The following is a 57,671-nucleotide window of genomic DNA, read 5'->3' as shown; positions in this document are numbered from 1 at the left end:
TTTAGCAGGATCTTTCCTTTAAATTCAGTATTAATATTAGTTTTTCTTACCAATGTATAGCAGGTGAGAGGAATTTCCAAGAATATAAGGGTCTGTTGCTTTTTCTTTAATTAAATTTATAATTTTTTCTACCTCTGCTTCACCTTTGTCTCTCCAGTAATTCCAATTATCATTGTTTAAAATAGCTCCTACATTTGAACCAATTAACTCCAAAGTTTCAAATCCATGAGTTTCCATAAAAGGATTGATGTCCTCAATATTAAAATAATATGCGCCTGTAAAACGCCCCTCATCTGAATGATTGAAACAACCAGTTTGTGAAAACTGATGAATAGTGTCCATATTATCGTTTGGCTTCCAATTATTTGGAGATAAGAGCGATGTAAATATATGCCTAATCCTAGGCATAAAAGCAACAAATACTAGTCCATTCTTTTTAGTTACTCTATTTAACTCTTGAACAGCCATTATACGGTCATTTTCTTCCTGTAAATGATACATTGGACCAAGCATTAATGATGCATCAAACTGTTCATCATTGAGCATATTAAGCTCTCTCGCATCAGCAGTATAAAAACCATCGAATTGCCCTTCTATTTGAAAGTCTTGAGCTTTGGTTTTAGCAATCTCAACTAATTTAGGTGTTAAATCAGTTAATGTTACTCTATATCCATCTTTAGCAAGCTCCATTGAGTATTTTCCAGGTCCAGCTCCATTATCAAGTATATATCCTGTTTCAGGCAAATATTTCTTTATAAATTGCCAATTCACTTGGAACTCAATTGGTTCGCGTTCAAGCCTTCCCCACTCATCAAATTGATTATAGTAGCTTATTATTTTGCTCATTAAATTTCACCTATTTTCATTTTTTAATACCAATTCTACATAAATCACATACTATCCTTCTTCAACTAATCTGCTATTTGGTGCAATAAAAATGACCATCGAAGCAGTCGTTCCTTTTAAAACATTTTAAATTGCCCTAAAATACTTAAAGTAAGAATTAAAAAGTGAAGTAATTTCTAATTGACACTGATATCACAATAAAAAAAGAGATACAAATTCAGTTGTGAATTGTATCTCCAATGTATATGCTTTTTATTGTTTTCATCCAAATAACCGAATCCATTGACCTTTTTGGGAAGGGTTTCTACTTTACTTTCCAGTTATATGCTTAATTACATCTTCTAAAGATTTTTCTGCCATAGATGATAATCGTAAACTATGATTCTCAAACTCTAAATGTGAGGTAACCTGATTAGGAACAATTACACAGTGTAATCCTGCTTTCGTTGCAGCAATTAATCCGTTCAACGAATCTTCAAATGCAATAGCCTCTGATACTTGAACTCCAATTTCCTCAATTGCTTTTAAATATAACTCTGGATCTGGTTTAACTTTCTTTACATCATCTTTTGTCTTAATTACTGAAAAGTATTTATAAATATTTAATTTTTTTAAGAAACTTTCTACCCATTCTTTTGATGAGCTAGAAGCTAAAGCTATTTTTAATCCCGCATTTTTTGCTGAAATTAAATAGTCTTCTACACTTTCTCTTAAAGAAGGCTCGAGTAGTTTCTCATCAACTAGCTCTTTAGCCATTTGTTCGATTAGTTCTTTTTCAATTGGTTCTTTTAAATTTGAATTAATAAAATCGAATAAAATCTCATCACTTGTTCCCACAACCTCTGAAAACTTTTGAAGAGTTAACTCCACTTCATACCGATGTAGTACTTCCTTATATGCTTCGAACCAAACAGACTCAGTATCGACAATTAGACCATCAAAATCAAATATTACAGCTTTAATCATTCCATTTCTCCTTTTCCTTAGTTGGACCATTTTACTATATTATGATTATTTCAGTTTATCATTTTTCTAGAGCAACAAAAATTATAAATATAATATCTAAGTTTAATAGTTCGCTTTATTTTTGCCAATCAGGTTTAATGAGAGAAAATACGTTTAAATCATGAGACTGATCCCCTTGAACTAAATAGCCTCTCAATAATCCTTCCTTTTGAAAGCCTATCTTCTCAACTAAGGTAGCTGAGGCTGTATTATCTGGGAAAATATTAGCTCCAATTCGATATAGTCCTAGTTTATCAAAGCAATATGATGTAATTTCCTTAATTGCTTCTGACATAAATCCTTTTCTCCAATATTCAGGTAATAAATCATATCCAATTTCAGTTCGTCTAGCGTGTAAAACTAAATTATTTAGTCCAATTGTTCCGATTAATTTTTTTGATTCTTTTTCTACGATTCCAAAGCGTATTCCTTGTTGATTTTCAAATCTAGTTTGAAAGGAATCGATCATTTTAACCGCTTGATCTTTTTCTGTAAAAGGTTCCATACCATAGTATTTAATTACCTCTTCATTTGAAAAGATGGAAAATATCTCATCTACATTTTTTTGTGTAATTTGTACTAAAGATAATCTCTCTGTTTCTAGAACTGGAAAATCCATCATATTACCCCTTTCACAACCATCGAATTATTTCATAAAAATCAGTTTTTCAATTGAAATACCTTATTTTACCATAAATCATGATTTAATTTTCTTAAATTTCATATGATTTATTTATTATTCATTTATACCTAATTCCTCATGAAAATCATTCTGTACAAAAGTATCCTTTTTTTGTGTTATCCAAAATTTGGGAATAATCCATTTTCACAGAAATAGAAATAAATAGACTCATTTCATTCATAAGGGAGAACAGGTACATGAACAATCAATTAAAAGTGAATCCACAGCATTTTTACAAAGATCCATATTCGTATTTTAGTAGCGCGAGAAAAATAAGTCCTATGCTTTACACAGAGCTATTTCAGAGAACTGGTTGGCTAGTAACAGGTTATAGAGAAGCAGAAATCTTGCTAAAAGACCCTCGTTTTATAAAAGAAGCATCCAAAGTCACTCCACCTGAACAATTACCTGAAAGTGTTATGCCTGCAATTGCAATAAATCAAAAAATGATGTTATTTCGAGATGCTCCTGATCATACGAGATTGAGAAATCTCGTGAACAAAGCCTTTTCTCCAAGAATGGTTGAAAATTTACGAGCTTCTATAAATGAAATTGCTGATCATTTAATCGCAAATATGAAGGGGAAATTTACACACGAGCTAATTCGTGATTTTTCATATTTATTACCTGTATTTGTAATAACTGACCTTTTAGGTGTTCCAAAAGAAGATCGAGATTTATTTCGCAATTGGTCTGATGCATTTATTAAATTTATTGATTTTAATACGACTATAGAGGATTTAGAATTAGTATCAAAGCATATTCTTGATGCTTCTAATTATTTCAGACATCTTATTTCTGAAAGAAGATTAGAACCTAAAGAGGATTTAATCAGTAATTTAATCGTAGCAGAGGAATCTGGAGACAAATTAAATGAGGATGAAATGATCGCAAGTTGTCTTCTATTATTAATTGCTGGTCATGAAACGACGGTTAATTTAATAACGAATGGCTATTATTTATTATTAAAACATCCTGAGCAATTTGAGCTATTAAAAAATGATTTAACGTTAATTCCTTCTGCAATAGAAGAAATATTAAGATACGAATCACCCGTTATTTTTACATCTAGATGGGCTAGAGAAGACTTTGAATTCGCTGGAAATTCGATTAAAAAAGGCGATTACTTTATGGTTTCATTAGGTGGAGCCAATTACGATCCAAAAATCACAAATAATCCTGAAACATTTGATATCACTCGAAAAAATATAAAACATTTATCCTTTTCATCCGGCCCGCATTTCTGCTTAGGTGCACCTCTTGCTAGATTAGAAGGACAAATTGCAATAGAAAAACTAATAAGACATTTAGTTAATCCAGTTCTAATTGAGGAGCCGACTCGCCGTAAAAATGTTGCTTTTCGTGGGTTTGAAAACTTAAAAATTCAAGCAAGTATTCAATAAAAGACTAAGTTGCAGTAATAAAAATAACACAATAAATAAACATAAAAGAGCATCGAGATCTCGGTGCTCTTTTAACTGTTCAAAATCGGTTTCTTATTATCAACACTCTCAAAAAAATGAAATAAAATCACAGTTGCTGGATTATTTGTTGTAAAATATTTAACCCTTTTTTTAAGTCTTCCAAAGACGCGTATGCATATGAAAGACGAATATGGTGTAAATCTCTTGGATCGTAAATATAACCTGGATTTATCAATATATTTTGTTTAAGTAATTTTAGAAATAAAGTCTTATTTACAATTGGATTATGAAACCTGAGCCATATGTAGAAACCACCTTCAGGCTTTTTCCATGAAGCTATTTTTTTAAATTCCTTTTCTAAAATTTCTTCTACGTATTTAGCTCTTCTTTGCAATTGTTCACGAAGGTTAATAAGATGCTTTTCGTATAGTCCATTTGAGATCCAGTATGATACGATTTCTTGCGAAAAGCCACTTGAACCATAATCTGTTTGCATTTTAATATCAGCCAATCGTTCAATTACAGGTGAAGGTGCAACAACCCAACCAATTCTTAATCCCGGACTTAGTGTTTTGGATACACTCCCTATATAAAGAACTTGCCCTGATGTATCAAGCGATTTTATAGCCGGTGAAGATGATTCAAATAGCAATTCGTGATAAACATCATCTTCAATAATCGGAATTTGTAGCTCTTTGCAAGTATTAAATAGATTTTGTTTTTCTTTCAACGACCAATTATAGCCTGTTGGATTGTTTAGTGTTGGAACACAATAGAATAAAGATTGCCTCTTCCCTTTAAGTGCACGTATGTTATCTGGTAATAGATGTTCCCTTGAAACTGAAATCATTCGCATTCCATTAGATTGAAAGGGATGTACTGAATTTAAATACGAAAATTGTTCTTGAAATAAAATAGATCCCTCTTCTAATAATCCAACTGCAATTAATTGAAGTGCTTGAAGTGCACCTGAAACAATTAAAATGTTCTCTGGTGCTGATTCAATACCGCGTTTTTTTAAATAATTACATAAAATTCCTCTGAGCTTTTCACTTCCTTGCGGAGATGAATAACCAATTGCTTTAGAATCAAGTGAAATCTTTTTTAACGAATCTTCTATTTGTTTAGTTGGTAGTAAATCAGGTGATAATTCACCTGTTCCAAGACGTATGATATGATCCATTTGCTCATATTCATTTATGAGTTGAATCGTATGGTAGTTTGGTTTATGAATACTTGACTCAATATGTCTCTGCCAATTTGGTTGATATTTGCTCAAAAGTACGTTCCAGGAATTGTTAGCCACAAATACCCCTGAACCCACTTTTGATTCGATCAAACCATCTGCCCTTAATTCATCAAGTGCAAGTTGAACGGTACTGCGGTTCACATTAAATTGCGTTGCTAGTTGGCGCTGTGTTGGAATCTTTGTGCCAACAGACCAATCACCTCGTTCAATACGAGATTTTATCCAATCTACAATTTGATCTTGAACAGTCAAATGAGAATCACGATTTGGTTTCCATTTCATCTAACTCCCCCTAAATTGGATGGATATAAAACCATCCAATTGGTTGTTTTCTTTTAGTTTTATCATAGTACGATAGTAATTGAAAGGGAGTTGATTAGATGGAAGCTATTATTCATGGTCTAGTCTTAGCATTCGGACTTATTTTACCTTTAGGGGTACAGAATGTATTTGTATTTTCACAAGGTGCTACTCAATCAAAACTAATTCGAGCGCTTCCAGCGACTTTTACTGCTGCGCTATGTGATACTTTTTTAATTCTTTTAGCTGTTTTTGGACTTTCCACGATCGTTCTACAATTTGAATGGCTAAGAATTAGTCTGATGATTTCTGGTATTTTGTTTTTAGTTTACATGGGCTATGTCATTTGGCGTTCTAAACCAACAACAAGTGAATCGAACAGAGCATTACCTAGCCGTCAGCAAATCATTTTTGCTTTATCAGTATCCTTATTAAACCCTCATGCAATCTTAGATACAGTGGGTGTGATTGGAACAAGTGCATTAAAATATGTCGGAAAGGAACAAGTTCTCTTTACGATCGCATGTATTGCAGTATCTTGGATTTGGTTTTTGGGATTAACGGTCGCCGGCTCAATCATGAAGAAGATAGACAGCACAGGAGGTTTAATGAACATATTCAACAAATGCTCCGCCATATTTATTTGGGGTACCTCCATTTATCTTTTAATTGGTTTAACTTAATGTATTTTAGAGGATACTCGAATAATGATCATCCTATATTAATAGTTTTACATAATCATAGGGTAATTGAATAAGTGTTTTTAATTTTATCTTTTTACAGTAGGTTTAGTAAAAAAATAGTTATTAAGTAGAAAAATGACAGACTAAAATTTTATTAGTCTGTCACTTCACTTTACATGATTCTTAACAATCAAGTTTTTTAGTTATTAAGTTATTTGGATCTATATTTCTTTTAATCAACTAGTCCATACTTTCCTCAAATAGAAAGGTTAATTATTGTAGATTTTTTCTATAAAGAAAGCACCTCAATATTTTGTTCAATCAAAATTCATTTCTAATTCATGTTAATCGAACAAAATATGATCCCTATCATTCTTCCAATTTTAATAGATTTAATTTCTACATAATGTTTCTATCTCCTTTGATTTTAAGGCGGGTTATTTTACCCTTGAAATGATCGTAATTTCTAATCAATGGAAGATGTATTCTTAGTTATTCGACAAAAATTAATACACAAAAACGGTCTGTTCTTAATCCTCTCAATTCGGTAGTTGAACCAAATTTAATTCTATTTAAACTGCTTCTTTACTTCTGCAAGCTTTTAAAAAACTTTATTATACTTACAATTATTGCAATCAGGAAAACTATTAAACTATTTATTAATAGATAGCATCCCACAAGATTTAATCCGAAGAAGAATCCAAAAGCATCTTTAAGAATAATCATTGCGATGAATCCCTCAACAATTGCTAAAACTCCTGCAGAGATCAGGATAATAAATGCAGAGAAGTATATATTTTTCGTTTTTCGATAATAAAAAAATGCGATTAAATTTACAGATAATATTGAAATGATCAGTAATAACATTAGAAGTTGTGTCACCATGTAATCCTCCATGTGTACATAATTTTTATTATCAATAAACAATTAGTAATTTCCGATTTAATATATCCATATTTTACCATATGTTTTAAAAAGAAAATTTAATAATTATTTTTAGGAAAATTTAAAGGAATACAAAAGGGGCTGCTGTCAAATTAAATACTAATTTGTCAGCAGTCCCTTTATGTAATCAACCTCTATTTATTGTTCAAGTTACAGTCTACTTCTTTTAAATTGAAACGGTTTTTTAGCGCATGCAAGGAGAGACTATTTCGGTCTCTTTCTTTTTCTAGGGTCTGAAACCAGTTAAGTCTGAAGTCTGAAATAAAAATCAAGCTCTAGCACGATTACCAAAGGTTTAGAAAAAACGTAATATGAAATCAAGATAAAACAAATACCCTGCGGGGGTACTTCAAGATATTATATTAATACCCAAAAGGGTGAGATTATTATGATAGTCAATACATTTGTTTCCGAAGGAGGATTATAACATGAAAAGATTAGTCATGCGTTTAGCTGTTTATTTATTAATTTTAGTTGTGTTTGTCGGGGGACTTGAGCTTTATGGCTTTAATCGTCATCAAAAAGATTTTTACTTAAACGTTCGCCATGAGCCAGTTCCTTCACTACAAGGAGTGAAAGTTCCCCAGTTTGACCCAAATAAACCTACTGTGGCAGTTGTGATGGCGGATTCATCAATACCAACTGAAGATTTCGATTTTCTCATTCCATACACACTGTTTTCTATGACGGATGCTTACAATGTATATGCTGTTGCACCGGAAAAAAACATCAAGTCATTATCAGGTGGTTTGGATGTAATCCCACATTACTCTTATAAAGAACTGGATAATCTATTAAATAAAAGTCCAGATATCATTGTTGTTCCTTATATGAAGATGACAGATGAAAAGAAATATAAACCAACTCGCGAATGGATTCAAAAACATTCCAACAGTAAAACGACGACGTTTTTAAGTATTTGTGGTGGATCAGAGAATCTTGCTGATGCAGGTTTATTAAAAGGGAAATCCGCCACTTCACACTGGCAAGCTTTACCTCTATTAATCAAGAAATATACTGAAACACAATGGAAAGAGGATGTGCGGTTTGTTCATGATGGAAACACCTTAACTACAGCCGGTCAAAGCGCAGGGATCGATGGAGTACTTCATCTGATTTCTCAGAAACTAGGGGAACCTGTGGCTGCAAAAATAGCTAAGGAAATTAATTATCCTACGTACCATTTCGTTCAAAATCCAAAAGTAGAACCTTTTAAGATGAATTTAGAATTTACAACATATTTACTAAATCTTGGATTCAATTGGGATAAGAACCAAAACGGGGTTCTTCTGTATAAAGATATGGATGAAATAGCTTTATCTTCTATATTTGATTCTTATGGAGATACCGGAACTACACAAATCTTGACTGTGTCAAGTTCAGATGCTCCAATAAATACGAAACATCATCTTAATATTCTGGCTAGGCATCAAATAGCTAATGCTCCGAAATTAGACAAAATGATCATACCAGGTGGCGACGCAAAATCACTTGCTGGAAAAGATATAAAGCTTTGGGATGAAAAAGGTAATGCTAAAGAGACTCTCCTTATCCATAGTGACTCACCAAACAGATATCTATTCGAAGCACCATTAGAAGACTTAGCTAAACAAGAAGATCTGTTAACTGCCAAACACGCTATTAAACGTTTCGAATATCGTGCGCATGGTATCCATCTTGAGGGCAATCCATATCCGCTTAAAACTTACGGCCATTTACTTCTAACCGTTCTACTATCTTTGTTAGTAGCTTTCTGTATTGACAGACGATTCATTATGAAAAAACCAATCTTCAACTCGAATAAATAATCCAATTATCCATTACCGCTTACGGGCGGTTTTTTCATTTATTTTATGTCAGCTAAAAAAGTGCTCCCCCATTGGAGGTGAAATTGCAAATTTAAAGTTCGTCACCACTCACTTTTTTATGTCTTTTTAATATTTTACTAAATAAAGTAAGGGGGCAATAATATGGATTTAAATGAAAATTTTATTATTATTCTTCTCAAAGAAATTTCAAATTTATTACTTAGTGGTAATCTAGCTGAGACTTTCGCTTTTGCAATCCTACTAAGAACAATAACTAACGATCGAATAATAAGAGACTTGTTCGTTTTATTAATCATTGTCATACGGATCACAAATTCGAATGAGAATCATGATGCAACAAATGAATCAACTAACAATAATTCAACTGCCACACTATAATATTTTAGTCTTTTAATTTAATTTTTCATTGCATATTGTAAAAAAAATATACAATTGTTTTGGTGATTTTCTTTCCCCCTTTAAAAAAATAAATTAGTATCAAAATTAAAGCATTTAATGATTGTTATGATAATAAGTTTCTTTTTGTTTCTAGATATCCATCTATCGATATTCCAATAAAACTCTTATAATCTATAGCCCAATTTTTTTGTAGTTTGCCTAAAAAAATGACAGACTAAAATATTGTTTTAGTCTGTCATTTCACTTTAACGATTCAATTAATTAGAAGCAACTAATTCAATTTCAGATTGATAATCACCAACTTTAATTTCTTTTCCGTTTACATGGTTCTTAACCACTAGTTTTCTCATTAATAAGTTTTCCTCAAGCATTCCTTTAAACTTTTCAATGATTTCAATAAACTCTAGATTAGCTGTTATTCCAATATCTACACGCATATTAATTGGTAGATTCAATTCTTTTCGGTATTCTTGAATAGACCTAATTAGTTCTCTTACAGTACCTTCTTGGATAAGCTCTTCTGTTAGTAATGTGTCGAGTGTCACTGTATAATCACCATACGTCGCAGATGCATATCCTTCTTTTGCACTTTTTTCAACTAAAATATCTTGTGCATCGACTTTAACAGTTTCTCCTGTTTCAATGACTACATTAACGTACCCGCTCTCAATCACTTTTTTTGCTTCTTCATTTGTTAATGTTTGAAGTGATTTATTGACTAAATTTGAAAGCTTTCCAAATTTTGCTCCTGATTTTTTAAAATCCAATTTCATTTTTAAGTTTGAAAACTCATTTTCATTGTTTACTTGTTGGAATTTTTTTACGTTTAACTCATCTAAAACAATTTCTTTATATAAATCCCAATCGATGTCCTCATTGTTGCTAACTAAAGTTAAACTAGCTAGTGGCTGTTTAATCTTTAATGAATTTGCATTTCGAATGCTTCTTCCAAGTTCCACAACTTTTAGAACTGCATCCATTTCCTTTTCAAGCTGATCATCGATTAGTGTTTCATCGCAAACTGGAAAGTCAGACAAATGGACACTTTGTTTTGTTAAATTAAGATATACATCTTCCGCTAAGAATGGTGTAAACGGAGCTAATAATTGACTTACTTTTGTTAATACTTCAAACAGTGTATAGTAAGCCGCTGCCTTCTCTTTATTCATTCCATTTGACCAAAATCGTTCTCTAGATCTTCTTACATACCAATTGCTGACCTCATCTACTAATTTAGCAATGTCTCTTGCAGCATTTGTAAATTGATAATCCTCTAAATTTTTCTTTACATTTTTGATTGTGCTATGCATACGTGAAATGATCCAATTATCCAATGTACTTGATTGATACTCATATTGTTTGTTTGAATTAAATCCATCTAAATTGGCATATAAACTGTAAAAACTATAAACATTGTCGAATGTATCAATGAGTTTCGATTTAGCCTCTTGAACAACTCTTTCTGAAAAACGTTTCGGGTTCCAAGGCGCACTATCTACTAATAAAGCCCATCTTAATGAATCTGCTCCATATTTATGGATTAATTCTACTGGATCAAGTGCATTACCTTTACTCTTAGACATTTTTTGACCATTTTCATCTAATACATGGCCAAGTGATAAAACTCGTTTATACGGTACTTTCCCAGTAAATAAAGTAGATACTGCAAGCAAACTATAGAACCAGCCTCTCGTTTGATCAATCCCTTCAATGACAACATCTGCAGGGAATTGTTTTGCGAATTTCTCTTTATTTTCAAATGGATAATGATATTGGGCAAATGGCATCGAACCGCTATCGAACCAGACATCAATTACTTCAGCTGTTCTTTTCATAGCCCCACTACAATTTGGACAATTAAAAGTGATTTCATCAACAAATGGTTTATGCAATTCAATTGAGTCGTCAATTTCTTCAACTGAATAGTTACATAATTCATTTATACTTTTTGGTGCTAATTGATGATTACATGAATCACATTCCCAAACATTTAATGGGGTGCCCCAATATCTTTTTCGGCTAATATTCCAATCTACCATTTGTTCTAAAAAATTACCGAATCGACCGTGTTTTATATGATCTGGATGCCATGTTACTTCTTCATTATTTTTAATAAACTGTTCCTTTAATGCTGTCGTTTTGATAAACCAACTTTCATTCGCATAATAGAGAAGAGGTGAATCACAACGCCAACAATGAGGATAGCTGTGCTCATATTTTTCTTTACTAAATAATAATTCATATTCAGCTAAATACCTCACTATATCTACATCACACTCTTTAACAAAACGACCTTTAAAATTAGGTACTTCATCAGTATATTGACCCTTTTCATTCACTACATTTACAAAAGATAAACCATTTTCTTGAACAACCTTATAGTCATCTTCTCCGTATGCAGGTGCGATATGGACAATTCCAGTTCCACTACTTTCTGTCACAAAATCAGCTTTCACAACTTTATGTCCGACTTCAACATTTACGAAATTAAATGGTGCTAAATAGCTAATACCGATTAGATCGGCCCCGAGAAATTCTGATAAAATGACGTAATCAGCTTTTAATACTTTTTCTAATAGAGCCTTAGCAAGAATATATACGTCCTCACCTTTTTTAGCACGAACATATTCCATTGTTGGATTTACAGCTAACGCTACATTAGCTGGAAGGGTCCACGGAGTTGTCGTCCATCCAAGGAAATAGACATTTTCTTCATCTTGCAATTTAAACTTAACCGTTGCGGATAAATCCTTAACGTCTTTATATCCTTGCGCTACTTCATGTGAGCTTAATGATGTTTGACAGCTAGGGCAATAAGGTGAAACACGATGACCTTTTACTAGTAAACCATTTTCATGAATTGTCCCAAGGATATTCCATACACTTTCGATATAGGAATTATCCAATGTTACATATGGATCATCCATATCAACCCAATAGCCTAACTGCTGAGTAAAATCTCGCCATTGTTTCTCGTAAGTAAAAACACTTTCTTTACATTTCTCAAGAAAAGCTTTTACACCATAACGTTCAATTTCTGCCTTACCTGAAATGCCTAACATCTTCTCAACACCTAGTTCAACTGGTAAACCATGAGTATCCCATCCAGCTTTACGAACAACTTGAAAACCTGCCATTGTTTTATATCTTGCTACCACATCTTTAATTGTACGACCTAATGCGTGACCAACATGTGGCAAGCCATTTGCAGTTGGGGGACCTTCATAAAAAACAAAAGTTTGTTTATTTTCTCTTTGTTCAATTGACTTAATAAAGGTATTATTTTTAGACCAAAGTTCACTAATCTTTTTTTCGCGATGCTGAACTGTTGCTTTTGTATTTTCTTTTTCCATATGATATCGCCTCTCTTATTTTTTTAAAGCACACAAAAACCCGCCCCTATGATAAGGGACGGGTTTAACCGCGATACCACCCTAATTCTATTGAAAAAAGTCCGTTCTTCAATAGCACTCAGCCACGTACAATCATACGCGTTCCTTTTAACGGTAGACACCCGTTCAAACCTACTTATGTTTTCAGTTTGACTTCTCGGAGAGGATCTTCATTTAAGTACTATTCACCGGATTTCAGCTTCCCCCGGCTCTCTGTAGAACAGTATCGAAAATTACTTTTCTCGTCATTGAATTCATTTGTGTGCTTTAATTGTTATTTATTATATCCATCTAGTATTAAAAAGTCAAAGTTTTCTTAAACATTTTTTCTTAATTCAAATTTAATTATTTTGATTCGAGTATTGTGATAAACTGATTTTGGAGAAAATTAACGAGAAAAGTGGTGAGCAAAAATGATCAAAACGATGGCTATATACAAAGACGGAACCCATGCATTTGATGTATCAATTGAAGAATTAAATTCCGAACTTATTGATTGGGTTTGGGTCGATTTTGAAAAACCTAAAAAAGAAGAAATTGATTTATTACGTACTCAATTCCACTTTGATGAAATAGCAATTAAGCATTGTGTAAGCTATAAAGAAAGACCAAAAATGGATTATTACGAAGGCTATCGTTTTATCATTCTACAATCATTGCAGGAGAATATGGAACAAGCTGAAATCGATCTCTTTTTATCCCACAAGTACATCGTTTCATTTTGTTGGGAGAAGTCTAATGCGATCCAAATCGTGTGGAACAAACTAAAAGAATTAAAGAGTACAAAAGGAATGAAACCAGAACGAATCCTGTATCATATTTGTGATGAAATTGTTGACAAATTCTTTCCAATCGTCCAAACAATTGAAGATGATATTGAAGAGATTGATGAATTAGGGTCAAATTCCGATCTAAGCATGATCGATGGAATTAAAACACAACTAAGCAAGTTATCAAAAGTAAGAAAAGCAGTGAAACCAACAAAAGATTTAATTTATCGTATATTAAATTCAACACATGTTGAAATTGACAAAGAAACGACAAAGAGATTAAGAATCGTCTACGAACACTTAGTAAAATTATTAGATGACATTGCAGACAACAGAGAAATGGCAAATGACATTAGAGAAAGTTATATTTCAACGAACTCACATAAAATGAATAAAACGATGAAAATGTTAACATCAGTCTCAATTGTGTTCATGCCATTAACCTTCATCGTCGGAGTATACGGAATGAATTTTGTTCACATGCCTGAACTTCAATTAAAGTATGGTTATTATTACTGTTGGGCCATCATGCTAATCATTATTATTGGATTAGTGATGTGGTTCAAGAAAAAAGATTGGTTCTAGAATCAAAAGAAAAATCAATCTACTTCTAAATTGTTCCCTTTACAATTGGCACTTTTAATAAAGTTATCCAACAAAAATAAAATGACCTCTGTACAAGGTCATCTTATTTTTGTTTGTACCTAATTATATATTCACACTTAGTTTTGTTATTTTAAAATTACATTGATTCCGCTGTTTTTTCAAACATTACACTTTGATCAATTAAACCACAAGCTCCACATTGAACTAAATATTCAGGACCTTTATATGGAACAAAAAATGGATCTAGCCCACTTGAAACATATTCTTCTCTTTCAACATCACCACTTTGAGCATTTAATTTAACTGCTTTTGGGTTTTGTTCGATTAAATAAAATCTACTTTTGTTTGTTTTACAGCGTGGACATGCTAATTTATGCATATTTTCACCTCATTTTATTCATATAAGGTTACTATTCCATTAAATTATTATCTTTATTCATATTAATTCGTATTTAATCTTCCTTCAAAAACGATCTTTCTTCCAGTCGGTTCAATTTCTACCTTTCCATTAACCATTTGCTCCGAAAATATTGGTACTTCCATTCTTTTAACTGGTGTATAGCCTTCTCTTTCCATTCTTTCTAAACATTCATTAATCGTTTCGTTTTCAAACACCTCAAATTTTTTCTTACTCATCTATTTCCCTACTTTCCACTTTTGTAATTCTATCTAATCATGATCGAATTCATATCAAAATATAGTAAAAAACCTTACTTTCATTTGAGAGTAAGGTCTGACTGACTAAAATTATTTAATCGCGAAGCCTCGAAAGGAATCGAAGTGCTTCAATATAAACCCAAATGACTGTTACTAATAAACCAAAAGCACAATACCATTCGAATTCTTTTGGCGCACCTTGTCTAACACTCTTCGTAATTAAATCAAAATCCAAGAATAGATTTAATGAAGCAATTACTAGAATCGCTAAACTAACAAATATTCCTATTGGACCAGATTGATGGATGTATGGAATTGGAACATGGAAAAGTTGAAGGACCATCGTTAATAAATAAAATAAAAATACACCGATTGTTAAGCCGAAAACAATTGATCTAAAACGGTGCGTTACTTTTACAAGTCCCGTAGCATAACAAATTAATGTTCCTGCAATAATTGCAATTGTTAATAACACAGCTTGTAGGACAATCATTCCATATGACGCTTCGTAAACAGCTGAAATATTTCCAATTAGAATCCCTTCAACTGCTGCATAAATAGGTGTAGTAATCGGCGCAATTCTAGGAGAAAAAGATGTTACTAACCCAATAATGAATGCAACAATTAAACATCCAATAAACACTTTAGAATTAAGTGTTCCAGTAGCCGTTAAATAATATGAGTATCCTGCTGTTGCGATTAGTAAGATTAATGCGATTATTGTTTTACCAATTGTCCCGCCCATCGTCATCGCTTTAGCAGAATGTCTTGATTTCGCTAATTGTTCAGAATTTAAGATAGGATTTGAACTTCTCATTTAAACTCCTCCTTTATTTTATACCTTTATTTTACCATTTTTAGTAAATTTCTTAAACTTTAAACAAGCTTTAGTAAAATATATGAAAAAAGATGTCCAAAAGGACACCTTATTTCAAAAAACTAAATTAAAATTTAATTTTATTTGCTAAAAATGATTGTAATTCGCTTATTGCAACACGAGTTTGCTCCATTATGTCACGGTCACGAACTGTTACTTTTCCATCTTCAATTGACTCGAAGTCGTAAGTGATACAGAAAGGAGTACCGATTTCATCTTGACGTCTATAACGTTTACCAATTGAACCAGTTTCATCAAAATCAACATTGAAATCTTCTGCTAAAGAAGCAAATACTTCTTGTGCATTTTCTGATAATTTTTTTGATAAAGGTAAAATTGCTGCTTTATATGGTGCTAATGCAGGATGTAGACGCATTACTGTACGTGAAGTACCATCTTCTAAAGCCTCTTCTTCATAAGCATCAATTAAAAATGCTAATGTAACACGATCTGCACCTAATGATGGCTCGATACAATATGGTACGTATTTTTCATTTGTAATTGGATCATGATATGTGAAATCTTCTGTTGAATATTCCATATGTTGTTTTAAATCATAATCTGTACGAGACGCAATGCCCCATAATTCGCCCCAACCAAATGGGAATTTATATTCAAAGTCAGTTGTCGCGTTACTATAGTGTGATAATTCATCTGCACTATGTTCACGTAGACGAAGATTTTCTTCATTCATACCCAAAGCTAAAAGCCATTTATTAGCAGTTTCTTTCCAGTAATTATACCACTCTAACTCTTCACCAGGTTTACAGAAGAATTCAAGCTCCATTTGTTCAAATTCACGAGTACGGAACGTGAAATTTCCTGGGGTAATTTCGTTACGGAAGCTTTTACCGATTTGAGCGATACCAAATGGAACTTTCTTTCTCATTGTACGTTGAACATTTTTAAAGTTTACGAAGATACCTTGTGCTGTTTCAGGACGTAAGAAAATTTCATTCGTACTTGACTCTGTAACACCTTGGAATGTTTTAAACATTAGGTTAAATTGACGAATATCTGTAAAATCATGGCTACCACAATCAGGACAAGCAATTTTATGTTCTTCAATTAATTTAGCCATTTCTGAAAATGGAAGACCATCAACGATAATTTCCATACCTTTTTCTTCAAGTGCATTTTCAATTAATTTATCTGCACGATGACGAGCTTTACAATTTTTGCAATCGATCATTGGATCATTGAAGTTACCAATATGACCTGAAGCTTCCCATGTACGTGGATTCATTAAGATTGCTGCATCTAATCCAACATTATATGGACTTTGTTGAACAAACTTTTTCCACCAAGCTTTTTTCACATTATTTTTTAATTCAACACCTAGTGGACCATAATCCCACGTATTTGCTAAACCACCGTAAATTTCAGAACCTGGGAATACAAATCCTCTGTGTTTAGCATGACTTACTACGACATCCATCGATTTTTCTGACATTTCATTTGCCTCCAATTTTCAATTGTTTTTTGAAAATGCAAGAATGAAATAAAAAAGCTCTCATCCTTAGGCATTTTCTGCCTAGGGACGAGAGCTGTATATGCACCCGCGGTTCCACCCTAGTTGACAATTAAAAAAATTGTCCACTTTAAGAATTAACTCAGGAATGCCTTTCGCTAAAGGTTTTGATTGAGCTCGCACCATCCTCAATTCGCTATACAAAATAATCTTTAGGTACTTCTTTCCGTCAACGTTATACGTAATAAATAATATGTTGTTATTTTAACAAAGTGACATTGATTAAGTCAAATATTATTATGAACATTTATGATAAAAAAATACGGTGAATTTTTTGAATATTTTTGGAAAGCAAACATGTAAAGATAAAACCTTTACAGTATGAGCATTAATTGGTATGATAGAAAAGTTGTTTTATTTATATACCTATACTATCAGAAGGGAGTGCTAGTTTTGAGTAGCAGCATTTTTTTAAAGAAAAAGAAACGTTCAGCAGTATTGCTTGATAAACATCATTCCATTCGTTTATTAAAGACAAACAAAAAGCGAATCGTGAACAAAAGAAACAATAAAATAAAAGGGTTCGAACAATTACTTGTTAGAGAATTAAACGAGGAAATGATTTCAACTTCAAACAGTACGGTAAATGAAATTTCTAAAAATGTAAATGTAAATACAGTAGTGATCGAAGGACTTCCAGTAACATTTCTTCTAAAGCTTGGAAAAGAGTTTTTCTCAGATTTAGAAGCAGTGAAGTACTATTATAATAGTAAACATGAAGATTTTTACAAGAATCGTAGTTTACTAGAGGAATCACTTCAAACTTCAATTAACAATGTTTCAAGTGAAGAACAATTAAAAGTTTCGGAATTTATTTCTAATAAATAATAATTTCATATTAATGAGGGAATCCTTAAGGGGTTCCCTCTTTTTATTAGTGTTGAGAAAATCGTAGTTAAAATCCAACCGATCGAACTGCAAATAAACCTTAGGGAGCAGCAAATAAGTGACTTATCTACATCGATTTACATCAAAAAAGGGATGTTCACTTGTCAGTTGACCTGACTTATGAAACACCCTCTATTTTACTTAATCTATTTTTGATAGTTCGTATTGATTAATTGCAGATTCATTATGCTAAATATGCTTTTTTCACTTCTTCATTATTCATTAATGTCTTACCTTCACCAACCATTTGAATCTCACCAGTTTGAATTACATAGCCACGGTGGGCAATTTGTAATGCTTGGTATGCGTTTTGTTCGACTAATAAGATTGTCATTCCTTGTTTGTTTAGTTGCTCAATGATTTCAAATATTTGTTCAACGATAATTGGCGCAAGACCCATGGATGGTTCGTCTAGCATTAGCAATGATGGTCCCATCATCAGTCCTCTGCCAATCGCTAGCATTTGTTGTTCTCCTCCACTCATCGTACCGCCTTTTTGGTTTAAACGCTCTTTTAGTCTTGGAAAATAATCAAATACCATTTCCATACGTGCTGCGATTAGTTTTTTATCTTTAACTGAGAAAGCACCCATCTCTAAATTTTCTTTTACACTTAATTTAGAAAAGATCCTTCTTCCTTCAGGTACATGTGCGATTCCTTTTAAGGCAATTTCATGTGCTTGTAGCTTTATAATTTCTTCACCTTTGTAAATCAGCGTTCCAGATTTTGGTTTAACTTGGCCACAAATCGTTTTTAGAGTAGTAGATTTTCCAGCACCGTTACTTCCAATTAGGGTTACAATTTCACCTTCATTTACTTCTATGTTAATATTTTTCAGTGCTTGAATACCACCGTAAAAAGAGTTAATATCTTTTAATTGTAATAGCGTCATCTTTTCGTACTCCTTTCACTATGCAGTAGTCACTGCACTTTTTCCTAAATATGCTTCAATTACTTTTTGATTATTTCGAATTTCGAGTGGTTTTCCTTCTGCAATTTTTTCGCCATGATCAAGTACAAATAGATACTCGGATATTTCCATAACAAGCTTCATATCATGCTCGATTAAGACGATCGTTAAGTTAAGGTCATCTCTCATTTGATAGATTAAATCTGTCAATTCTTTCGTTTCTTTCGGATTCATTCCTGCGGCTGGTTCATCTAAAAGTAAAATTCTTGGTTGTGATGCTAATGCACGAGCGATTTCAAGTCGTCTTTGTGCACCGTATGATAGACTCGATGCTTCCTCATTATATACATCAGCCAATCCTACGTATTCTAACCATTTATATGCTTCTTTCATCGCCGATTTTTCTGCTTTTTTAAATCTAGGTAAATGGAATATTGTTGAAAAAACACCATACTTTATATGCTGATGCATTCCTACCATGACATTTTCTAGTGCAGTCATACTACTAAATAAACGAATATTTTGGAATGTACGCGCGATCCCTTTTTTATTAACTGTATGTGGCTTTAGCCCAACTAAACTCTCATTGCCTAGCAAAATCTCACCACTACTAGGAGTATAAACCCCTGTAATCATATTAAAAAATGTTGTTTTCCCAGCTCCATTCGGTCCAATTACCGCTGTAATTGAGCCTTCTTTAATGTCAATATTTACATTATTAACAGCTGTTAAACCGCCAAAGTTTTTCGTTAAATTCGTTGTTTTTAACATTTGATAACCTCCTTTCTTATAATGAAACTGTGCGTGTTTTTTCTTCGACTACAGTTTGATCTACGACGTCTTCTTTTGGAACAACCTTATTTTTGGCAGGCAATAATCCTTTTGGCCTGAAAATTGCTGCAAGTACTAAAATAAGCCCAAAAATCATACGCTGCATTTTAGAAGGCGATAGAGCCGGTGGTAAATTAATGACTCCATCTAATGTTAATTGGTTTAAATAGTTTGTTACTTCTGTTAATACTTGTAGATTTAAGATCGTTACAAGTGCTGCTCCAAGGATGACACCTGGAACACTACCCATTCCGCCTAAAATAACCATTACTAAGATCGTAATCGATTCAAGTAACGTAAAGCTTGTTGGGTCAATGAACATTTGCTTTGCAGAGAATACTACTCCCATCATTCCTGAGAAAGACGCACCGATTGCAAATGCAATTAATTTCGTACGTACTAAGTGAATACCTGATGCTTGTGCAGCGATTTCATTCTCACGTACCGCCTTCCAAGAACGTCCAAGTTTAGAATCTTGTAATCTAGTAACAGCTAAAATGACGATTGCTAAAACAACTAACACGACATAATAAAATTGACCAGAACTATCAATCTCTAATCCAAAAATAGTTGGAGCTGGAATAGAAGAAATCCCTTGTGCTCCTCCAGTAATATTTACCGGTTTATCTAAGTTATTAAATACAATTCGTATAATTTCTCCAAATCCAAGTGTTACAATTGCTAAATAATCACCTTTTACACGAAGTACTGGAATACCTAATAATACACCTGCTATTGCAGCGATAATTCCACCGATTATTATAAATACCCAGAATGAGTTTCCTGAAAAAGGAAGGAAATCAAAATGTAAGAAATTCGTAACTTGTTTAGTCGAAAAAATTGCATAAGTATATGAACCGATTGCAAAGAAGGCAACGAATCCTAAATCAAGTAGACCCGCTAAACCAACTACTACATTTAATCCAAGTGCCATTGCTACATAAATTCCAACTAAAGTAGCTACACCCATATATGATTCAAAAGCTGTACCTTGTGATGCAACATACGGCATGATCACCGTTAAAACTAGTATTCCAATGCTCCATTTTAATTTGACTGGAAAATTAGTTTTATATAATAAGTAAAGTGAGAACAAGATTAATAGAAATGCCGTTACAGATTCTTGCAATAGGTATAATCCTAATGATGTAACAACGATATACGCTCCTAAGAAAATTCCTTGAAGTTTGTTTGATTGTTTCAACCCACTTAATAAGCTCTTCATCTAATTCACCTACACTTTCTCAGCTACAGGTTTACCTAATAAACCTTCTGGCTTGAATATTAGAACTAGAATTAAAATTCCAAATGCAACTACATCTTTATATTCTGACGGGAAAATGCCATGTGTTAAAGTTGATAAATTTGTTGCTGCAAACACCTCAATTACACCGATTAATAAACCGCCAAACATCGCGCCACGGATATTTCCGATTCCACCTAATACTGCAGCTGTAAATGCTTTTAGGCCTAAAATAAAACCGATGTACGGATCAATTGTGTTGTACTGTAATGCAAATAGTACACCAGTTGCACCACCTAATCCAGAACCTAAAAAGAATGTTAATGAGATGACTTTGTTAACGTTTACAGACATTAATGATGCAGTTTCACGATCCTGTGCAACTGCACGCATTGCTGTACCCCATTTTGTTTTATTGATGAAGTAATCTAATGAAATCATCATTACAACTGCAACGACTAAAATAATAATTGATGCTGATTTAATTTGTGCATTTCCAAATGAAGAAAGAATTGAGCTAGTTTTAATTTGGTGTTGTCCTGAAAATAGTGATGGGCCAGTAATAATGTAATTTCCTTCTTTTAATTCAGCAATAAAACGGACGATATCTTGTAGTAAAAATGAAATACCGATTGCTGTAATTAATGTAATTAATTTTGGTGCTTTTCGTAATGGGCGATACGCTACTCTTTCAATCCCCATTCCAAGGAACCCAGTTGCTAATGAAGCGATAATTAAAACAATTGCTAACACGATAATTGCAGGTAAACTACTTAATAAACCTAACCCAGTAAATGTAATTAATACTGCAGTACCAATAAACGCACCCGCCATGAATATTTCACCATGTGCAAAGTTAATTAGTTCCAATATCCCATAAACCATCGTGTAACCGAGTGCTACGATTGCATATACTGCTCCTAAAACAAGACCGTCTATTAGTACTTGAGGTAGAGTTTGGATTACTTCATTCATGTATTAGACCTCCTATAAATAATATAGTTTATTTCAACTTCCAAAATTTTACAATTTTCTCACCTTAATTAGAGAAAAAGAGTATCACGTTTTACGGGATACTCTTTTTTTGACTGGTAGGGTTTGTTTCTAATTATGGTTTAGTAACTTCCCCTTCTTGAGTACCAGGATATTTAGCTTCTTTAAACGTATAAATAAATACTTTCGCGTATTTGTTGTCACCTTTATCGTCGAAACCAACCTTAGTTACTACACCATCATAATCTTGGACTGCACGTACTGCTTTTTCAACTTGTTCACGAGTTGGCGTTTTTCCTTTGTTATCGTTAATCGCATTTTTTAATCCTTCTAATAAAACGCCAGCAGAATCATATCCGTAAGATGAGAACGATTCGATGTTTTTATTAAATTTCGATTTGTATGCATCAGCAAAAGCTTTACCTTTATCTGTTTTTAACGTGTCACCAGCTACTGAAGTATAGTAGAAGTTTTTAACAGCATCTCCTGCGATGTCAACTAAACCTGAAGAATCCATTCCATCTCCACCCATGAATGGGATGTTCAATCCTTTTTCACGAGCTTGCTTTAATAAAATTCCTCCTTCAGCATAAAGTCCACCAAAGAATACTAAATCAGGCTTTTTCGCAATCGCATTATTTAATACACCACTAAAGTCTTTATCACCGACTGAGATCCCTTCTTCACCTACAATTTTAACGCCTAATTTCACCGCAGCAGCTTTGAATTCATTTGCTAAACCAGTTCCGTAAGGTGTTTTATCTTGTATGATAAAAATATTTTTAGCTTTTAAAGTTTTAACAGCGAAATTTGCACCTGCAGGACCTTGGAAGTCATCACGAGCACAAATTCGGTTAACTACCCCTAATCCACGATCAGTTACTTCATTTGCAGTATTTGAAGGAGATACCATTACGATATGGTCTTTCTCATACTTAACAGAAGAAGGAATTGCTACACCAGAGTTTAAGTGTCCTACAACACCAAGGATTTTATTGTCTGCAGCTAATTGCTCAGCATTTGCTACACCTTTTTTCGGATCCCCTTGGTCATCATAAGGTACAATCTTTAAATCAAAGCCTAATTTTTTAAAAGCTGCTTTTTGATCCTCTAATGCAAGCTGTGCTCCAAGTTTAATGGATTCACCTAAAATTGCATTATTACCAGATAATGGAGTATTTGTAGCAATTTTAATGACTTGGTTTCCATCCTTTGAACTACTAGTACCACAGCCTGCTAAAATACCCGCAGTTAACGATACTGATGCTAAAATTGCAAATCCCTTTTTAAAAACCATATGTACGCCCCCTTAACAACCTATTTTTTGAAAATTTAAAATTCTTAAGAAAATAGTAAGCTATATTTTTTCGTTAGACAAGTTCTTTTGAATCAAAATATTTCGACAATTCTGTCGATTCTCTGTTATTATAGGCAATTATTACCATTAAATAATCAATAAAAAACTTTTTTCCTTATTTTCGAAATATAAAATTAATAGATTCTAATGTGTTTTCTTTGGTTTATTCCTAAAAAATCATTTTACTAGTATCATTTTACTTTTTTTCGACAAATTCGACAAAAAAACCTATTCCAAATAGCTTGGAATAGGTCTTTTTTTTAATTATTTTCTTCTTTTTTATATCGAATGATTGTCTTTATTTCACCAGAATCATCTGTATCCATAACAAATGAACCATTACTATACTGATCACTATTTCTTAAATCAGTTGGGTCAACTGTCTCAAATTGTCCGGATTTACTTAATAAAGCAAACATATCATTTTCATTTATTGCATATACCCCAATTAACATATGAGGATTATTTTTTAAATCTCGAAGTACTTTAACACCACGTGTACCTCTAGAACTTTGAGGAATCGTATCGAGTTTCATCTTTTTAATTGCCCCTCGATGTGTTGCACAGAATATTTCTTTCACTTCATTACTAATCTTGTCTGCAGAAACAACAAAATCATTATCCTTTAAGTTAATCCCTTTAACTCCACCAGCTCTTAAGCCTTGAATACTAATCTCTTCTGCATTAAATATCAATGTGTATCCTGAATTTGTAGCCAACAACACTTGATCAGTTTCTGAAATGACACCAGCAAAAATTAAGGAATCATCAGACTTAATTGACATACCGACAAGTGGTTTAGAATATCGTTGTACTTTTAATTGCTGTATACTTGTACGTTTTACAACACCATTTTTAGTGACAAATAAAATAAAATCTTTATTTTCTTCAAAATTATTTACGACTGTAGCAGAAAGAATTGCTTCATCACGCTCAATAGGAATAATATTAGCAACATGTTGCCCCATATCTTTCCATCTGATATCCTGCATTTCATGAATTGGTAAATATAAATAGTTACCTTTTGACGTAAATAAAATTAGTGTATCTGTCGTTGTACTTTCTATTTGGTAAATTAAACGATCGCCTTCTTTCATACCGTAATCTTTACCATTTGAAGCTGAAAAAGATCTTGGACTTGTTCGTTTAACGTATCCTTCACTTGTAACAGTGACAATCACGTCTTCTTGAGCAATTATATCTTCTCTAGCAATTTTAATTTCTTCAATCTCTTCTTGAATTGTCGAACGTCTGTCGTCTGCATATTTTAACTTAATTTTCTTTAAGTCTGTTTTTATAACTGACAATAATTTTGCTTCACTGTTTAAAATTGCTTCAAGCTGTTTAATCTTTTTATCTAACTCATCTGCTTCTTCTTGTAATGCAGTAATATCAGTATTTGTTAAACGATATAACTGTAACATTACAATCGCTTCAGCTTGTTGTTCAGTAAACTCAAATTGAGCGATTAACTTATCTTTTGCATCGCGTTTATCATTTGCAGAACGGATTGTTGTAATCACTTCATCTAAAATCGATAAAGCCTTCATTAAGCCTTCTACAACATGTTGGCGAGCTTTTGCTTTTCTTAAATCAAAGTTTGAACGATTTGTAATAACTTCTTTTTGATGTTCAATATAAGCATCAAGAATTGCAGGTAATGACATCTGTTTTGGTGTACGATTATAAATCGCAACCATATTGAAGTTATAAGGTATTTGAAGCTCAGTATTTTTATATAAATAATTTAAAATTGCTTCATTATTTGCATCTTTTTTCAGTTCAATGACAATACGTAGTCCAGTACGATCTGTTTCATCACGTACTTCCGTAATTCCATCAACTTTTCGATCAAGACGAACCTCATCCATTTTCTTTACTAAATTCGCTTTATTCACTTCTGAAGGAATTTCTGTAATGATTAATGCCTGTTTTCCACCGCGTAAATCCTCGGTATGAACACGACTTCGAATAATGATTTTTCCTTTTCCTGTTTCATAAGCTTTTTTTATTCCATCTACACCTTGAATAATCCCTCCAGTAGCAAAATCAGGACCGTGAATTACAGTCATTAATTCATCTACTGTACAGTTTTTATTTTCAATGCGCATAATCGTCGCATCGATAACTTCTCCAAGGTGGTGCGAAGGTATTTCTGTTGCATATCCAGCAGAGATTCCCGTGCTACCATTAACCAATAAATTTGGAAACATTGATGGTAAAACCACTGGTTCCATACTTGTATCATCAAAGTTGGGCACAAAATCAACTGTTTCTTTATCAATATCTCTCAATAGTTCACTTGCTATAGATGATAACCTAGCTTCCGTATAACGCATAGCTGCTGGCGGGTCTCCATCAATACTACCGTTATTCCCATGCATTTGAACTAATACATTTCGTAATTTCCAATCTTGACTTAGACGTACCATCGCATCATAAACAGAAGTATCACCATGAGGATGGTAATTACCAATTACGTTTCCGACTGTTTTAGCAGATTTACGGTAAGGCTTGTCTTGCGTGTTTCCTTCAACGTGCATTGAATACAAAATACGACGTTGAACTGGCTTTAATCCGTCACGAGCATCCGGTAATGCTCGTTCTTGAATAATATATTTACTATATCGACCAAAACGGTCACCTATTATATCTTCTAAAGGGATATTATATAATTTTTCCGATGATTGCATCAGACATTGCTCCCTTCTGATTCTACTTCAACTTGCTCATTGTTTAAAATTTTATCTTCTTCATCTAAATCAAATACTACATTTGATTCAATCCACTTACGTCTAGGTTCAACTTTGTCGCCCATTAAAGTAGTTACACGACGATCCGCTCTTGCAGCATCATCAATTTTCACACGAATAAGCGTTCTAGTTTCTGGATCCATCGTTGTGTCCCAAAGTTGGTCAGCGTTCATCTCACCTAGTCCTTTATAACGCTGAATCATATACCCTTTACCAACTTTTTTGATTGCATCTTGTAGGTCTACCTCTGACCAAGCGTATTCAATTACTTCTTTTTTTCCAGTACCTTTACTTACTTTGTATAAAGGAGGTAAGGCAATATAAACTTTACCAGCCTCTACTAATGGCTTCATATAACGGTAAAAGAAAGTTAATAAAAGTACTTGAATATGCGCTCCATCTGTATCAGCATCGGTCATAATAACAATTTTGTCATAGTTAACATCTTCAATGTCAAAATCACTACCTACTCCTGCACCAATCGCATGAATAATTGTATTAATCTCTTCATTTTTCATTATGTCCGCTAGTTTTGCCTTCTCGGTATTGATTACCTTACCACGTAAAGGCAAGATTGCTTGAAAACGTCGATCACGACCTTGTTTAGCACTACCACCGGCTGAATCACCCTCTACTAGGTATAATTCATTTTTCTGTGGATTACGTGACTGTGCAGGTGTGAGCTTACCGCTTAATGAAGTTTCTGAACGCTTTCTCTTTTTACCACTTCTAGCTTCTTCTCGTGCTTTTCTTGCAGCTTCTCTTGCTTGGTAAGCTTTTATCGATTTTTTTACTAATGAAGTTGCAATGTCTGGATTTTCTTCCAGGAAATACGCTAATTGATCCGAAACAACTGAATCAACAGCTGATCTTGCTTCACTAGTACCTAATTTACCTTTTGTTTGTCCTTCAAATTGAAGCAGCTCTTCAGGAATTCGTACAGATACAATTGCAGCTAATCCCTCACGAATATCCGCTCCATCTAGATTTTTATCCTTTTCTTTTAAAAGACTCACTTTCCTTGCATACTCATTAAATGCTCTTGTTAAAGCGGTTTTTGCACCAACTTCGTGCGTACCACCATCTTTTGTACGAACATTGTTTACGAAAGATAGCATCGTTTCTGAATACCCATCGTTAAATTGGAAGGAAAATTCAACTTCTATTTTATTTTGTAATCCTTCAAAGAAAACAACAGGATGTAATGCTTCTTTTTCTTCGTTTAAATACGATACGAATGCTTCGATACCGTTTTCATAATAAAACTCTTCGAACGCATCATGTCGTTCATCTTTAATTGTAATTTTTAAACCTTTTAATAAAAAAGCTGACTCTCTAAGTCTTTCACATAAAGTATCAAAGTTGAAATTTGTTGTACTAAAAATAGTCGGATCTGGTTTAAAGTGAATCGTCGTACCAGTTCGTTTTGTCTTACCAACGACTTCTAATGAAGTTACTGCTTTACCTCCATCTTCAAAACGTTGCTTGTAAATTGCGCCCTCACGGTGAATTTCAACTGTTAACCATTCTGATAAAGCATTAACTACTGATGCACCAACACCATGCAGACCACCACTTGTTTTGTAGCCGCCTTGTCCAAATTTACCACCTGCGTGTAATACAGTTAAAATAATTTCTGGAGTCGGTTTTCCCATTTTGTGCATTCCAGTAGGCATCCCACGACCATGGTCTTTTACGCTTAAGCTATTATCTTTATGAATAATCACATCTATTTGTGTCCCGTGACCAGCTAATGCTTCATCTACAGAGTTATCTACGATTTCATAAACTAAATGGTGCAGACCTCTACTATCTGTGCTGCCAATATACATTCCAGGTCGTTTACGTACAGCTTCTAAACCTTCTAGTACCTGTATCGCATCTTCGTTATATGTTGTTTCATTCTTTGCCAACACCATTTCTCCTTTCTAACTAAACACTTACATAAGAACATCTGTTCCATTATATCATATTATAAATAAAATGTTTCTTCTAATCGTTCATGTTAATGGTTTTTTTCCTAACTTACAAGTCGAACATGAAAAAAAAAATAGGACAAGTTCATAAAAAGCTGGATTTTAGAATCAAGAAAATACAGGTTTAAAGTTGAAAATTGGAAAATTAGCTTAACAAAATTCAAATTTAATTTGGCACTTTAATTGCTTATTTATTTTGAAGTTTGTCTACTCAATTTCTCGGTATTCCCTTTCTTAATCCCTACTCGATCTTCCGTTAAAAAAACTCACTGATTAACAGTGAGCCAAATTTTAAAACAAATTTCAAAAATTTGATTTTCAGACTGCTTGCAAGCGCTTGACTTTCGAGGCGCGAAGGCTAGTGAGAAGCCGAGTTACCATAAGTGGTAATGAGCAACATAGAAAGAGAGCGTTTGGCAGCTATTCTGAAACAGTGAGCTTTTTTAACGGCCTATCTAGTCATTGCATGCTCTACTTTAATACAACGATCCATAATGACTGTTTTACCATTTTCTTTTAACAATTGATATGCTTCTTCGTTTTCGATTCCAAGCTGTGCAAAGAAAACATCACAATCAATTTTTAGAAACTCTTGTGCTACAGGTAATAGGTGTTCAGGTCTTCTAAATACATTTACAATATCAACTTTTTCATTTATTTCTGTTAAACTCGCTACCGCTTTTTCACCTAATACAGTATCAACTGTTGGGTTTACTGGAATAATTTTATATCCAGCATCTTGCATTGCCTTACTTACCATATAAGACGTTTTAGACGGGTCTCCTGATAATCCAACAACTGCAATTACTTTACTTGATTTTAAAATTTTGCCAATTTCTTCTCTTGATGGGTATTTACTCATATGCTAATCACCCTTTCTGTTTGCATAAATAAGCGCTTCAAACTGTTAAAAACGCTCGCTTTCTTCGTTGCTTCGTCTGACTGCGGTGCTCATTACCTGTTTAGGTAACTTTCGCTCCTCATCAGCCTTCGCGCCTCGAAAGACAAACGTTTTCAATCAGTTTGAACAATCAAATATATGTTACATATTAAACTTTTCGCTTATTTATTATTCTTTTATCATATTTCTTAAGTCAATTGCCTGTCAATCATTGACTAGAAGCTAATGTTAATGTTGAATTCGTTAATTTACCGTTACGGTAATAAGTAATCTTTAATTTATCTCCAACTTTTTTGTGTGAGTATAGGTATTCTCTCACAGTAATTACGTCACTTACTGGTTTGTCATCAAGTGCAACTATAACGTCTAATTGTTTCATTCCAACTTTCGCAGCAGGAGTATTTGGATCAACATGTGTAACAACTGCACCTTTAGTCACTGAACGAGGTAATTTTAATGTTTCTTCGATATTAAATTGCGGTATTTCATCAAGTGATTTTAAGCCTACACCCATTACAGGTCGAGTCACTTCACCGAATTTTTCGATTTGATCTAAAGCTGGTTTTGCAATATTCATTGGGATTGCAAATCCAATACCTTCAACAGCTTGTTCGGCAATTTTACTTGAATTAATCCCGATTACTTCACCTTTTGCATTGATTAAAGCACCACCACTATTACCAGGATTAATCGCAGCATCCGTTTGAATTACTTGAGTTTGGTAATCTGCAACTCCATCTCCATCGATATCTTGTGGTATTTCACGCGCTTTACTACTTACAATTCCTTCTGTTACAGTACTTTCTAAAAATCCAAGTGGGTTTCCAATTGCAATAGCAGTTTCACCTACGTTAATTTTTTCTGAATCACCTAATTTTGCGATATTTGTAACATATTTTGCATCAATTGCTACAACAGCTAAATCTAATAATTCATCTGTTCCAACAAGTTTAGCATCAATTAATTGACCATCTGCCATTTTTACTTTTAATTGTTTTGCACCAGCAACAACGTGGTTATTTGTAGCTACTAAAGCTTTATTTCCGACTTTTTTATAGACAACACCTGAACCAGATCCAGCTTCTTCAGTTTCCATTGAAAATGGATTTGATGATTGATAATTATTAACGCCTACTACAAATTTGCGAGCATTTTGAATCGTAGTTGTTAAATCTTCCCTTGTTACATTAATAACTTGTGTAGGTACGGTATTCGTATCATTTGATAAATTTGCAGGTTTATTTGTTAAGTTAAAAATATCCGGGGATACGATTGAGATTGTAACAGCTCCAATTATCGCTCCAATAAAGCCTGTAACAAGAGGATACCCTCCACGTCTACTTCTCTTTTGTCTTTTATGATTATTTTCATCGTTTAAATCTGTTTCATCATAATATCCCATAATTCATTCCTCCAATATGTAGGTATCTTTAATTGATATTAATTTAACCCACGCATGTGTATTTGCTGTGAACTTTTTGATTTAATTCAAATATTTTTTCAAATTAAAAATAAATTCAACTCCATCTTTCTTATTATGAACTTTTATAGTTGAATGATGTAAGTCAAGGATTGTTTTTACGATTGCTAAACCTAAACCTGTTCCACCATTTTGTCTATTTCTAGATTCATCAATTCGATAGAAGCGATCCCAAATTTTATCAATTTTGTCAGCAGGAATTGGATTACCTTCATTAAAAATAGAGATATTTACATATTCCCCTTCATCTAATAAATTCATTTTTATCACATTACCTGGGTTACCATAATGGATTGCATTTGAAAGGATATTAATGATCACTTGTTCTATTTTTCTTTTTTCACCTATTACGAGCGTAGCCTCATCTAGATTAAAATTGAAATTACAATGATTACTACTATTTTCAAACATACGAATAATCAAATGTTCGATGCAATCCACAATTAAGAAAGGTTCACTTTTAAGTGTGTATGTACCCGATTGAAGTTTGGAAAGTTCTAGCATATCGACAACTAAGCCGTTCATCCAATCAACTTCTTCAAGGATTACATCTGCATAATAACCATTTTTTTCAATATTTAATCCATCTTTTAAACCTTCTGCATAACTTTGCACAATACTCAGTGGCGTTTTCAGCTCATGTGAAACTCCACTAATAAACTCTTTTCTTGTTTGTTCTAACTGCTTTTCTTTTTCAATATCCTTCATTAATTTAACATTTGCCTGCTGTAAATTTTCAATCGTACTAGCTAAATTCTCAGATAATGAATTAATGGATTTTGATAATTGTCCAATTTCATCATCTGATTGAATATCGATTTTCTCGTTAAAATTTAACTTTGCTAATTGATCTGTTACAGAGTTCATTTTCAATAATGGCTTCGTAATCAATTTCGAATAGTAAAAAGAAACGATCACAATCAATAATAAAGCTATAATAAATGCGTAAATATAAAAATCTTTTAAAACGTACATTGCTTCATTTACTGGTTGTAGCGATGTAATGGCAAAAATAACTTCTTTTGAACCTTTACTAGTATTAATTGGGTATATAAAAACTTTATTTTCTAATCCATTTACTCGGTCTAAATAGCGATAAATTAATGGAAAATCCTCTTGAGTATATTTAGAAAAATCTTCATTGCTCTTTGTCCAATCAGTTATCGCACCCATTAATGAGTTCATTTGAGCTGAGTATGTATATTGATTTGCAATTGGTAAATGTAAATTAACAACTTTCCCTTTAATTTCAATATTCACCATTTCCTGAAGACTATCTTTAGTTGACAATTGAATAGTGTTAGAAGGTTGATTTTCCTCTTGCCACACACCTATATTCGTTTTTATATAAAGTGGAATAAAGTAATCATCTTGAACATAACCTCGGATTGTAATCTTCGAATTTTCTTTAATATTAAGACCTAAAATACGATCTATTTGATCCGAATATAATAAATTATTTAAAGGTACATATACCTTTTTCCCTTCATTTGTAAGAACAGTTAAATCAAAATTATTCTCAGCTTTTAGTACCCCTCTTTTATCTAAAACCGCTAAAGTTGTATTGTATTTCGAATATAGTTTTGATAATTCTTGTTGAAACTGATTACTGTTAAATTTACCTGCTTTATACCCTTTAGCAAATTGTGTTAGTTCCTCTGTTACAATATTTACTTTCTTATTCGTGTAAAAAGATTGCATAAAGATTGATTGACCAACAAATACAATTAATAAAAAAATAACTAATAATAACGTTATTGATAAAAAAAGTTTACGGACTATACTATTTTTCATCTTCTTACTCCTCAAACTTATAGCCAACTCTAATAACTGTTGCTATATGCTTTGCTTTGTCTCCCAATTTATGTCTAAGTTTTTTTATATGTGTATCAACTGTTCTTCCATCACCAAAATAATCAAAGCCCCAAATATTATTCAATAATTGATCTCTTGATAAAACGATGCCTTTATTATCAATTAAATAACATAATAATTCGAACTCTTTATTCGTAAGTTGTAATATTTCATTATTAATTGAAGCTGTCCTTGATGACGTATTGATCATAATTCCACAAATCGTTTTAGAATCTTTATCTTCTTCTTTTAGATCAGCTGTTCTTCTTAGTACACTCTTTGCTTTTGCTACTAGAATTTTAGGACTAAATGGCTTTGTCACATATTCATCTGTACCAAGATCAAACCCAAGTAATTGATCTTCTTCTTCTGAGCGAGCAGTGATCATGATGATAGGAATACTTGATTGCTCCCTAATTAACTTACAAACTTCCCATCCATCTAATTTCGGTAGCATTAAATCTAAAATAATTAAATCTACTTGATTTTCGTTAAATTTTTTTATGCCCTGTTCTCCATCTTCTGCTTCGATCACTGTAAATTGATCGTTTTCGAAATACTCTTTTACGATTTCTCTTAATCTTTTTTCATCTTCAATGATTAAAACTGTCGGGTTCATATTTTTTTCCTTCCGTTAACATTGGTATATATAAGTAATTTTTCCTAAAATAAAATGTCCTTTATTTCCTCATTTGAATTAATATTCTAAAGCAACTATCTATATATTCGCTTAAAATTGTGATAAAATCATATGATACTGCACTAATTTATTATTGTTTGAAAAGGAGCTAGAAAATGAGTTTGGTCATTATTGTACTAGCCTATTTAATCGGATCTGTACCATTCGGTTTAGTAGTTGGAAAAATATTTTACGGAGTAGATATTCGTCAACACGGTAGTGGAAATCTTGGTGCGACAAATACATTCCGCACATTAGGTAAAAAAGCAGGCATTATTGTAACGCTTGGAGATATTTTAAAAGGAACACTAGCAGCTTCTCTACCTGTATTATTCCATTATCATGGAATTCACCCTTTAATTATCGGCCTAGTTGCTGTTGTTGGTCATATGTACCCAATATTTGCCGGTTTTAGAGGTGGTAAAGCGGTAGCAACCTCTGCAGGGATCTTGTTATATGCATCGCCACTACTTTTTATCTGCTTAATTATTATCTTCGCAATTAGTTTAAAAACAACAAAGTACGTTTCACTTTCGTCAATGTTAACAGCTTTTATAGGTACAATTTTAGCTTTTATAATGGAATACACAGGACTAATTAAAGACAATGGGTATATAATAACTTATATTTTGATTGTACTTACAATCTTTGTCGTATATAAACATCGTCCAAATATAAAAAGAATTAAAGAAAAAACAGAACCAAAAGTAAAATTTTAAAAGCAAGATTAGAGATTGAAGATTAATGTTCTTTTCGTCTCTAATCTTTTTTTCATTCATGCTGTTTTTGCTTCTTCTATCGCTTATTCCTGTCCCATCGCCTTCTCGTATGCTTCATACCAGTCAGGGAACATTTTCTTAAATTTAATCGGTCTAAAAGTTTCTTTATGAACAAGGACATGAGTTGAATTTCCTATACAGCAAATATCGCCTTCTTCATTAACGATTTCATATTCATAGATCACTTTAAGTGGTGTAAGTGATTTTATTTTTGTTTTTACTTTAGCAGACTGTCCATATCGTAGACTTTTCTTGTATGAAACATTCAAATCAATCACTGGAGAAATAACACCTTGTGATTCCATTTCTGCATAATTAAAGCCCAAATCTTTTATTAATTGAGTTCGTCCAATTTCAAACCATACTAAGTAGTTTGCATGGTAAACAACACCCATTGCATCTGTTTCTGCATATCTTACTTCAACTAATTTTTCTGAAATTAACATATATTCACCTCTTATTCTTCTACAGAATACTTTACCAAAAAATTAATAATTGTTCTATTTTTTAACTTATCCTAAATGTTATAATTTTCTTATAATAAATTAATAATTTTCTAACAATAGAAATTTGGAGGTCGATCTTCTTGAAGGTTCTAGTGGGCTCAATCTTAATCATCCTTCTTTTTTTATTCGGGGTATGGCTTCTTCTTTCTCCTACATTTGAAAAAATTGGTGAGAAATCAGCTAAAGTAAAAAATATTTTAAAAGATAAGGGGGACAAACATAATGGAAATTCGTCCAAATGAAAAAAGGAAATCATTTTTTAGCCGTAAACTAATTGGAGGAATCATTGCGGGTATTGCACTGATCTTAATTGTAGCAATTCCAACTTTATTTATTGAAAAAATTACACCTGGTTATGTAGGGGTTGTCTATTCACCAAATGGAGGTATTCAGAAAAATACCTTATCACAAGGTTGGAATTTTGTAGGTTTATTCGATAAAGTTACTGAATATCCAGTCCGACTTCGTACTGTAGAATATAAAGACGTTGCATTAGCTACTTCAGACGGTAAAAGGATTGAAATGGATTTATCATATACATATAAAATTGATCCTTCTAAAGTAGTATCAATGTTTAACGAGTTTGGACCTGTGTCAATCGAAGAAATTGAGGATACATATTTAAAGAAACGTTTACAAGATGCAGCCCGAATAGCCGTATCAAAATACACAGTTTTACAATTATACGGCGAGAAATCAAGTAATGCCTCAGCTGATATAGAAACAATCTATAAAGACGATGTAAAAGTACTTGGTTTCTTTGTTGAAAATTTAACACTAGGAACGCCTAAACCAGACGCAAAAACACAGGATGCAATTGATGCACGTGTTCAGGCTGCCCAAGAAAATGATCGTAAAAAAATTGAACTTGAAACGGCTAAAATAGAGGCAGAAAAGAAAAAAGTAGAAGCAAAGGCTGATGCCGATTCACAACTTATCCGAGCACAAGGTCAAGCAAAAGCGAACCAAGTAATCCAAAAAACATTAACCAATGAATTAATTGAATACAAAAAAGCAGAAAAATGGGATGGAAAACTCCCTACTGTCTCAGGCAGCAACTCAAATATCATTCAATTCCCACTTGATCCAAATAGTGATAAAGAATCAAAAAAATAAATATTTCTCCTAAAAACCTAGCTTTTGGCTAGGTTTCGGTTTGTATACGAAATCCCAAAAACTTGATTTTCAGACTGATTGCGAGCGCTTGTCTTTCGAGGCGCGAAGACTGATGAGGAGCGGAGTTACCTTTGACGGTAATGAGCACCGCAGGCAGACGAAGCAACGAAGAAAGCGAGCGTTTGTCAACAGTCTGAAAGCTAGGTTTTTTATTTTCAAAATCAATTTGCTTTTCCACCTATTCTCTTCTAATCCAAACTCTTTGGCATATATTTAATAGAGACGAATATCTACGTTTAATGGAAGGAGATAAACTTGATGCAAATTCATGTTGTAAAAAGTGGAGAAACAGTAATGAGTATTGCAGATTTTTATGGAGTTGAACGCCAAGCACTCATTAATTCAAATGCTCTTGTAGCTCCTTATAAAATAATAAAAGGTCAATCGCTTGTTGTACCAACTACAGGAAACGAATATTTTGTTCAACCCGGTGATAATTTATATGATCTTGCTTTAACCTATGGTGTAACATCAAGTCAAATTGCAACTTTAAGTGGAATTAGTCCATATGCTTCATTAAATGTCGGCCAAAAGCTGCATCTTCCACCACGGAAAAAAAGAAATATCGAATCAATTGGTTATTTACAACCTACTTCAAACCCAATAAAACCAGCACTTGAAGAATCAGCTCGAACAGAAGCTAAGTATTTAACGTATTTAGCACATTTTAGCTTTGATGCAAAAAGAGATGGTACATTATCAGAACCGCCGCTTGGAAACATTCCTCAAATCGCAAAGGATAATCGCTGTATCTATATGATGGTTGTCTCTAATCTTGAAAATGGACAGTTTTCAACATCACTAGCAACTGATATATTACAAAGTCCAGCAGTTCAAGATAAACTGATAAATACAATTATAACTACTGCTAATAAATACGGATTTAGAGAAGTAAATATAGACTTTGAAGACGTTGCTTCAACTGATCGTGTAGCTTATATTAATTTTTTAAATAAAGTAAAATCAAGGCTACCACAAGGATTCATATTGAGTGCTACTTTAATACCAAAAACAAGTTCACACCAAAAAGGTAGATTTTACGAAGCGCATGATTATGCTAACATAGGTAAAGTTGTGGACTTCGTTGTAATCATGACATATGATTGGGGTTGGCAAGGCGGGCCACCAATGGCCGTATCACCGATTGATCAAGTTCGTAAAGTAATCAACTATGCAAAGACGGTAATTCCTGTACCAAAAATTGTAATGGGCCAAAATTTATATGGATTTGATTGGAAAGTTCCATTTAAACAAGGTACTATGGCTAAAGCATTAAGTGCTGAAGCTGCTACAAACTTAGCAATTCAAATGACAAACGAAATTCTTTTCGATAACAAAGCTAGAGCACCTCATTTCCGATATACAGAATCAAACGGTCAAAAACATGAAGTTTGGTTCGAAGATGCAAGATCAATTCAAGCTAAGTTTAACTTAATAAAAGAAGAGAATATACGAGGTATATCATATTGGAAATTAGGATTACCATTTATTCAGAATTGGGAGCTCCTTGAAGCTAATTTTAATATAGTTAAGAGAGCATAAAGAAAAGCTAGGTATTTATGAGGTTAACTCTAAATACCTAGCTTATTTTTTTAATTAGTCATTTGTATTATTAAATGCTTGTTCGTCTCTTAGTTCACTTTCCAATGCTGCGATAGATTCTTCACGACGTTGATTTTTTGCTATTGCATTTTGACGTTGCTCGTCATTTCCGAATTTCATTGAAGCTTCTGCTTCTTTCATATTTTCCTTCGTATTGTTTATATTATTTTGGATTTTACTTGCATTATCACTACGATCATCTGGCTTCGGTGTATTTGTATATTCCATCATAAATCACTCCAATTCAAAATTTGTTTTTCTGTTTTGGACTTTACCCGTTATCTACAATTGGTTGTTTGCCAGTAGGATCTTTATACTGCATTTGTTTACCCTTATTCCCACCAGCTGCTTTGTTTTGAGTACCTATATGATTTGGTACAAAATCTTTAGGATGTTTTTTTGGATTTCCCATTTTATCGCCCCCTAGCGATAGTATGAGTTTTGTTGCTGTAAATATGTAAAAGGAAATTAAAAAATGACCGATTTTGACAACAAAAAAAGAAGGAAATAATTCCTTCTCTCAGACTGCCCGCCAAACGCTCGCTTTCTTCGTTACTTTGCCTGTATGCGGTGCTCATTACCGTCTAGGGTTCCGCTCCTCACTCGGCTTCGTGCCTCGAAAGACAAACGCTTACAATCAGTCAGAAAATCAAGCTTTTAGTATTTTGTCTACAAACTAAAAGAAGGAAATAATTCCCTTCTCATTGTCTATAAATAAAATTCAATTTTCGAAAATGACTAATTTACTCCGCTTTAGCTTTTCTTTCTAAACGTTCTTCTAGTCGATCATATATTTTATTCAAAGCTTCTTCATCATTTAATAGTGAATTTTTATTTTCAAGAATTAATTCTTGAAACGATTTATGTCTTTTCTTTCTCAAAACAATCACCTCTTCTTTTTATGTTGTTAGTATTGCCAAAAAAAAGAGTTTTCTTACATTTTAGTAAATTTTTTCTTATTTTAAAAATGCATTTAATTGTTTTGCAGTTAATGGCCCAATTTGCTTAAAAACTACTTCTCCATTCGGGTTAATAAAGTATGTAGTTGGTATTGAAATCACACCATATTTACGAAAATTATCACCGTTTTCATCAATTAAAATTCTATAATTCATACTATTTTTATTAACAAAGTTCTTGATAAAACTTAAATCCTTTTTCTCACCAATATAATCTGCAACACCGATCATTTCAATATCCTTATGCTCTTGATGGAATTTCTCTAAAGCTGGTATCTCATCCTGACAAGGAGGGCACCAAGTAGCCCAAAAGTTTAAGATTACTTTCTTACCTTTAAATGAAGATAAATTAACCTTCTTTTCATCTAAAGTCATCAATTGTATATCAGGTGCCTGCTGTCCAACTTGAACACCTAATTTTTGAATTGAAGCAATATAGGCATCATTATTATTACTGACTTTTTTCTCTTCTTCTTTTTTCTCATATAATTGAAAAATTGAATATCCCAACGCAACTAAAAGTATCAGCACAGGAATTACTTTTTTCATACAAATCACCCTTTTAATGAACTATCTCTATTTAACCATAATAAATACAAAAGTGGAACAAGCTCGCCTATGTTCTTAGACAATATCTCTTGTGAGTACCTTATATATACTTTTTTCGATTCGAATTATCTTATATAGATCCACTTTTATTATATTTTTTACATGAATGCTCTATTAATTCGTAATTTTTTTATCCATTTAGTACATTTTTGTATAGGGTTGATCGTTTCTGTTTGTTTAATTACTGATAAGCAGTTTTTAATTGTGATTTTTGGTTTTTATTTGGGATTCTACAGATTTAATTGCTGTTTCTGGTTTTTATTTGCGATTCTACAGATTTAATTGCGGTTTCTGATTTTTATTTGTGATGCCATCTTTTAATTGCGATTCAACGTTTTTAATTGCGATGCCATCTTTTTAATAGCGATTCAAAGACTTTAATCAATTTCCACTTACCCAAAATAAAAAAACACGGTCCAAAAAGACCGTGTTTTCCATACAAATTAATGAGTTACTTTAGAATTATTTAATTTATCACGTAATACCATTTGTAAGATACCACCATGACGGTAGTAGTCAATTTCAACTTCGCTGTCGAAACGAGCAACTACTTCAAATTCAACAGTTGTACCGTCTTCTTTTGTTGCAGTTACTTTTACAAGATCACGTGGTTTAACATTCTCATCTACATTAACAGCAAATACTTCTTTACCATTTAATCCAAATGTTTCAGCATTTTCACCATCTTTAAATTGAAGAGGTAAAACACCCATTAATACTAAGTTACTTCTGTGAATACGTTCGAAGCTTTCAGCAAGAACTGTTTTTATACCTAAAAGATTTGTTCCTTTAGCAGCCCAGTCACGAGAACTTCCCATACCGTAGTCATTTCCAGCTAAAATCATTAATCCAGTACCATCTTCTTTATAACGCATTGCTGCATCATAAATTGACATTACTTCGCCAGTTGGCCAGTAAGTAGTGTATCCACCTTCTGTACCTGGAGCGATTTGGTTACGGATACGGATATTAGCAAATGTACCACGCATCATTACATCGTGGTTACCACGACGAGAACCGTATGAGTTGAAGTCTACAGGTTTAACACCTTTACTTTGTAGGTAAAGTCCTGCAGGAGTTGTTTTACCAATTGAACCAGCTGGTGAAATGTGGTCAGTTGTTACTGAATCACCGAATTTACCAACGATTTTTAAACCAGCTAATGGTTTAACTACGCCTGGCTCTTTTGATAATCCTTCAAAGAATGGAGGATTTGCAATATAAGTTGATTCGCTATCCCATTTGTATAATGAATCATCAGTTGTTTGAATTTCGTTCCAACGTTTGTTATCTTCAAATACTCTTTCGTATTCTTTTTTGAATAATTCAGGAGTAACTGTAGATGCAACTACTTCTTGAACTTCTGCAGATGTTGGCCAAATATCTTTTAAGAATACATCGTTTCCATCTTTATCTTGACCGATTGGCTCAACTGAGAAGTCGATATTTACATTACCTGCTAACGCGTAAGCAACTACTAATGGTGGTGATGCTAAGTAGTTACCTTTAACTTGAGGATGAATACGTCCTTCGAAGTTACGGTTACCAGAAAGTACAGAAGTTACTAACATATCATTTTCAGCAATTGCTGTTTCCATTTCAGGTGCTAATGGACCTGAGTTACCGATACATGTAGTACATCCATAACCAACGATGTTAAATCCTAATTGATTTAAGAAAGGAATTAATCCAGCTTCTTGTAAATATCCACTAACAACTTTAGATCCTGGAGCTAATGAAGTTTTTACATAAGCAGGTACTGTTAAACCTTTTTCAACAGCTTTTTTAGCTACTAAACCAGCACCTAACATAACGTATGGGTTTGAAGTATTTGTACAACTTGTGATTGCTGCGATTGCTACTGCACCAGTTTTAAAAGTTGTTTCAGTACCGTTTTCAAATTTAACGTTTACTTCTTTATTTAATGTTTCATCAGTTAAACCGAATCCTGCATTACCCATTGGAGCAGAAACTGCTGCTTGGAATGCTTTTTTCATTTCAGATAATGGGATTAAATCTTGTGGACGTTTTGGACCAGAAAGATTTGATTCAATTTCTGAAAGATTGATTTCTACTAAATCAGTAAATGTAGGATCTTCTAAGTCAGCTGTATAGAATAAATCATTAGCTTTGCAATAAGCTTCAACTAATTGAATTTGCTCTTCAGAACGACCTGTTAAACGTAAGTAGTTAAGTGCCTCAGCATCAACTGGGAAGAATCCACATGTTGCACCGTATTCAGGAGCCATGTTTGCAATTGTAGCACGGTCTGCTAAAGGCATGCTTTGTAAACCTGGTCCAAAGAACTCAACAAATTTATTTACTACACCTTTTTTACGTAAAACTTCAGTAACTTTTAACGCTACATCAGTTGCAGTTGTTCCACTTGGTAAAGCACCGATTAATTTAACACCGATAACTTCTGGAACTGGGAAATATGATGGTTGACCAAGCATACCTGCTTCAGCTTCAATACCACCTACACCCCAACCTAATACACCAATACCATTAATCATAGTAGTGTGTGAGTCAGTACCCACTAATGTATCAGGGAATGCAACAACTTCACCATCTTCATTTGCAATTGCATGTATTACATTTGCTAAGTATTCTAAGTTAACTTGGTGTACGATACCAGTTGCTGGTGGAACTGCACGATAGTTATTAAATGCTTTTTGAGCCCAGCTTAAGAATTGGTAACGCTCTTCGTTACGAGAAAATTCTAAATCCATATTGAAATCTAATGCATCCACTGAACCAGCTTTATCAACCATTACAGAGTGGTCAATTACTAGATCTACTGGAATTTCTGGATTAATTACTTCAGGGTCTCCACCCATATCAGCCATTGCCTTACGTAATGAAGCTAAGTCAACTACAGCTGGAACACCTGTGAAGTCTTGTAAAATAACACGAGAAGGTTTAAACGGAACATCTACATCTTTTAGCTCGTTTGTTCCCCATTTTGCTAAATTTTCAACATGATCTTTTGTAATTACTCTTCCATCTACTTGACGAAGAACTGACTCTAGTAACACTTTAATCGAATAAGGTAATTTACCGATTTTAGCTACTCCAGCTTCCTCAATTGCTTTTAAGCGATAATAATGATAAGTTTTATCGTTCGCAGTAAATGTCGAACGAGATTGGAAAACGTCATTTTTCCCCATTTGTTCTTCCCCCTATTAAGCAAAAAATGTCTGAATATATTTTATATCCAAACTTTTCAATACCTTACAATAATATATTATTACAATGTATATCATAAGTAAATAAGAAGTAACTTATCATTTGCAATAAGTATTACTTATGACCTTTAAAACAATTAGTTCATTTAATAATCTTCAACTCAATTATATCATCATTTAAATCCATAGATTTTAATTGAGTTTTTAAAAGTTCGTGAACAAGATGTGAACATAATGTGATTTTTGTTAACGTGAGACTTCAAAATGTGTGAACCAATATAAAGACTCCTAAATCTGTCTAGGAGTCTTATATTTATATATTTATTATAACACCTTCTTGATATTTCACTCTGAATACACCCAATAAATTAAAAAGAATATTTTATCCTTATGCAAAATTTTTCATTAAATCGTTTGCAGATTAAAATAAAATCACTTGTAGGAAAGTATTAATTTTATAATATTGTTTTTCTAGTTAGCAGCCTAATCCAGAATATCTTCAAATTTTTCTAGTGTTAATTCTTTACCCATACTCGTTGCATAACTCATTAGTCCGCAATACATGTAAATTTCAATGTCATCGGGATCTAAAATTTTCAATTGATTCATCAATTTGAAGTGAGTATTACCAGACATCGCTTTTAATTGCTTTAGTGCTTAATGTCCGAGGTCTATCCATATTGATTTTGAGCAAAAGAAAAAGACCACAAAAATGTAGTCTCCTAGCTATTTTTTCTTTTGGGATGCACTACAAAATCCAGAGAATTTCTTTATAAGGCTGGGTATTTTAGTTTCCTTTTTATTAGCACTATTAGTAATAAACATATTGGGATAATAATTTGAAGAGGGATCTGTAGTAAAAAGGGGACAACATCACTTGCTTCATTACGTAATGCAAGATAATTCGTTGTCATCCACATTGAACAAACTAACATAATAACGGAAGTAGGATAAACTAATTGCTTACTTTCCTTAATGCCAAATAAATCTGCTGTTCCTGACACCGCACAATAGAAATAAATAGTAATCTTCACGAAATAATTACATACCGAAACTACTATAATAAAGGTATCCAATCTTTGAACAAAATCAGCAATACTAATATAACTAACAGCTGTAAGAAGTGGATATATGCTTCTTTCTATGTCAGAAACGCCCATTATGGAAGTATTTAACATTGAAGATAAAGTCAATATAAGCCCAGAAAATAGATAGGATGCTATTCCTACTTTTACTACTTTCTTTTGTTTATTTAAATATGGCAAAATCATTGTAAAGGTAAATATCTCACCAAAAGGATTTGAAACTAATATCGGAGTTGCCTTTAACACCGGTTTCCATCCACTTTCTAATACAGGTCTTAGATTATTAATATTGATTAAGCCAGAAATAATTTCTAATCCAATAATTATAAAAGTAATGAACATTATAAATAAAAAAATAAATTCATTTGCACGTGCAAATGTTTCAATTCCTTTATGACTTGCATATATGACTACAATCATCATTAATATTCCAATCGAAATACGTGATGAAGCATTATAAAGAGTAATAACCATTAACTCCTCAAAATTACGCAAAACTCGTGCACCTATATAAATAAAATATATTATATAGATTAGTGCTAACAATTTTCCAACATATTTCCCTAAAATATTTTGTATATATTTTGTAAATGGTACATCAGGAAAAAATGAATATAACTTTATATATACAAAAAATAATAGACACCCCATAGTAAGTCCTATTAATAAACTCATCCATGCATCTTGCTTGGCTAAAGAATAGATTTCAATTGGTGGCGATGTACCATTAATAAACATAAAAATCATACATAATAATTGAAAACCACTTACTTTCAATTTACGATTCATTACAGTACCTTCATAATACTTACTTCCTCTATATTCTTTTTTAATGCATGTTTATTTTTACCATTTAGAATCTAAATTATGATTTATATTACAAAAATACCCTGTATCCGAAATGGACACAGGGCTTATTTATAATGCAAATTTAGCTTCAACTTACACTCTTTATTATGACACCTTTAATTGACTGATTGTATTTTCTGTAACGACTGGCTTACCTTTCCCATTTAGTAATCTGTTTAAAATTGGGATCTTTTTAATGAAAAACGATAGTGAGATAGGGATTATTAATCCAAATGCAAAGTATATGGACCAATGTATCGTTCCTACAACATAAAGTTTATCTATAAATTTTAATGTTGCGATAGCAAATCCAACATGGAAAATTAAAATTATTAAGGATTCTCTACCTAAAAAAGTAAAAAACTTTGTCGGTAATTTCATTTTTGACAACAATTTTGCAAACGATAATGTTACAATGCTTCCGGAAATGCCTGCTGTATAAAATATAAAAAAGTTATTATAAATCCTATTGTTCATATCTGCATCGTTGATATAAGTACCAATTCCGAATATTATTAAAGATAAAATTGATACAATTCCAATTGGTTTTATTTTATTTAATAACTGATATTCCTTAAATTTATTCCCTAAATACATGAAAAGAAGAGCTACTAAAGCGATATCTAAACCCCATGGTAAAAAAACAAAACGACTTATACCATAGCCAATAAATCCAATAATTAAGTAAAAACCTATTTGGGTGTAAACATTAAAATCACCAATTATTTTTTGTGAGTAACAATAGAGTAATTGAACACAAAATAAACAAACTAAAAACCATAACGGTACATTTAAGCTTAACCATCCATTAGTTCCATTTCCATATAAAATGCCAACAAGAGGCTTATACCATATAAATTCAGTTCCTAAAGGATCTGCAATTTTTAAAATTAACCAGTAAAAATAAGATAATATCCCTACTGTAAAATAAGGTACAAGTAAAGCATAAAATTTGTTGATCCATAATAGACGCGTATCATTTAAGTACTTCTGACTACTAAAAAGATACCCTGATACTAAAAAAAACAATGGCATTCTAAAGTCTCTTAATATGTTATTTAACCAGATTGGAATAGCCGTATGTCCCATTACTACCAGAAATATAGTGATCCCCCTTGCGATGTCTATTTCGATAAATCTTTTCATCTGTATCCTCCTGAAATGCTTCAAGCACCAATAATAAGTATTTGTCCAATAAACATCATATTGGAGGATTTGAATTTTTACAATCTTATATTTTTTTATACTCCATTCGTTAAAGACTGCCTTTTTCGTAATGTAAGCTATATGTAACGTTATGCCAATATGATTTGATTAGTCGCATATTAAAACAAACCCTGTACAATACTTATACAGGGTTTGAACTAGATTTTATTTTTACAATTTGAAATTTTGAATGTTATTTTACTAAATTTAGTAATAAGATTTTACCTTTTCTTAAACAAATAATTTTGCCCAAGTTTTTGGGCCAACTTTTCCATCTACGGTCAGGCCATTTTTCTTTTGAAAATTCCTTACCGCCCGATCCGTAATAGGACCGAATATACCGTCTGCTGTAATTCCTAATTCTTTTTGAACTAATTTAACACTATTTCCTTTTGAACCTGATTTTATGATCGTTCCTGGATATGCAGGTGGTTTAGCTTCCAATGCTTTATCAGTACCATATCCTTTGTATTCAAATTGTAAATGTGGCTCATCTACAAAGCTACTCCAGTCCCCACCCCATGTGAAGCCAATGGATTTTGCATAATTAATAGCCGATTTAAACGGTTCAGAATTGTATGAGTTCCACCCTTCTTTACCATTTACAATCGGAACAAAGTCTAATGCTTGACCTAGAATATGATATGACTTTCTAGTTTGGGACTTGCCATTATCAACTAGTTCTTCTTGTCGTTCTCTTGTTCGAGTCGTTTCGTAAATTAAAACATCGATATTATTTTTTATACAATAATTGTACCATTTTAATGCTGCTTGCTTTGTATTTGGAGCTAACTTATTTATATTTGATAAATTTCTTTCGTGATAAGTTGGATTTGTCATTTATGATTTCCCCTTTTAAATAAATTTAAAAAGCCAACCTACTTAGGAAGACTTATCCCGTAAAATAACTTCGCTTGCTTTTAATAAACAATCAAACATACACATAAGCCAATATATTCACAAAATTGAAATACGGTTTGAATAAATAGTCTAAAAGATATCGTTTTTTTCTCCTGGACATGTCTTTAATCCTGTTAGTTTTTTATTTCTTGTTCAATCTCGTCAATTCCAGCAACGACACACATAAAAAAACACCTATTATAAGGTGCTGACATTGAACAATTTATCATTACGTCTCACATTAATTACCAAATAAATTTTTAGGGTACTATAAAAAATATAGGAAAGAATATCGATTATAAAAGGCAATTTTCAAACCTATTCCAAAAATATGTTTACGAAAATGGCCTTATTTAAGGAGGAATATCATGTCTAGACGTAAAAATAATTCTGGTAGCGGAATGTCAGCTTCAATCGAGCAAGGAAAAGCTGCTGGTTTTAATGAAGAAACTGCACAAGAGCCACTTTCAGCAGATTATAAGTTAAACAATAAAAAGACGAAAAAAAGACAATAAAAAAAATAGCAAGCAATTTATAAGAATTGCTTGCTACTTTTTAATATTTTTTGATCATTACTCAAAATCATCTTTTCGCTTTCGTAAAATACCTTTGTTCAATGACGATTGAGGCATTAAATAAATAATATCTCCTGTTCTTTTCGTATCTCTATTAACATTGCTTTTTCTACGATTATAGTATAGGAAAAAATTAATCACATTTTTTTGTCTCTTATTATATTGAACTTTCTTGAACAAGAGATAGAGTAAGATCACACCCGAATATATAAGACAAACTGTTAGTACTTGCATAATCAGTATCAGTCTCCTCTTTCATTTTGACTATTACTAGTATTGGTCAAATTACTTGTTTCATACATCAAAAGAGTCAGACAAACTAAAAAAAATTAACTTTTACTCTATTAATTTCTTAGATTTAATTGTTGTTTGTCGTTTTTTATTATGAAAAATAATTTTCTCAACATTCAATTTTTGGTTTTAATATTAGATGAATTAAATCATTAGAAATACCTCCCTTTCATTAATTTATTTATATATATGGAAAATGGTTATCGAAAATTATTAGAAAAAAATGATTAAAACGCTTTCAATTATAAATTAGTAAATATTTCTTTTCGGCATATTTTTTCGCTTACGACTAAAGCTATTCTTAAAGGAAGGTGACAAGAATGACAAACAAATCATCAAAAAGAAATAGCCCAATTGATCATGAAAGTGGACAACCAAAACCATTAAGCGGTTCTCATAAAGTAAAGAACCAAAATCATACAAGACAGAAAAAACATAGTAGCCACGACATGTAATTTAAATTAGTTAGTTATAATGGAGGGTTTAATTTGAAGAATAAGCAAAGTACTTTCAATTCTAATTTTAATAAGAATGTAAAGCCTGATGGACTCGATGTTGAGTATTCAGCGGAATTAGCAGATCATGAGGATATAGAGGCTCAAGAGCGTTCAGCTCAAGCAGATGCACGTGTAAAGAAAAAAATGTAATTTTGCTATACAAAAAAGGTATGCGATAATTCCGCATACCTTTCTTAATTATTTGTTTATTTCAGCGTCAATAGCTGCTTTAATTGATTCTAAGCTAGGGTTGTCCACTGCTTTACCATTTACAAATATTGTAGGTGTTCCGTTAACACCATAATGGTTTGCAATTGCAACGTCGTTTGCAACTTGTTTCATTGCATCTTTTTTGTATAAATCTTTTTTAAATTGTTTTTCATCTAAATTCGGAATAACAGATTTCGCAATACTTGCAAGTTTATCAGGTGTAGCCCAAGTAGTTGTTTCATCTTCTTGTTTTAAATAGATTTGCTCTTGAAACTTCCAAAATGAATCTTTATGAGTTTTATAAACTACTTCTGATGCAAGTGCAGCTAAATTTGAATCTTTCGAAATAAACGGATAGTTAATAAATGAAAAATTGATTAAACCATTATCAATATAATCGGCTTTAAGTTGGGGAAAAACTACTTTATTCCATTGAGCACAAATTGGACATTTATAATCTCCAAATTCAACTACTTCAACTTTTGCATTTTTATTGCTAAAGGTTGGTTGATCCTTCGTGTCAAACCCATCAACTTTTACTTGATTTACTCCTGCAATTGCTGGATAAACTTCTTCAGTCTTTTTATCTTGCAATTTTGAAACTAAAAATAATGCTCCAACTAAAACAACTATTCCAACAAATACAGAAATAGCAAACGTTTGATTACCATTAGATTTTTTCTTTTTACTCATTAGTGCTATATTCCCCCTACAATTATGTACTGTACATCATTGTAACATAAACTAAAGTAACCTAACTATTCATAACACTTGTAATTGAAAATTATTCTTAATTAAAGTTTTAAATACTTATTAATGTTCATTAGTAAATTAAGATATTGCAATTAGAAGTTAAAAAAAGGCAGTCAAAGTAAACAACTTTTAGGAACTCTAAAGGAACAATTGCACTGAATTAGTTGCATAAGAAATACGTTAAATATTTTTTATATTTGTTTTAATTCTAGCAATCCAAATGGGTTAAAATACAAATCCTCTTGATCATATCTATCATCATTAATTGCAGTTATCTTTAATACATGGCCATCTTCGCTGATACTAAATTTTTCACCATTATTAAAAGTTGGGTTCTCAATTATATTATAGAAATTAAAATTATTTAAAATGTCAGCTGCTTCTATAGGGTCAATTGTAGACGGAGTTACAACGTCTGGCAGACAAAATGCCTTCATACCACATGAGAAATAACACTCCTCTCCTCCAATTAGAGTGACAAAATGTGAATAGAGAGGAAATATCTCATTATTCGAATTAAGTTCGTTCCACTCCTTTTTTGTATAAGCAACACCAGAAGATTCAATTTTAATGGCTAATCCTCCTGCTTTTAATAAGGCATCCCCTACATCTACAACTTCTTATACATCTTCTATATTTCCTACATCTGCAATTATATATATGGTATAAGTTTGTTATCTAGTAATGATTGTTGAAAGGAATCTCTGCATGCATAAATGAATGATTCCTTTAGATTTGGTTCACTTTTAAGTTTAATAAGTATATATTGGTTATTCTTAATGATTCGATTGAATCATTCTTTGCACCGCATTTTAGCGGCTCGCGAACTTCAAGTGTTGTATGCTTTCGTTCAATCGTGTTTTACTCATTACGAAAATCGTAAGTTTGATTTGGAACAATTAGTTTATGACCATTTATTATCACAGTGTTATTCTTTATCCATTTTATATTTGCTTTCTCTTCATGATAATTCCAATAAATGTTTTTAGGTTTAATATCTTTTTTGTTAAAGATTAATTCTCCCCTAATAGCATAGTCTGTTGTTGCTCCTCCGCTCGATACGTACGCTTTTAAAGTATAATCTTGATTTGGAGACTTAATTTGTTCGATTAATTTACCTTTTGGAATATAGCTTAAAGTAGGTGCTGCGAAGAATGTCATATAAATATGGTATGAAAACCAAATTAGAACAGGTAATAAAATTATTTTTAATCCAATCGTTATGTATCTATATTTCTTAGCCAAAAGTTCTCCCCCAGATGGAGTTTTATTAATTAATATAACATATAATCATTTGTTTCCTATGCAACTATCCTGCCATTTCCTCGAAAAAAAAAGCTACCGAAGCAGATTAAAGGTTCTTCAACTATTGCATGCGTTAAATCGATAAGTTATCTTATTTAACCTGCTTACCATCTTTTTCAAAATACTCATATTCAAACCTAAAATCATGGCCATTTAGGGGCTTAGGCATATTTTCTAATTTAATTAATGAGGCAGATTTTGGATGTAAGTTAAATACAAATTCTTTTGTTGATTCACCAATAACTGTTAATTTCATTGTTGTAACAGTTGTATCTACGTTTGTAACGATAAGTACGTGATCCATTTTCATGACTTTTCCTAATTTAATAAAAAACAACGCATGAGAAGCATTTGTACGACTTTCACTATATGTCATTTTATAGTTTCCATCTTTATTTTTAAAGAAATGTATATATCCTGGAGAATTATTATATAGGAATGCAACGGTTCGGTCATTGCCATTATTAGAATCAAAAATTTTTAGAATTTCAATTGTATCTTTACTTTCATTACCTTTAATTGATTGAATACTTTTTACAATATTTTTTTCATTATTTCCATTCTTTTGAAAAGAAGTTCTTATGAAAAAGCATAGTGCAAAAAGTATTAACACAGCTAAAAAAATGATGCCTTTTTTTGATTTAAGCATAACACTCCTCCTTTATTATGTTTATTCAAAAGGTGGGGATTAGCTATACATTCAGGCTGATATAGCAATGTTTTCAGTAGAAAAACTACTTTAGATACTATTATTATGCAAATAATCTGACTTATATCACATTAAAAATAGCCGCATATTTGATGTGATTTTACTCTTTCGTTTTCCCAAAAAAATGTGTAAAAAACACCATACTGTTTGGATTCATTAAAAGGTTATCCTACATCAAATCCAAGGTGTTCCTTAAATGAACAAATACCAAATCACCAAAAGCACAACCAATCTAAACTTGAGAATAAAGAATGTCGCTTTTTTCATCTGAATGTTTATCGTCTCCTATATGATCTACAGGAAGCATGAAATCTCGACTTACATAAACTTTTTTTATAATCATAGTCTAAATATGTTATTAAATCGGGTTTCACTCAATAAAGACTTCACTATTTTACAAAACAAAAAGCCAAGTCTACATTTAAATAAACTTGGCTTTCATTTATTAATTATTTTTATTTACTAAAATAATCAATTCTTCATCAAATATTATGTCAGAATTTAAATTTAAAAGTTCACTTATAAAGGCTTTTGGATTTTCGAGGGTTAACATAATTGGTTGTACTGACTCGTTAATATGAATTAATAAGGTTATTATTTCTTTATTTTTTCCAAAAACTTCGACTAGTTGCTTTATTTCTGTAATATCATTGACCTTCAGTTTAACTGTTAGAATGCCTTTATGAATAATAATTTCATCCTGGATTAAGACAATATCACTTCGAATTAGGCGGAAAGCTGTAATACTTAAAACAATAACGACTACAGCGATTTGCAAATAAGTCTTAATTTCATTTCCATTTCCTACTAGCATTGATATTAACTTGTACAGAATGACTAGGAATATTGAGCTTGCGGCCAAATAAAATAAAACACTCAGAAAAGTAAAGTGAGAAGAGAATTTAGTTTGTTTCACATTCTTTCGCCTCCTCTACGACTTTTTTCTTTATTTTTTCTACTATATGATTCAAATACTTAAAATGAAACTAGTACTTAAAAATAAATGGTCATTTTTTGACAAAAAACATATGTACTTGCTTGATACTTGTCATATTTTCTTACTATAATAGTGGTATGTTTACCTAATACAAGGAGGATACATATGTTTTCGTTCTTTTCTCAAATTATGATTGTCTTATGGACAATTTTCTTGTTAGGAATGATGTCAATCGGCGGATACTTTATGTTCAGAAAGTTTTTAAAAAGATTACCTAAAGAGGATGGGAAATCGATTTTAGATTGGCAGGAAGAATATTTACAACAAACAAGACATTTATGGTCAACTGAACAGAAAGAATTACTTGAAGAATTAGTAAAACCTGTTCCAACTTTATTTAGAGATATAGCTCGAGATAAAATAGCAGGAAAAATTGGTGAGTTAGCTCTAATAGCTAACGCTCCGCAAATTACACAAGGTTTAATTATTGAAGGTTATATTAAAGCAACCCCTAAACGTGATCATGCATTTTTAGTTAAAACATTGAAGAAAAAAGAAATTGATTTTACTGATTATAAGCATTTACTTGCAAAATAAAAACGTGTACCGATAAGGTACACGTTTTTTCATGTAATAATTGTATTTGATGGAAGCTGTCTTCTCATTTTTTGATATGATTTGTACATTGCTAAGCGCCAAGGAACAATCATTGAAAATGCTAATAAGAAGAACATACCACTTAATTGGCCTACATCGATTGATGAACTTAAATATAACTTCATCACGATTCGAACTACTAATAAACCAAGTAAGATAAAGACAAATGCTTTTGATCTTTTTAAATAAATTTCATTATCTACAATTTCAAATTTAGACGTTTTAATTAAAAATAACGAAAAGAATACTCCCATACAAACAGCTTCTAATACTTCAGAACCAGTTAATCTAAACTCAGGTACTAAGTACATTAAAGCTCCACTACTCATAAAAAATGGAGGTAAAATTATTTTTTTTAAGTTTGTTGGCTTTTTAGCAGCTTTTAGTCTAACGACAATTACACCTAAAGCCATACAAGTTGCTAAAACTGTGCTAAAAATTATACTCATATCTTTACTCATTTTTTTCACTACCTTTTTCTCATTCTTAAAGAATAATAATACTTATATGCTGATACTTATTAATACTGTTTTGTGAATAAAAAGCACTTAATCTTTGCAACCTTTGTTCTTTAATTATTATATAATACTGCTTCTACCACATCGATTGCAAATCCAATTACTTCAAATCCTGCATTTTTTTACATTGGAAAAATAATGTTTAAAATCCAGTAAATCCACCAAAAAATCTAGTAAAATAAATTGTAATTTTAGTTAACCAATCAAAATATAACATGATTCCCATTATGATCATGAGATATCCACCAAAAACGACGATTTTATGTGAATACTTTTTAATCCAACCTAGCGAGCCTAAATAAAAGGATAAAACAAAAAATGGAATAGAAAATCCAAATGTGTATGCTAACATATAGAATAAACTTGAACCTGGATTACTAACTGCAAGGGCAAATACTGAAGTTAGAATTGGTCCAGTACAAGGTGTCCAACCTGCCGCAAATGCTAATCCAATTAAAGTAGAACCTAAAAATCCTGAAGGACGTTTTGAAAATTGAAATCTACGATCATTCATTAAAAACTTCGGCTGAAATATACCCGTTACGACTAATCCTAAAAATACAATTAAAATCGCACCAACTTGACGAATAAAGTCTTGATAACGCATAAAAAAAGAGCCAATTATGGAAGTGCTAAAACCTAAAACAATAAAAATAATTGTAAAACCTAATAAAAAGAACAAAGTATGTAGTAAGATTTTACTTTTATGTATTCTTTTTTCATTTTGTAAATCACTTAAAGATACCCCTGTAATATACGATAAAAACGCTGGATAAATCGGTAGACAACATGGAGAAATAAAGGAGAGAAATCCCGCTCCAAATGCAATACCAATATTTAAATCCCCCATTAACTTACATCCCTTCCCATCTTTACATTCTAGTTAACATTATAACAGAATTGCTTTTTATTTAGTATTAAAAGTAGTTAATAGACCGTATCGTACACATATTTTAAGAACCTCTAATAATTCATTAATTACCAAAAATTGTAGAATAGTGATTAAAATGGAATATTTTCACTTAAGTTTCGGCACACTTGTTAATAAACTAAATTATTAATAAGGTGAAAAAATGTTTAAAAAAATATGGCCAAGTATGTTTTTATTATTAATCCTTATCATTTATTATTGGAAAGTATTACCTATAATTTATAAATTTCATGAATAAGTCAAAAATTTTTTATAGCATTTCAAAAAACTCCTCTTTTTAACTTCAAATGCACTTTATTTTTAAAATTCATAAAAGTTCTTAAATATAAAACAAATTATATTTATACTATTATGAAAATTTTCTCATTTTTATAGTATAATCATATGACACTCTTTGATGGCCAACCATTCTTCAAACAAAACATAAGCATGTATACGGAAATATAAGGTAAAGGAAATGATTTTCAAAAGCTGCCATCTCAAAGTTCTAATTTTACTAAAGGATATTTTATTTGAAGGGAGTTTATAACTTAACATGTCTACTGTTTTGCAACAATCAAAAACTACACACACAAAAGCGAATCGTAGTAAGGAAATGAAGGACGGATTTTTAGCGTCTGTTCCTTTAATTATTGGCTATTTACCAGTTGCTTTTACATTCGGATTAATTGCAAAGCAAGCTGACATTGATGTACTAAATACTCTTTCATTTAGTGCGCTTGTATATGCTGGAGCTAGTCAGTTTATGGGATTATCCATGTATTTGGCAGGAGTTAGTTTTTTCCAGATCTATATTGCTACATTTATTTTAAATTTTAGAAACTTTGTTATGAGTCTATCATTTAATCATCAATTTAAAACTCTACCATTTTGGCATAGAGTCTACTTATCTATCACACTAACAGATGAAAATTTTGCTGTTACTACTTTAGGTAAAAAAAGCAATTCAGCAGGTTATTCATCCACTTATTTGATTACATTACATACAATTGCTTATTGTACATGGATAAGCGGTACTATTTTAGGGGTTGTTTTTTCTAAACTTATTCCAAAGATTATTAGTGAAAGCATGGGAATATCTTTATACGCTATGTTTATCGGGTTACTAACCCCAGCCATTCGTACAAATTGGAGAGCGTGTTTAATCGTATTAGTGAGTATGCTTCTAAATTTCATCCTTTCTTCTTTTTTAAGTCAAGGCTGGTCATTAATTTTGTCTTCTATTCTTGCTAGTTTACTTGCAATTGTATTAATGAAAGGAGATCACAAAGAATGATTGTCTTTTTACTTGTTATAGGAATGTGCTTAGTGACTATGATTCCCCGTATTATTCCAGTATTTATTATTGATCGGATTCAATTTCCAAACTGGGTATCCTCTTGGTTAAAAGGCGTTCCATATGCTGCATTGGGTGCATTAATTTTCCCAGGAATATTAAGTGTTCAAAAAGGAAATATGAGTGTCGGACTGATTGGTGGATTAGTTGCAATTATCTTATCATTACTTAGATTACATATCATTTTCGTTGTTTTTGGAGCAATAGGAACGGTTTTAGTGATGAAACTTTATTTTATTTAGTTATTATCTATTCATAAGCTAGTCTAAAAAATAAACAGCGTGAAGAAAAACAACCTTGTCGATTAAATTACCAAATTTTCGTAAAAGGAGTCGAATGATGTTGACTTCCACTACAGGATGCTCGCTTTCCATGGGGCGGGACCTGAGCCTCCTCGGCAAGCCTGCGGGGTCTCAGCCTTCCCGCTTATCCTATAGGAGTCGAGCACCCCTTTCGTTCCAATCAACTTATTCATCAAAATACAAACTGCAATAAAACCTTATCAAATAGCCTTTACTTAGAGTATCCTAACTGTTGTATACTAATCTGCTTGTAGGTCAATTAATATCGAACATTAATTAAACTAATCAACTAATTTGTTTTTCTAAAATATAGCTCATAATATTTTTAACTACCGAAAAAATTCATTACTAGTGACTATTGGAACATGAATTTCTCAAACATATTAACATTTAAAACCATTAATAGATCATCCAAAAAAATGATAATTTCATCATTAAATAAATGTTCAGATAATCTCTATTTTCCCTATTGACCATTTTATATTTCAATACTCAAAAAAAGTCGCAATAATATGCGACTTTTTCTTTTTTTAATTTATTTATCTGAAGTACCAAATTTATCAGCTAATTTTGCTACATCAGGTATTCCAAGTCCTGTAGCTTGGTTATAAAGCGTGCCTGGTGTACCAGAATAGAATAGATTATCGTTTTCAGCACCTGATTTGTTTAATGGTGTGAAAGGCGATGAGCTTTGTTGTGCGAAGCGGTAAATTTGCGGATTCCAGAAACCAACTTGAGTGTGATCTGCACTATTAATTAGCGCCGATAAACCATTCAGTTGAGGTGATACGAAACTAGTTCCGCCAAATACAGCATATCCAGAATTTGAACCTGGTTTACCTGGATCACTTAAATACACATAATATCCAGTGTATGGATCTGCAGCCATTGATAAATCTGGAAGGTTACGGCCTGTACCTTGTCCAGAAATAACAGTAGGTTGTTTGTATGTGACATTTGATAAATCTGGTGAAATAGTAAACTCATCTACTGCAGTAAAACTGTTAACTCCACTAACTCCTTTTTGATAGTCTGGAGTTTCAAAATGAGTACTGAAACCTCCACCACCACCATTCACTAAGTTAGCATCTGGTAGTTTTCTAGCTTTGTAATAATCATGTAAATAATCCCATCCCCAAGCACGTTCTTCACCTACTTTAACATCAACACCTGTTGAGCTAGAGTGGAATTGGAAAGGTAATGTCGTACCACCTGCTACAGTGATGTAAGGACTTGCTGCTGGGAAATCAGCTGTCAGTTTAAATACTTTATCTGTACCTCTAGTTTCATCATAAGCACCTGCATCACCAGCTGCTGCAAACATCGAAATACCTTGTGCTGCTGCTTGCATAAATAGTTGATTAAATGTATCTTCGTACTCTGGTGCTTCCATTTGTTGCTGTACGTATGAATCAATACTCAATTCACTTGAACCCCAACTTACTGAAATTTGTTTTGCTACATTATCATTAATTGCATTTGAAAATGCATCTACAAATCCAGTATCTGAGTTTGGACCTACATACACATTCATATTTGCATTAGGAGCAATTGCACCTGATTGCTGAACATCTAAAGTAGTTTCTTCATAGCCATCCCATCCAGAACCGCCATCTACTTCAGTTACTTTAATACGGTTAGGCTTTGTTTGAATCCCCATATTATCCCAGAATTTATAAGCATCATCTGTATTAAATTCTGCTAAGGTTACAATACCGATTGTTTGGCCAGCACCATCTGCGCCCTTTTTATAAAGTGGATTAACATTGTAATGACTTTGTAAATCCTGTGGTGTTAAACTAAGAGGACCAGTTGGTACATCCTTCTTATCAATAATTGTTGGTTGTTTAACAGCTCTTGATTCTAAATTTGAATAATTATTTAAACCTAAAATACATAAAATATTATCTGAAATTACTTTTGGTAAAGTTGGCTTCTTTTTAGTAGAGTGAATTTTTTTTCCTTTATAACTAGCATTTTCTAATTCTACATTTAATGCTTTGTTTAATTGAACTACTGTTCCTGTTGCTGTAATTGTTAAATTATTTGCATGTACATCAGCTTTAATACCATATGATTGCAGGTAAGACGTTACGGAATGGACATAAGCTGGATTTGGTGCATATTTAGCTTTGAATTCATCAACACTTAAATATTTACGATAATGAGGAGAATATGGTGTAACTGTTTCTTTTATATATTTTTCTAACGCATCTTTGTTTTGAAGTTTCAAAACAAAATCGATTGATAAAGTAGTATTAGGATCCATGTCTCCAAAATAGTTAGTTCCGTCTAGTACAGCAGCCCCTGTCCCTTGGGCTACTTCCTTATTTACTTGTGCAGCTACTTTAAAGGTTGGTGCATTAACTAATAATAAAGAACTTGCCGCTGCTACTGTCATTAATGGTTTTTTCCAGTTTTTCAAAGCATATTCCTCCTTGTTGAGTACGTCTAACTTCAATATCGAAAGACTAGTATAGTAGAATAACAATTTAATATCCTTTAATTTTTTATTTAAATTCAAAAATACTAAATCTATTCTCTGTTATCGATTATAATTCTCGAAATAATCTAACAAAAGAAATATTATTCGATACAAAGAGCTAAAAACTACCATTTTTCGAACAATTACAACAAATATCGTAATATTTTTAGTAATATTTTCCTTTTTAAAATTTACTTTAATTAAACCAAATTAGAAAAAGTTTATTAAGTTTTTAATATTAATTAT

Annotated in this window: 55 protein-coding genes, 1 pseudogene and 2 other annotated features; of the genes and pseudogenes, 16 read left to right on the top strand and 40 right to left on the bottom strand. The window is 32.1% G+C overall.

Annotated features, from left to right (window positions below; genetic code table 11):
- Window positions 1-36 precede the first annotated feature (36 nt).
- The 3 genes from ACFWM3_RS11060 to ACFWM3_RS11050 form a co-directional block, all read right to left on the bottom strand.
- A complete protein-coding gene (locus ACFWM3_RS11060; protein ID WP_390311358.1) occupies window positions 37-846 on the bottom strand; it encodes a class I SAM-dependent methyltransferase in 810 nt (269 codons plus the stop codon).
- A gap of 309 nt (window positions 847-1,155) precedes the next feature.
- On the bottom strand, window positions 1,156-1,812 hold the full coding sequence (locus tag ACFWM3_RS11055) for an HAD family hydrolase (protein ID WP_056476832.1): 657 nt from the start codon (window positions 1,810-1,812) through the stop codon (window positions 1,156-1,158).
- A 115-nt stretch (window positions 1,813-1,927) separates the two neighbouring features.
- Window positions 1,928-2,470 carry a GNAT family N-acetyltransferase gene (locus tag ACFWM3_RS11050; protein WP_390311357.1) on the bottom strand — a complete coding sequence of 181 codons (543 nt, stop codon included), beginning with the start codon at window positions 2,468-2,470 and terminating at the stop codon, window positions 1,928-1,930.
- A 260-nt stretch (window positions 2,471-2,730) separates the two neighbouring features.
- Here ACFWM3_RS11050 and ACFWM3_RS11045 point away from each other — a divergent pair, with 260 nt between their 5' ends.
- The gene (locus ACFWM3_RS11045; protein ID WP_390311356.1) at window positions 2,731-3,936 is read left to right on the top strand and encodes a cytochrome P450; all 1,206 of its coding nucleotides are present in this window, start codon (window positions 2,731-2,733) and stop codon (window positions 3,934-3,936) included.
- A gap of 127 nt (window positions 3,937-4,063) precedes the next feature.
- Here ACFWM3_RS11045 and ACFWM3_RS11040 read toward each other — a convergent pair whose 3' ends face one another.
- Window positions 4,064-5,488 (bottom strand): aminotransferase-like domain-containing protein, encoded by a 1,425-nt coding sequence (locus tag ACFWM3_RS11040; protein ID WP_390311355.1) that lies wholly within the window; start codon window positions 5,486-5,488, stop codon window positions 4,064-4,066.
- Window positions 5,489-5,586: 98 nt separating this feature from the next.
- On the opposite strand from ACFWM3_RS11040, the gene ACFWM3_RS11035 reads away from it, so the two are divergent.
- A complete protein-coding gene (locus ACFWM3_RS11035; protein WP_390311354.1) occupies window positions 5,587-6,189 on the top strand; it encodes a LysE/ArgO family amino acid transporter in 603 nt (200 codons plus the stop codon).
- A 585-nt stretch (window positions 6,190-6,774) separates the two neighbouring features.
- Here the strand turns inward: ACFWM3_RS11035 and ACFWM3_RS11030 are convergent.
- The gene (locus ACFWM3_RS11030; protein WP_390311353.1) at window positions 6,775-7,071 is read right to left on the bottom strand and encodes a 3-isopropylmalate dehydrogenase; all 297 of its coding nucleotides are present in this window, start codon (window positions 7,069-7,071) and stop codon (window positions 6,775-6,777) included.
- Between the two features lie 491 nt (window positions 7,072-7,562).
- On the opposite strand from ACFWM3_RS11030, the gene ACFWM3_RS11025 reads away from it, so the two are divergent.
- A complete protein-coding gene (locus ACFWM3_RS11025) occupies window positions 7,563-8,942 on the top strand; it encodes a DJ-1/PfpI family protein (RefSeq protein ID WP_390311352.1) in 1,380 nt (459 codons plus the stop codon).
- 162 nt (window positions 8,943-9,104) lie between these two features.
- Window positions 9,105-9,341: a hypothetical protein gene (locus tag ACFWM3_RS11020; RefSeq protein ID WP_056476810.1), complete on the top strand. Its 237-nt coding sequence runs from the start codon at window positions 9,105-9,107 to the stop codon at window positions 9,339-9,341.
- A 278-nt stretch (window positions 9,342-9,619) separates the two neighbouring features.
- Here the strand turns inward: ACFWM3_RS11020 and ileS are convergent, their stop codons facing one another.
- The gene (gene ileS, locus ACFWM3_RS11015; RefSeq protein WP_390311351.1) at window positions 9,620-12,715 is read right to left on the bottom strand and encodes an isoleucine--tRNA ligase; all 3,096 of its coding nucleotides are present in this window, start codon (window positions 12,713-12,715) and stop codon (window positions 9,620-9,622) included.
- Between the two features lie 51 nt (window positions 12,716-12,766).
- Window positions 12,767-13,012: a binding site (T-box leader), on the bottom strand.
- A gap of 155 nt (window positions 13,013-13,167) precedes the next feature.
- On the opposite strand from ileS, the gene corA reads away from it, so the two are divergent.
- A complete protein-coding gene (gene corA / locus ACFWM3_RS11010) occupies window positions 13,168-14,109 on the top strand; it encodes a magnesium/cobalt transporter CorA (RefSeq protein ID WP_390311350.1) in 942 nt (313 codons plus the stop codon).
- A 157-nt stretch (window positions 14,110-14,266) separates the two neighbouring features.
- Here corA and ACFWM3_RS11005 read toward each other — a convergent pair whose 3' ends face one another.
- The 4 genes from ACFWM3_RS11005 to ACFWM3_RS10990 form a co-directional block, all read right to left on the bottom strand.
- Entirely contained in the window at window positions 14,267-14,509 is a 243-nt protein-coding gene (locus ACFWM3_RS11005; RefSeq protein WP_390311349.1) for a DNA alkylation repair protein, read from the bottom strand.
- Between the two features lie 62 nt (window positions 14,510-14,571).
- Entirely contained in the window at window positions 14,572-14,766 is a 195-nt protein-coding gene (locus tag ACFWM3_RS11000) for an NETI motif-containing protein (protein ID WP_056476799.1), read from the bottom strand.
- A gap of 115 nt (window positions 14,767-14,881) precedes the next feature.
- Entirely contained in the window at window positions 14,882-15,604 is a 723-nt protein-coding gene (locus ACFWM3_RS10995) for a Bax inhibitor-1/YccA family protein (protein ID WP_056476797.1), read from the bottom strand.
- Between the two features lie 127 nt (window positions 15,605-15,731).
- On the bottom strand, window positions 15,732-17,117 hold the full coding sequence (locus tag ACFWM3_RS10990) for a glycine--tRNA ligase (RefSeq protein ID WP_390311348.1): 1,386 nt from the start codon (window positions 17,115-17,117) through the stop codon (window positions 15,732-15,734).
- Between the two features lie 80 nt (window positions 17,118-17,197).
- Window positions 17,198-17,377 (bottom strand) — a binding site (T-box leader).
- A 211-nt stretch (window positions 17,378-17,588) separates the two neighbouring features.
- Between ACFWM3_RS10990 and ACFWM3_RS10985 the strand changes: the two genes are divergently transcribed.
- The gene (locus ACFWM3_RS10985) at window positions 17,589-18,023 is read left to right on the top strand and encodes a hypothetical protein (protein WP_390311347.1); all 435 of its coding nucleotides are present in this window, start codon (window positions 17,589-17,591) and stop codon (window positions 18,021-18,023) included.
- Between the two features lie 244 nt (window positions 18,024-18,267).
- Here the strand turns inward: ACFWM3_RS10985 and ACFWM3_RS10980 are convergent, their stop codons facing one another.
- From ACFWM3_RS10980 to ACFWM3_RS10930, 11 genes are all read right to left on the bottom strand, one after another.
- The gene (locus tag ACFWM3_RS10980) at window positions 18,268-18,975 is read right to left on the bottom strand and encodes an ABC transporter ATP-binding protein (protein WP_056476791.1); all 708 of its coding nucleotides are present in this window, start codon (window positions 18,973-18,975) and stop codon (window positions 18,268-18,270) included.
- Window positions 18,976-18,993: 18 nt separating this feature from the next.
- A complete protein-coding gene (locus ACFWM3_RS10975; RefSeq protein WP_056476790.1) occupies window positions 18,994-19,764 on the bottom strand; it encodes an ABC transporter ATP-binding protein in 771 nt (256 codons plus the stop codon).
- 16 nt (window positions 19,765-19,780) lie between these two features.
- Window positions 19,781-21,049 carry an ABC transporter permease subunit gene (locus tag ACFWM3_RS10970; protein ID WP_390311346.1) on the bottom strand — a complete coding sequence of 423 codons (1,269 nt, stop codon included), beginning with the start codon at window positions 21,047-21,049 and terminating at the stop codon, window positions 19,781-19,783.
- A gap of 9 nt (window positions 21,050-21,058) precedes the next feature.
- A complete protein-coding gene (locus tag ACFWM3_RS10965) occupies window positions 21,059-22,042 on the bottom strand; it encodes a branched-chain amino acid ABC transporter permease (RefSeq protein ID WP_056476786.1) in 984 nt (327 codons plus the stop codon).
- 133 nt (window positions 22,043-22,175) lie between these two features.
- Window positions 22,176-23,357, bottom strand: a complete 1,182-nt coding sequence (locus ACFWM3_RS10960; RefSeq protein WP_056476785.1) for a branched-chain amino acid ABC transporter substrate-binding protein — start codon at window positions 23,355-23,357, stop codon at window positions 22,176-22,178.
- A gap of 320 nt (window positions 23,358-23,677) precedes the next feature.
- A complete protein-coding gene (gene parC, locus ACFWM3_RS10955; RefSeq protein ID WP_390311345.1) occupies window positions 23,678-26,110 on the bottom strand; it encodes a DNA topoisomerase IV subunit A in 2,433 nt (810 codons plus the stop codon).
- The gene (parE, locus tag ACFWM3_RS10950; RefSeq protein WP_390311344.1) at window positions 26,110-28,083 is read right to left on the bottom strand and encodes a DNA topoisomerase IV subunit B; all 1,974 of its coding nucleotides are present in this window, start codon (window positions 28,081-28,083) and stop codon (window positions 26,110-26,112) included. The genes parC and parE overlap by 1 nt, the downstream gene beginning before the upstream one ends.
- Window positions 28,084-28,597: 514 nt before the next feature.
- Window positions 28,598-29,008 carry a CoA-binding protein gene (locus ACFWM3_RS10945; protein ID WP_056476782.1) on the bottom strand — a complete coding sequence of 137 codons (411 nt, stop codon included), beginning with the start codon at window positions 29,006-29,008 and terminating at the stop codon, window positions 28,598-28,600.
- Window positions 29,009-29,255: 247 nt separating this feature from the next.
- Window positions 29,256-30,449 carry a S1C family serine protease gene (locus ACFWM3_RS10940; protein ID WP_390311343.1) on the bottom strand — a complete coding sequence of 398 codons (1,194 nt, stop codon included), beginning with the start codon at window positions 30,447-30,449 and terminating at the stop codon, window positions 29,256-29,258.
- Window positions 30,450-30,530: 81 nt separating this feature from the next.
- Window positions 30,531-32,321 (bottom strand): sensor histidine kinase, encoded by a 1,791-nt coding sequence (locus ACFWM3_RS10935; RefSeq protein WP_390311342.1) that lies wholly within the window; start codon window positions 32,319-32,321, stop codon window positions 30,531-30,533.
- Window positions 32,322-32,325: 4 nt separating this feature from the next.
- A complete protein-coding gene (locus tag ACFWM3_RS10930; RefSeq protein WP_390311341.1) occupies window positions 32,326-33,000 on the bottom strand; it encodes a response regulator transcription factor in 675 nt (224 codons plus the stop codon).
- 176 nt (window positions 33,001-33,176) lie between these two features.
- On the opposite strand from ACFWM3_RS10930, the gene plsY reads away from it, so the two are divergent.
- Entirely contained in the window at window positions 33,177-33,779 is a 603-nt protein-coding gene (gene plsY, locus ACFWM3_RS10925) for a glycerol-3-phosphate 1-O-acyltransferase PlsY (RefSeq protein ID WP_056476774.1), read from the top strand.
- Between the two features lie 83 nt (window positions 33,780-33,862).
- Here the strand turns inward: plsY and ACFWM3_RS10920 are convergent, their stop codons facing one another.
- Window positions 33,863-34,285: an acyl-CoA thioesterase gene (locus tag ACFWM3_RS10920; RefSeq protein WP_056476772.1), complete on the bottom strand. Its 423-nt coding sequence runs from the start codon at window positions 34,283-34,285 to the stop codon at window positions 33,863-33,865.
- 140 nt (window positions 34,286-34,425) lie between these two features.
- Here ACFWM3_RS10920 and ACFWM3_RS10915 point away from each other — a divergent pair, with 140 nt between their 5' ends.
- Window positions 34,426-34,587, top strand: a complete 162-nt coding sequence (locus ACFWM3_RS10915) for a hypothetical protein (RefSeq protein WP_172795449.1) — start codon at window positions 34,426-34,428, stop codon at window positions 34,585-34,587.
- The gene (locus tag ACFWM3_RS10910) at window positions 34,568-35,461 is read left to right on the top strand and encodes a prohibitin family protein (protein ID WP_056476771.1); all 894 of its coding nucleotides are present in this window, start codon (window positions 34,568-34,570) and stop codon (window positions 35,459-35,461) included. The genes ACFWM3_RS10915 and ACFWM3_RS10910 overlap by 20 nt, the downstream gene beginning before the upstream one ends.
- Window positions 35,462-35,489: 28 nt before the next feature.
- Here the strand turns inward: ACFWM3_RS10910 and ACFWM3_RS10905 are convergent, their stop codons facing one another.
- Window positions 35,490-35,699, bottom strand: a complete 210-nt coding sequence (locus tag ACFWM3_RS10905) for a hypothetical protein (protein ID WP_056476770.1) — start codon at window positions 35,697-35,699, stop codon at window positions 35,490-35,492.
- Window positions 35,700-35,776: 77 nt separating this feature from the next.
- On the opposite strand from ACFWM3_RS10905, the gene ACFWM3_RS10900 reads away from it, so the two are divergent.
- On the top strand, window positions 35,777-37,063 hold the full coding sequence (locus ACFWM3_RS10900) for a glycosyl hydrolase family 18 protein (protein ID WP_056476769.1): 1,287 nt from the start codon (window positions 35,777-35,779) through the stop codon (window positions 37,061-37,063).
- 54 nt (window positions 37,064-37,117) lie between these two features.
- Here ACFWM3_RS10900 and tlp read toward each other — a convergent pair whose 3' ends face one another.
- The 9 genes and pseudogenes from tlp to ACFWM3_RS10855 form a co-directional block, all read right to left on the bottom strand.
- Window positions 37,118-37,351 (bottom strand): small acid-soluble spore protein Tlp, encoded by a 234-nt coding sequence (gene tlp, locus ACFWM3_RS10895; protein WP_390311340.1) that lies wholly within the window; start codon window positions 37,349-37,351, stop codon window positions 37,118-37,120.
- Window positions 37,352-37,394: 43 nt separating this feature from the next.
- On the bottom strand, window positions 37,395-37,535 hold the full coding sequence (locus tag ACFWM3_RS10890; protein ID WP_056476763.1) for an acid-soluble spore protein N: 141 nt from the start codon (window positions 37,533-37,535) through the stop codon (window positions 37,395-37,397).
- Window positions 37,536-37,866: 331 nt separating this feature from the next.
- A complete protein-coding gene (locus ACFWM3_RS10885) occupies window positions 37,867-38,004 on the bottom strand; it encodes an FbpB family small basic protein (RefSeq protein WP_082459651.1) in 138 nt (45 codons plus the stop codon).
- A 75-nt stretch (window positions 38,005-38,079) separates the two neighbouring features.
- Entirely contained in the window at window positions 38,080-38,631 is a 552-nt protein-coding gene (locus ACFWM3_RS10880; protein ID WP_390311339.1) for a TlpA family protein disulfide reductase, read from the bottom strand.
- A gap of 503 nt (window positions 38,632-39,134) precedes the next feature.
- Window positions 39,135-41,861 (bottom strand): aconitate hydratase AcnA, encoded by a 2,727-nt coding sequence (acnA, locus tag ACFWM3_RS10875; protein ID WP_390311338.1) that lies wholly within the window; start codon window positions 41,859-41,861, stop codon window positions 39,135-39,137.
- Window positions 41,862-42,649: 788 nt separating this feature from the next.
- Complete coding sequence (locus tag ACFWM3_RS10870; protein ID WP_390311337.1) at window positions 42,650-43,753, bottom strand: GerAB/ArcD/ProY family transporter; 1,104 nt, start codon at window positions 43,751-43,753, stop codon at window positions 42,650-42,652.
- A gap of 165 nt (window positions 43,754-43,918) precedes the next feature.
- Window positions 43,919-44,959 (bottom strand): acyltransferase family protein, encoded by a 1,041-nt coding sequence (locus ACFWM3_RS10865; protein WP_390311336.1) that lies wholly within the window; start codon window positions 44,957-44,959, stop codon window positions 43,919-43,921.
- Between the two features lie 291 nt (window positions 44,960-45,250).
- Window positions 45,251-45,463 carry a peptidoglycan-binding domain-containing protein gene (locus ACFWM3_RS10860; protein ID WP_390311451.1) on the bottom strand — a complete coding sequence of 71 codons (213 nt, stop codon included), beginning with the start codon at window positions 45,461-45,463 and terminating at the stop codon, window positions 45,251-45,253.
- Between the two features lie 6 nt (window positions 45,464-45,469).
- Window positions 45,470-45,859, bottom strand: a pseudogene (locus tag ACFWM3_RS10855) (M15 family metallopeptidase); the annotation flags it as partial.
- 428 nt (window positions 45,860-46,287) lie between these two features.
- On the opposite strand from ACFWM3_RS10855, the gene sspO reads away from it, so the two are divergent.
- From sspO to ACFWM3_RS10840, 3 genes are all read left to right on the top strand, one after another.
- Entirely contained in the window at window positions 46,288-46,434 is a 147-nt protein-coding gene (gene sspO / locus ACFWM3_RS10850; protein ID WP_069032362.1) for a small acid-soluble spore protein O, read from the top strand.
- A 671-nt stretch (window positions 46,435-47,105) separates the two neighbouring features.
- Window positions 47,106-47,240, top strand: coding sequence for a small acid-soluble spore protein P (locus ACFWM3_RS10845; RefSeq protein ID WP_082459649.1), 135 nt, complete (start codon window positions 47,106-47,108; stop codon window positions 47,238-47,240).
- Window positions 47,241-47,273: 33 nt separating this feature from the next.
- Window positions 47,274-47,432, top strand: a complete 159-nt coding sequence (locus ACFWM3_RS10840; RefSeq protein ID WP_082459648.1) for a YfhD family protein — start codon at window positions 47,274-47,276, stop codon at window positions 47,430-47,432.
- A gap of 48 nt (window positions 47,433-47,480) precedes the next feature.
- On the opposite strand, the gene ACFWM3_RS10835 is transcribed toward ACFWM3_RS10840, so the two are convergent.
- From ACFWM3_RS10835 to ACFWM3_RS10815, 5 genes are all read right to left on the bottom strand, one after another.
- Window positions 47,481-48,185, bottom strand: a complete 705-nt coding sequence (locus ACFWM3_RS10835; protein WP_056476749.1) for a DsbA family protein — start codon at window positions 48,183-48,185, stop codon at window positions 47,481-47,483.
- 251 nt (window positions 48,186-48,436) lie between these two features.
- Window positions 48,437-48,682: a DUF4261 domain-containing protein gene (locus tag ACFWM3_RS10830; RefSeq protein WP_390311335.1), complete on the bottom strand. Its 246-nt coding sequence runs from the start codon at window positions 48,680-48,682 to the stop codon at window positions 48,437-48,439.
- 424 nt (window positions 48,683-49,106) lie between these two features.
- The gene (locus ACFWM3_RS10825; protein ID WP_390311334.1) at window positions 49,107-49,490 is read right to left on the bottom strand and encodes a DUF5412 family protein; all 384 of its coding nucleotides are present in this window, start codon (window positions 49,488-49,490) and stop codon (window positions 49,107-49,109) included.
- 151 nt (window positions 49,491-49,641) lie between these two features.
- Complete coding sequence (locus tag ACFWM3_RS10820; protein WP_390311333.1) at window positions 49,642-50,199, bottom strand: hypothetical protein; 558 nt, start codon at window positions 50,197-50,199, stop codon at window positions 49,642-49,644.
- Window positions 50,200-50,704: 505 nt separating this feature from the next.
- Window positions 50,705-51,175 carry a hypothetical protein gene (locus ACFWM3_RS10815; protein WP_056476744.1) on the bottom strand — a complete coding sequence of 157 codons (471 nt, stop codon included), beginning with the start codon at window positions 51,173-51,175 and terminating at the stop codon, window positions 50,705-50,707.
- A 186-nt stretch (window positions 51,176-51,361) separates the two neighbouring features.
- Between ACFWM3_RS10815 and ACFWM3_RS10810 the strand changes: the two genes are divergently transcribed.
- Complete coding sequence (locus ACFWM3_RS10810) at window positions 51,362-51,793, top strand: DUF2621 family protein (protein ID WP_056476741.1); 432 nt, start codon at window positions 51,362-51,364, stop codon at window positions 51,791-51,793.
- A gap of 29 nt (window positions 51,794-51,822) precedes the next feature.
- Here ACFWM3_RS10810 and ACFWM3_RS10805 read toward each other — a convergent pair whose 3' ends face one another.
- Entirely contained in the window at window positions 51,823-52,302 is a 480-nt protein-coding gene (locus ACFWM3_RS10805; RefSeq protein WP_056477344.1) for a CcdC family protein, read from the bottom strand.
- Between the two features lie 211 nt (window positions 52,303-52,513).
- Window positions 52,514-53,221: a cytochrome c biogenesis CcdA family protein gene (locus tag ACFWM3_RS10800; RefSeq protein ID WP_056476738.1), complete on the bottom strand. Its 708-nt coding sequence runs from the start codon at window positions 53,219-53,221 to the stop codon at window positions 52,514-52,516.
- Window positions 53,222-53,837: 616 nt separating this feature from the next.
- On the opposite strand from ACFWM3_RS10800, the gene ACFWM3_RS10795 reads away from it, so the two are divergent.
- Window positions 53,838-54,578 carry an AzlC family ABC transporter permease gene (locus ACFWM3_RS10795; protein ID WP_056476735.1) on the top strand — a complete coding sequence of 247 codons (741 nt, stop codon included), beginning with the start codon at window positions 53,838-53,840 and terminating at the stop codon, window positions 54,576-54,578.
- Window positions 54,575-54,880: an AzlD domain-containing protein gene (locus ACFWM3_RS10790; RefSeq protein ID WP_390311332.1), complete on the top strand. Its 306-nt coding sequence runs from the start codon at window positions 54,575-54,577 to the stop codon at window positions 54,878-54,880. Before ACFWM3_RS10795 ends, ACFWM3_RS10790 begins: the two co-directional genes overlap by 4 nt.
- A gap of 595 nt (window positions 54,881-55,475) precedes the next feature.
- On the opposite strand, the gene ACFWM3_RS10785 is transcribed toward ACFWM3_RS10790, so the two are convergent.
- Entirely contained in the window at window positions 55,476-57,365 is a 1,890-nt protein-coding gene (locus ACFWM3_RS10785; RefSeq protein WP_390311331.1) for a S53 family peptidase, read from the bottom strand.
- Window positions 57,366-57,671: the final 306 nt, after the last annotated feature.

The organism is Gottfriedia sp. NPDC058432 (assembly GCF_042721555.1).
Classification (GTDB): Bacteria; Bacillota; Bacilli; order Bacillales; family Bacillaceae_G; genus Gottfriedia.
This window is presented reverse-complemented; position numbering and strand designations above follow the sequence as displayed.

Coding starts and splice junctions, on each gene's coding strand:
- ACFWM3_RS11060 (WP_390311358.1), bottom strand. CDS start 846: ATGAGCAAAATAATAAGCTACTATAATCAATTTGATGAGTGGGGAAGG.
- ACFWM3_RS11055 (WP_056476832.1), bottom strand. CDS start 1,812: ATGATTAAAGCTGTAATATTTGATTTTGATGGTCTAATTGTCGATACT.
- ACFWM3_RS11050 (WP_390311357.1), bottom strand. CDS start 2,470: ATGGATTTTCCAGTTCTAGAAACAGAGAGATTATCTTTAGTACAAATT.
- ACFWM3_RS11045 (WP_390311356.1), top strand. CDS start 2,731: ATGAACAATCAATTAAAAGTGAATCCACAGCATTTTTACAAAGATCCA.
- ACFWM3_RS11040 (WP_390311355.1), bottom strand. CDS start 5,488: ATGAAATGGAAACCAAATCGTGATTCTCATTTGACTGTTCAAGATCAA.
- ACFWM3_RS11035 (WP_390311354.1), top strand. CDS start 5,587: ATGGAAGCTATTATTCATGGTCTAGTCTTAGCATTCGGACTTATTTTA.
- ACFWM3_RS11025 (WP_390311352.1), top strand. CDS start 7,563: ATGAAAAGATTAGTCATGCGTTTAGCTGTTTATTTATTAATTTTAGTT.
- ACFWM3_RS11020 (WP_056476810.1), top strand. CDS start 9,105: ATGGATTTAAATGAAAATTTTATTATTATTCTTCTCAAAGAAATTTCA.
- ileS (WP_390311351.1), bottom strand. CDS start 12,715: ATGGAAAAAGAAAATACAAAAGCAACAGTTCAGCATCGCGAAAAAAAG.
- corA (WP_390311350.1), top strand. CDS start 13,168: ATGATCAAAACGATGGCTATATACAAAGACGGAACCCATGCATTTGAT.
- ACFWM3_RS11005 (WP_390311349.1), bottom strand. CDS start 14,509: ATGCATAAATTAGCATGTCCACGCTGTAAAACAAACAAAAGTAGATTT.
- ACFWM3_RS11000 (WP_056476799.1), bottom strand. CDS start 14,766: ATGAGTAAGAAAAAATTTGAGGTGTTTGAAAACGAAACGATTAATGAA.
- ACFWM3_RS10995 (WP_056476797.1), bottom strand. CDS start 15,604: ATGAGAAGTTCAAATCCTATCTTAAATTCTGAACAATTAGCGAAATCA.
- ACFWM3_RS10990 (WP_390311348.1), bottom strand. CDS start 17,117: ATGTCAGAAAAATCGATGGATGTCGTAGTAAGTCATGCTAAACACAGA.
- ACFWM3_RS10980 (WP_056476791.1), bottom strand. CDS start 18,975: ATGACGCTATTACAATTAAAAGATATTAACTCTTTTTACGGTGGTATT.
- ACFWM3_RS10975 (WP_056476790.1), bottom strand. CDS start 19,764: ATGTTAAAAACAACGAATTTAACGAAAAACTTTGGCGGTTTAACAGCT.
- ACFWM3_RS10970 (WP_390311346.1), bottom strand. CDS start 21,049: ATGAAGAGCTTATTAAGTGGGTTGAAACAATCAAACAAACTTCAAGGA.
- ACFWM3_RS10965 (WP_056476786.1), bottom strand. CDS start 22,042: ATGAATGAAGTAATCCAAACTCTACCTCAAGTACTAATAGACGGTCTT.
- ACFWM3_RS10960 (WP_056476785.1), bottom strand. CDS start 23,357: ATGGTTTTTAAAAAGGGATTTGCAATTTTAGCATCAGTATCGTTAACT.
- parC (WP_390311345.1), bottom strand. CDS start 26,110: ATGCAATCATCGGAAAAATTATATAATATCCCTTTAGAAGATATAATA.
- ACFWM3_RS10945 (WP_056476782.1), bottom strand. CDS start 29,008: ATGAGTAAATACCCATCAAGAGAAGAAATTGGCAAAATTTTAAAATCA.
- ACFWM3_RS10940 (WP_390311343.1), bottom strand. CDS start 30,449: ATGGGATATTATGATGAAACAGATTTAAACGATGAAAATAATCATAAA.
- ACFWM3_RS10935 (WP_390311342.1), bottom strand. CDS start 32,321: ATGAAAAATAGTATAGTCCGTAAACTTTTTTTATCAATAACGTTATTA.
- ACFWM3_RS10930 (WP_390311341.1), bottom strand. CDS start 33,000: ATGAACCCGACAGTTTTAATCATTGAAGATGAAAAAAGATTAAGAGAA.
- plsY (WP_056476774.1), top strand. CDS start 33,177: ATGAGTTTGGTCATTATTGTACTAGCCTATTTAATCGGATCTGTACCA.
- ACFWM3_RS10920 (WP_056476772.1), bottom strand. CDS start 34,285: ATGTTAATTTCAGAAAAATTAGTTGAAGTAAGATATGCAGAAACAGAT.
- ACFWM3_RS10910 (WP_056476771.1), top strand. CDS start 34,568: ATGGAAATTCGTCCAAATGAAAAAAGGAAATCATTTTTTAGCCGTAAA.
- tlp (WP_390311340.1), bottom strand. CDS start 37,351: ATGGAATATACAAATACACCGAAGCCAGATGATCGTAGTGATAATGCA.
- ACFWM3_RS10890 (WP_056476763.1), bottom strand. CDS start 37,535: ATGGGAAATCCAAAAAAACATCCTAAAGATTTTGTACCAAATCATATA.
- ACFWM3_RS10880 (WP_390311339.1), bottom strand. CDS start 38,631: ATGAAAAAAGTAATTCCTGTGCTGATACTTTTAGTTGCGTTGGGATAT.
- acnA (WP_390311338.1), bottom strand. CDS start 41,861: ATGGGGAAAAATGACGTTTTCCAATCTCGTTCGACATTTACTGCGAAC.
- ACFWM3_RS10870 (WP_390311337.1), bottom strand. CDS start 43,753: ATGAATCGTAAATTGAAAGTAAGTGGTTTTCAATTATTATGTATGATT.
- ACFWM3_RS10865 (WP_390311336.1), bottom strand. CDS start 44,959: ATGAAAAGATTTATCGAAATAGACATCGCAAGGGGGATCACTATATTT.
- sspO (WP_069032362.1), top strand. CDS start 46,288: ATGTCTAGACGTAAAAATAATTCTGGTAGCGGAATGTCAGCTTCAATC.
- ACFWM3_RS10845 (WP_082459649.1), top strand. CDS start 47,106: ATGACAAACAAATCATCAAAAAGAAATAGCCCAATTGATCATGAAAGT.
- ACFWM3_RS10835 (WP_056476749.1), bottom strand. CDS start 48,185: ATGAGTAAAAAGAAAAAATCTAATGGTAATCAAACGTTTGCTATTTCT.
- ACFWM3_RS10830 (WP_390311335.1), bottom strand. CDS start 48,682: ATGAAGGCATTTTGTCTGCCAGACGTTGTAACTCCGTCTACAATTGAC.
- ACFWM3_RS10820 (WP_390311333.1), bottom strand. CDS start 50,199: ATGCTTAAATCAAAAAAAGGCATCATTTTTTTAGCTGTGTTAATACTT.
- ACFWM3_RS10810 (WP_056476741.1), top strand. CDS start 51,362: ATGTTTTCGTTCTTTTCTCAAATTATGATTGTCTTATGGACAATTTTC.
- ACFWM3_RS10805 (WP_056477344.1), bottom strand. CDS start 52,302: ATGAGTATAATTTTTAGCACAGTTTTAGCAACTTGTATGGCTTTAGGT.
- ACFWM3_RS10800 (WP_056476738.1), bottom strand. CDS start 53,221: ATGGGGGATTTAAATATTGGTATTGCATTTGGAGCGGGATTTCTCTCC.
- ACFWM3_RS10795 (WP_056476735.1), top strand. CDS start 53,838: ATGTCTACTGTTTTGCAACAATCAAAAACTACACACACAAAAGCGAAT.
- ACFWM3_RS10790 (WP_390311332.1), top strand. CDS start 54,575: ATGATTGTCTTTTTACTTGTTATAGGAATGTGCTTAGTGACTATGATT.